The 43,804-nt window shown below is 35.9% G+C and carries 38 protein-coding genes (1 of these 38 running past the window's edge); 13 read left to right on the top strand and 25 right to left on the bottom strand.

Annotated elements, in window-relative coordinates:
• Both D612_RS0109055 and D612_RS18180 read right to left on the bottom strand, forming a co-directional pair.
• Nucleotides 1–521: the 5' portion of an SCO family protein gene (locus tag D612_RS0109055; RefSeq protein ID WP_017755141.1), read on the bottom strand. Its footprint begins 76 nt before the window's first position; only the first 521 of its 597 coding nucleotides appear in the window; its start codon is at nucleotides 519–521; the stop codon falls past the left edge of the window.
• A complete protein-coding gene (locus D612_RS18180; protein ID WP_017755142.1) occupies nucleotides 521–1,126 on the bottom strand; it encodes an SCO family protein in 606 nt (201 codons plus the stop codon). Before D612_RS18180 ends, D612_RS0109055 begins: the two co-directional genes overlap by 1 nt.
• A 276-nt stretch (nucleotides 1,127–1,402) precedes the next feature.
• On the opposite strand from D612_RS18180, the gene D612_RS0109065 reads away from it, so the two are divergent.
• Nucleotides 1,403–2,911, top strand: a complete 1,509-nt coding sequence (locus D612_RS0109065) for a stalk domain-containing protein (RefSeq protein ID WP_017755143.1) — start codon at nucleotides 1,403–1,405, stop codon at nucleotides 2,909–2,911.
• Nucleotides 2,912–3,046: 135 nt separating this feature from the next.
• Here D612_RS0109065 and D612_RS19630 read toward each other — a convergent pair whose 3' ends face one another.
• On the bottom strand, nucleotides 3,047–4,753 hold the full coding sequence (locus D612_RS19630; protein WP_017755145.1) for a methyl-accepting chemotaxis protein: 1,707 nt from the start codon (nucleotides 4,751–4,753) through the stop codon (nucleotides 3,047–3,049).
• A gap of 289 nt (nucleotides 4,754–5,042) precedes the next feature.
• Between D612_RS19630 and D612_RS0109080 the strand changes: the two genes are divergently transcribed.
• From D612_RS0109080 to D612_RS0109090, 3 genes are read left to right on the top strand one after another with little or no spacing between them, the layout of a single operon-like run.
• Nucleotides 5,043–6,530, top strand: a complete 1,488-nt coding sequence (locus tag D612_RS0109080; RefSeq protein ID WP_017755146.1) for a spore germination protein — start codon at nucleotides 5,043–5,045, stop codon at nucleotides 6,528–6,530.
• A gap of 17 nt (nucleotides 6,531–6,547) precedes the next feature.
• A complete protein-coding gene (locus D612_RS0109085; protein WP_017755147.1) occupies nucleotides 6,548–7,636 on the top strand; it encodes a GerAB/ArcD/ProY family transporter in 1,089 nt (362 codons plus the stop codon).
• On the top strand, nucleotides 7,633–8,712 hold the full coding sequence (locus D612_RS0109090) for a Ger(x)C family spore germination protein (protein ID WP_017755148.1): 1,080 nt from the start codon (nucleotides 7,633–7,635) through the stop codon (nucleotides 8,710–8,712). The genes D612_RS0109085 and D612_RS0109090 overlap by 4 nt, the downstream gene beginning before the upstream one ends.
• 196 nt (nucleotides 8,713–8,908) lie before the next feature.
• Here the strand turns inward: D612_RS0109090 and D612_RS0109095 are convergent, their stop codons facing one another.
• The 3 genes from D612_RS0109095 to D612_RS0109105 all read right to left on the bottom strand — a co-directional run bounded on the left by D612_RS0109095 (nucleotide 8,909) and on the right by D612_RS0109105 (nucleotide 12,753).
• Nucleotides 8,909–9,190 carry a DUF6509 family protein gene (locus D612_RS0109095; RefSeq protein ID WP_017755149.1) on the bottom strand — a complete coding sequence of 94 codons (282 nt, stop codon included), beginning with the start codon at nucleotides 9,188–9,190 and terminating at the stop codon, nucleotides 8,909–8,911.
• 153 nt (nucleotides 9,191–9,343) lie between these two features.
• Entirely contained in the window at nucleotides 9,344–10,273 is a 930-nt protein-coding gene (locus D612_RS0109100; protein ID WP_017755150.1) for an alpha/beta hydrolase, read from the bottom strand.
• A gap of 188 nt (nucleotides 10,274–10,461) precedes the next feature.
• Nucleotides 10,462–12,753, bottom strand: coding sequence for a PepSY1/2 domain-containing protein (locus tag D612_RS0109105; RefSeq protein WP_017755151.1), 2,292 nt, complete (start codon nucleotides 12,751–12,753; stop codon nucleotides 10,462–10,464).
• Between the two features lie 275 nt (nucleotides 12,754–13,028).
• Between D612_RS0109105 and D612_RS0109110 the strand changes: the two genes are divergently transcribed.
• The 6 genes from D612_RS0109110 (at nucleotide 13,029) to D612_RS0109135 (ending at nucleotide 19,420) form a co-directional block, all read left to right on the top strand.
• Complete coding sequence (locus tag D612_RS0109110; RefSeq protein WP_017755152.1) at nucleotides 13,029–13,874, top strand: MurR/RpiR family transcriptional regulator; 846 nt, start codon at nucleotides 13,029–13,031, stop codon at nucleotides 13,872–13,874.
• A 39-nt stretch (nucleotides 13,875–13,913) separates the two neighbouring features.
• Complete coding sequence (locus D612_RS0109115) at nucleotides 13,914–15,041, top strand: M20 peptidase aminoacylase family protein (protein WP_017755153.1); 1,128 nt, start codon at nucleotides 13,914–13,916, stop codon at nucleotides 15,039–15,041.
• A gap of 13 nt (nucleotides 15,042–15,054) precedes the next feature.
• A complete protein-coding gene (locus D612_RS0109120; RefSeq protein ID WP_017755154.1) occupies nucleotides 15,055–15,894 on the top strand; it encodes a GNAT family N-acetyltransferase in 840 nt (279 codons plus the stop codon).
• Between the two features lie 55 nt (nucleotides 15,895–15,949).
• The gene (menC, locus tag D612_RS0109125) at nucleotides 15,950–17,056 is read left to right on the top strand and encodes an o-succinylbenzoate synthase (protein WP_017755155.1); all 1,107 of its coding nucleotides are present in this window, start codon (nucleotides 15,950–15,952) and stop codon (nucleotides 17,054–17,056) included.
• Nucleotides 17,057–17,224: 168 nt separating this feature from the next.
• Nucleotides 17,225–18,295 carry a YkvI family membrane protein gene (locus tag D612_RS0109130; protein ID WP_017755156.1) on the top strand — a complete coding sequence of 357 codons (1,071 nt, stop codon included), beginning with the start codon at nucleotides 17,225–17,227 and terminating at the stop codon, nucleotides 18,293–18,295.
• Nucleotides 18,296–18,589: 294 nt separating this feature from the next.
• Nucleotides 18,590–19,420, top strand: coding sequence for a DUF368 domain-containing protein (locus D612_RS0109135; RefSeq protein WP_017755157.1), 831 nt, complete (start codon nucleotides 18,590–18,592; stop codon nucleotides 19,418–19,420).
• A gap of 147 nt (nucleotides 19,421–19,567) precedes the next feature.
• Here the strand turns inward: D612_RS0109135 and D612_RS0109140 are convergent, their stop codons facing one another.
• The 18 genes from D612_RS0109140 to D612_RS0109230 all read right to left on the bottom strand — a co-directional run bounded on the left by D612_RS0109140 (nucleotide 19,568) and on the right by D612_RS0109230 (nucleotide 40,147).
• Nucleotides 19,568–20,101: a hypothetical protein gene (locus D612_RS0109140; RefSeq protein ID WP_017755158.1), complete on the bottom strand. Its 534-nt coding sequence runs from the start codon at nucleotides 20,099–20,101 to the stop codon at nucleotides 19,568–19,570.
• A gap of 184 nt (nucleotides 20,102–20,285) precedes the next feature.
• On the bottom strand, nucleotides 20,286–21,359 hold the full coding sequence (locus D612_RS0109145; RefSeq protein ID WP_017755159.1) for a branched-chain amino acid aminotransferase: 1,074 nt from the start codon (nucleotides 21,357–21,359) through the stop codon (nucleotides 20,286–20,288).
• 312 nt (nucleotides 21,360–21,671) lie between these two features.
• A complete protein-coding gene (locus tag D612_RS0109150; RefSeq protein ID WP_017755160.1) occupies nucleotides 21,672–22,637 on the bottom strand; it encodes a cation diffusion facilitator family transporter in 966 nt (321 codons plus the stop codon).
• Between the two features lie 40 nt (nucleotides 22,638–22,677).
• Entirely contained in the window at nucleotides 22,678–22,986 is a 309-nt protein-coding gene (locus tag D612_RS0109155) for an ArsR/SmtB family transcription factor (protein WP_017755161.1), read from the bottom strand.
• 166 nt (nucleotides 22,987–23,152) lie between these two features.
• Nucleotides 23,153–24,769 (bottom strand): long-chain fatty acid--CoA ligase, encoded by a 1,617-nt coding sequence (locus tag D612_RS0109160; RefSeq protein WP_017755162.1) that lies wholly within the window; start codon nucleotides 24,767–24,769, stop codon nucleotides 23,153–23,155.
• 113 nt (nucleotides 24,770–24,882) lie between these two features.
• A complete protein-coding gene (locus D612_RS0109165; RefSeq protein WP_017755163.1) occupies nucleotides 24,883–25,980 on the bottom strand; it encodes a CaiB/BaiF CoA transferase family protein in 1,098 nt (365 codons plus the stop codon).
• 123 nt (nucleotides 25,981–26,103) lie between these two features.
• Nucleotides 26,104–27,669: a fatty acid--CoA ligase gene (locus tag D612_RS0109170; RefSeq protein ID WP_017755164.1), complete on the bottom strand. Its 1,566-nt coding sequence runs from the start codon at nucleotides 27,667–27,669 to the stop codon at nucleotides 26,104–26,106.
• Between the two features lie 48 nt (nucleotides 27,670–27,717).
• Nucleotides 27,718–28,869: a thiolase family protein gene (locus D612_RS0109175; RefSeq protein WP_017755165.1), complete on the bottom strand. Its 1,152-nt coding sequence runs from the start codon at nucleotides 28,867–28,869 to the stop codon at nucleotides 27,718–27,720.
• A 105-nt stretch (nucleotides 28,870–28,974) separates the two neighbouring features.
• Nucleotides 28,975–30,120, bottom strand: a complete 1,146-nt coding sequence (locus D612_RS0109180) for an acyl-CoA dehydrogenase family protein (protein ID WP_017755166.1) — start codon at nucleotides 30,118–30,120, stop codon at nucleotides 28,975–28,977.
• A 59-nt stretch (nucleotides 30,121–30,179) separates the two neighbouring features.
• A complete protein-coding gene (locus D612_RS0109185; protein WP_017755167.1) occupies nucleotides 30,180–31,712 on the bottom strand; it encodes an acyl-CoA synthetase in 1,533 nt (510 codons plus the stop codon).
• A gap of 207 nt (nucleotides 31,713–31,919) precedes the next feature.
• Nucleotides 31,920–33,989 (bottom strand): sigma-54-dependent Fis family transcriptional regulator, encoded by a 2,070-nt coding sequence (locus tag D612_RS0109190; RefSeq protein ID WP_017755168.1) that lies wholly within the window; start codon nucleotides 33,987–33,989, stop codon nucleotides 31,920–31,922.
• A gap of 283 nt (nucleotides 33,990–34,272) precedes the next feature.
• Entirely contained in the window at nucleotides 34,273–35,043 is a 771-nt protein-coding gene (locus tag D612_RS0109195; protein ID WP_017755169.1) for a 3-hydroxyacyl-CoA dehydrogenase, read from the bottom strand.
• 230 nt (nucleotides 35,044–35,273) lie between these two features.
• The gene (locus D612_RS0109200; protein WP_017755170.1) at nucleotides 35,274–36,122 is read right to left on the bottom strand and encodes an MBL fold metallo-hydrolase; all 849 of its coding nucleotides are present in this window, start codon (nucleotides 36,120–36,122) and stop codon (nucleotides 35,274–35,276) included.
• A 76-nt stretch (nucleotides 36,123–36,198) separates the two neighbouring features.
• Nucleotides 36,199–37,689, bottom strand: a complete 1,491-nt coding sequence (locus D612_RS18185; protein WP_017755171.1) for a stalk domain-containing protein — start codon at nucleotides 37,687–37,689, stop codon at nucleotides 36,199–36,201.
• A 32-nt stretch (nucleotides 37,690–37,721) separates the two neighbouring features.
• Nucleotides 37,722–37,916 carry a hypothetical protein gene (locus D612_RS0109210; RefSeq protein ID WP_017755172.1) on the bottom strand — a complete coding sequence of 65 codons (195 nt, stop codon included), beginning with the start codon at nucleotides 37,914–37,916 and terminating at the stop codon, nucleotides 37,722–37,724.
• A gap of 192 nt (nucleotides 37,917–38,108) precedes the next feature.
• Nucleotides 38,109–38,438 carry a hypothetical protein gene (locus tag D612_RS0109215; protein ID WP_017755173.1) on the bottom strand — a complete coding sequence of 110 codons (330 nt, stop codon included), beginning with the start codon at nucleotides 38,436–38,438 and terminating at the stop codon, nucleotides 38,109–38,111.
• A gap of 277 nt (nucleotides 38,439–38,715) precedes the next feature.
• Nucleotides 38,716–39,453 (bottom strand): lysophospholipid acyltransferase family protein, encoded by a 738-nt coding sequence (locus D612_RS0109225; RefSeq protein ID WP_017755175.1) that lies wholly within the window; start codon nucleotides 39,451–39,453, stop codon nucleotides 38,716–38,718.
• A 130-nt stretch (nucleotides 39,454–39,583) separates the two neighbouring features.
• The gene (locus tag D612_RS0109230; protein WP_017755176.1) at nucleotides 39,584–40,147 is read right to left on the bottom strand and encodes a pyridoxamine 5'-phosphate oxidase family protein; all 564 of its coding nucleotides are present in this window, start codon (nucleotides 40,145–40,147) and stop codon (nucleotides 39,584–39,586) included.
• Nucleotides 40,148–40,344: 197 nt separating this feature from the next.
• On the opposite strand from D612_RS0109230, the gene D612_RS0109235 reads away from it, so the two are divergent.
• Nucleotides 40,345–40,599 carry a hypothetical protein gene (locus tag D612_RS0109235; protein ID WP_017755177.1) on the top strand — a complete coding sequence of 85 codons (255 nt, stop codon included), beginning with the start codon at nucleotides 40,345–40,347 and terminating at the stop codon, nucleotides 40,597–40,599.
• A gap of 49 nt (nucleotides 40,600–40,648) precedes the next feature.
• On the opposite strand, the gene D612_RS0109240 is transcribed toward D612_RS0109235, so the two are convergent.
• A complete protein-coding gene (locus D612_RS0109240) occupies nucleotides 40,649–41,323 on the bottom strand; it encodes a VC0807 family protein (RefSeq protein WP_017755178.1) in 675 nt (224 codons plus the stop codon).
• Nucleotides 41,324–42,020: 697 nt separating this feature from the next.
• Here D612_RS0109240 and D612_RS0109245 point away from each other — a divergent pair.
• Both D612_RS0109245 and D612_RS19635 read left to right on the top strand, forming a co-directional pair.
• Nucleotides 42,021–42,941 (top strand): nuclease-related domain-containing protein, encoded by a 921-nt coding sequence (locus tag D612_RS0109245; protein WP_017755179.1) that lies wholly within the window; start codon nucleotides 42,021–42,023, stop codon nucleotides 42,939–42,941.
• 114 nt (nucleotides 42,942–43,055) lie between these two features.
• On the top strand, nucleotides 43,056–43,804 hold a 749-nt coding region (locus tag D612_RS19635), incomplete at its 3' end, for a hypothetical protein (RefSeq protein WP_161603223.1).

Here is a 43,804-nt window from a genome sequence, read left to right on the forward strand (position 1 = left end):
TAAGATTTAACAACGATTCCATTTTCATCTACAAGATAAAAATAGGAGCCATGGATAACTTGATCGGAGTCTTCTGGGACCTGCACTAGCGTTTTAAAGCTATTTAAGGCAAATTGTTCAATCTCTGCTTGCGTGTACCCTGTAACAAAGTTCCACGTTTCGAAATCTGCTCCATATTGTTCACCGTATGCTTTGAATGTTTCAGGTGTATCAAGATTTGGATCAACACTGAAGGAAACGATTGGAATCGAAATCCCCTCCTCGCCCAATCGTTTTTGCAGCTTTGCCATGTTAGATGTCATCGGAGGACAAATGTCATCGCAATTTGTAAAAATAAAGTCCGCAAGCCAAATGTTGCCTTTAAAGTCTTCTGTTGAAAGACTTGTTCCATTCTGATTCACAAATTGAAATGGTTCTACTTGATACCCTAAGCTATTTGGAGCCTCTTGTCCACATGCAGGTAACGAAAAGATCACTATTGCTATAAATATAATTCCCGATAATTTCAGCTTTTTTATCATTAATTTCTCACCCTATCATGTTCTCTTTTCAATACAATAATATCTCTAATAATTTTTTCATTGTCTAAAGGCTCATTTGGAGTTGACATATGATGGAATGTTCTTTTTTTATTTTCATAATCGACTAAATAAATTGTCGTGCTATGTGACCAATATCCACCAATTTCCTCACGGTAATACCCTAATTCATCTGTTAAGCTTGTGATGTTATCATCTGAACCGCGTAAAAAATACCAATGTTCTTTTGGTGTTTTATAGGACTGTGAGTATTGTTTTAATACGTCTACAGTGTCGTACTCTGGATCTAACGTAATCGTTAAAATATCAACTTCCTCTTCTAGAAGGCCTCTATGTTCTAGTTCTTCATATAACTTTGTTAAATCTCTAAGTGTTAATGGGCAAATATCAGGACAGCGTGAATAAAAAAACGTAATTAGCTTTATTTTTTTCTTTTCAAAATTATAAGGCTCTCCCGACAAATCAGTTAACGGATAAACTGGAAACTCTCCATAATCTGTAAGTGATTGTGTTTGAAATTTATTAATAAACTGCCATGAAATAAAAATAATTAAGGAAATCGGGATGATTAATAGCAATTTTTTCATTACGCAAATACCACCTATGGTATATATTTGTAGTCTACTATTATTTTAGGATGAAAGTGTGATTGAACTTAGAAAATTTATTGAGGAAATTGTGAAGAATTTTGGAAATTATATAAAGTAAAACAATTTTTCTTAAAACTAGTAAATGTAGATGACTTTTACAAAAAATTTACATTCTATATACACTTATTTAATAATTTATGAAACTTTTCTTGCAGTTCTTTCGTTATAATAAAATGGATGCATTGTTCCATTAAAAAAGTTAAGTGTAGGAGAATGAAAAAAATTGAAAAGGATGTGGAAAATTTGAAGAAAATTGCTTTTTTACTAGTTGCAGTTATGCTAACACTAGTTGGGTGTACATCGACAAACCCATCATTGAAGGATGTTTATTTAAACGCAATGGATCAACAGTCTGCGGAAGGCAAAGTGACGATTTCTGCAGATATTAATATCGATGGAATGAAGTTAACTGATGATCAGAAAAAAGTAGTAAGTTTTTTTGAGTCTGGTTTTGTAATGGAACAAAAAGTTCTCGATCAAAATAACGCTTATATGATATTTACAGCTGTTAATGATCAACCACTTCGTGACATTGGTGTTTGGACGGCCAAAGAAAAGGCTGCGGTAGAATTGTTTCTAAAAGGAGAAAAGATGTATTTCCGTACATCTGCTGACCAAAATTATTTTATGTTGGATTTAAACGAAGTAAATAACATTGGTGCAGATGGTCCATCTCAATATGAAATCCAACAAAAAGTGATGGAGTTCATGAAAGGCTCATTTAAGGAATATGTTACACAATTTGACTATGAAATTCCTAAACTACAAGATTTAGGAATGAAGAAAATTACAACTCCAGAAGGTGAACAGCAAGTTTTGGCGGTAAAAATGGAATTTGGTGTTAATGAAGTACTTGATTTTGCTGTTTATACATTAAATAATCTAGCTAACTATGAAAACTTAGATAAAATGGCGAAGGAATATTTAAGCCTCATCCCTATGCCTGCTGAGTTTAAACTAACTGATGAGCAAATTTCCGAAGGTGTGAAACAAGCACAAACTCAAATGAGCCAATTTACCGGCATGTTAAGTGGGATGACAGAAGAAAGCTTAGAACAAATGGCAGGCTTTGAGTTCGACTTTAAAGTTGAAACTGAATTAGGTATTTCAATGGATAAATATGTTGCATCTGAAGATTCAGTTATTACAGTTGGTATGAAAAACCCAACGACTGGTGAACAAGGAAGTGCTGTTCTTAACGTATCTTCCCTCGTGTGGAATGTAAACGGTGATGTTCAACTTCCAGAAATAACTGGTGAAGTCGTAGATGCATTAGAGCTAGAAAAGGATATTAACAAAGTAAAAGCATTACCTGATCAATCTCCGCTTAAAAAATTATTTATGCAGGAATTTAATGCTACCTTTACAATTGATGAGCCCTTTGCAACGTTAGGTACACAATTCGAAATGTTAGATGCCGCTCCATATACGAAGGACGGAAACACAATGGTACCACTTGCTACTGTAGGAAAATGGTTAGGCTCTGAAGCAAAATGGGAAGTTAGAACTGGCGAAGTAACACTTGATGTTAATGGAACTGTAATCCAATTAAAAGTTGGAAGCAAGGAAGCTTTAGTCAATGGTGAGAAAGTAGTTATGAATACAGCTGCTGAAACAAAAAACGGCAGAACTTTCGTCCCAGTAGCCTTCATTGCAAATGAGTTAGGTGCAAAAACAAGCTACGATGCTGAAACAAAAATGGTAAAAATTTATTTTGAATAATGAAATAAAGGATCAAGCCCACTTTAAAATGGTGCTTGATCCTTTTTTGATCTGCAAAAAAGAAGGTGATGTGGAAAACGTCAACCTTAAGCGAATTGCAACAATAATAACAAAGCAAAAATAAAAATACCAAAGCTAAATTTTAAATCTACTAACTAACTGATCTAATTTTCCCGCAAGACTTGCAAGCGATTTTGAGTTTGCAGATACGGTTTCCATTGAGCTATTTGCTTCTTCCATGGATGCTGTGGTTTGTTGAATACCCGCTGCTGAGCTTTCGGATACTGCAGCAATTTCTTTAATAAATTGATTCATATTGTTGCTATGGGATACTATTGTTCCTAAGTCTTTGGATACAAGCTCAAGTCCACTTACTAATTCAGAAATAGAACGTAAAATGTTTTCAAATGTTTCTCCAGTTGAATTAACTAGGCTCCTGCCGTCAACTACATGATCAAATCCGTTATGTAATGACTCTACAACCTCATCTGTGTTTACTTGGATTCCATTAATGATATCGGTAATTTCAGTAACAGATTTTGATACTTGTTCTGCCAATTTACGAACTTCATCAGCAACAACCGCAAAGCCTTTTCCATGTTCACCAGCTCGAGCTGCTTCGATCGCAGCATTTAATGCTAATAAATTTGTTTGTTCTGATATGTCTTTAATAACTTGAATAAGCATTGAAATATCTTTCGATTGCTTTGCAAGTGCTTCGACACGTTCAACAGCCTTTGTCATTATGCCGTGTACATCGGTCATTTTATTAATTGATTCTCCAATTAATGTTTGGCCATCGCGTGACATTTCAAGCACGTGATCTGAAGAATTTTGGAAAGTTTCAGTGTCCTGATGAATTTGCGAAATCGTTTCATTGAAAGTACCCATTTGAGTTACTAAATCATTCGAATGATTCAATTGTGTTTCCGAGCCAGCTGAAAGCTCCTCCATTGTACTAACAACCTGGCTAGTCGCTTCTTTTATATCATGTGAAGCATGAGAAAGCTCATGACTTTGTTCTTTTAAATTTATTGTTGTCTTTGATACTTGATTAATAATATCTTTTAATTCATGACCCATTTCATTCATTGCCATATTAAGTTGACCAATCTCATCTTTACGATCTGTTTTTAATCCGCTTGCTTTAAGATTACCATTGGCTATTTCAACGGCATAATTTATAACTTCGCTCATGTCTCTTTTTACTGATCGTCTTATAAAATTATTGATAAGAAGTCCAATTAATAACGCAATTATAATGGAAGACACTAACAATGTAATCGTTGAAAAAATGCTGTTGATCACATTATCTTCTGCTCTTTGTCTTTCGGCTTTTATCAGCTCTTTTAACTGCTCCATTTTATCAATCGTTTCATTTCTTATACTCTCTGAATCTCTTCGAGTGCTTAAATACTCAGGCCGTTTATCATACTTAACATACGGTACAATCTTCTTTTGAAAAAGCTCATTAATCTTGCGATCATTCTCCATAATTTTATTGAATAATTGTTGTTCTTCATCAGTCGTTAAAGATGGTTTAATAGAGTTCGCAATATCAATAAATTGTTTTGATTGATCCTGGAATTCTTTTTGAGATCTTTCATCTTTATAAATAATATAATTGGAAACACTTAAATCCTTTAGTGTAAATAATGAACCCATTTCAGTAATTTGTACTCTTCGAGTTCCATGCTTCGACATCTCGTTTACGTTCTCCTCAACCGTTTTCATTTCAAAAAAAACAAAGCTACATGCTGTTAAAAATAACAAAATCGTAGCAGTCAGAGATAGTCCAAACTTCCATCCAATGCTCAAATTTCTCCAAAATGTTTTCAACATATCTTGTTGTCTCCTTCTTCGGATATTATTATAACGAAATATTATAAAAGACTATGAAAATTTCCAGTTTTCTATAAATTATAGCATCTTTCAACATAATAGTTACAGTAGTTTTGTGAAGATGTCATTTTTTTATAATAATCTTATATTTTTATACTTGTATAGTGAATATTGCTCTGAATCTCTGAATAGAGGAGACCTTAGAAACAAGACAATATCCTTGTATAACATATTGTTAATTAGGTAAATATAACGTTGAATAGTTGTATCTTGTTAAAGGGGCAAAAGCATGTTATTTAAGAAATTATTTCAGGATCAAGCTTCGTCTTTATCGTATTCTACTTCATTGCAACAATTGAAAAAATCTAATGATTTCATTTCGTTTGAGCATAAAGTTGGAAGACATTCGGTTTATATTTCTTATATAAGGTCGTTAATAAATCCAGACATATTGCACCGAGATATTTTGCCCTATATTTCTGAAGTAACATTAAAAAATCTCGAATCAATTAAAGCTGCCATACCCATAGAAAATAAATTAATTCCAACTAACGTTAATGAAATTTCAACCAAACTACTATCCGGATTTATCATGATCCACCTTACAAATAAACCAAAAGAAGTATTATTAGTTCAAGCAGAATTAAAGCAATCACGTCAAGTTGATATCCCTCAAATTGAATTTAGCGTTGTTGGACCAAAGGAAGCGTTTATTGAATCGATTGATACAAATATTCATTTAATAAGAAAACGGATTCCTAGTGTAAAATTAAAGATTACTGATTTAACTGTTGGTAAGATCTCAAAAACAAAAATTGCAGTTGTTTATATTGAAGAAATTGCAAACAAAGAGAATGTGAATACTATTATTCAGAGAATAAATGAGATCGAATTTGACCAAATCATAGATAGCTCTTATATCACACAAATTATTTCGGATAATCACAATTCACCGTTTCCACAGCTACTAGACACGGAAAGACCTGACCGGGCAGCAGCAGTATTAGCAGAAGGAAAAATCATTGTAATCGTTGACGGCTCCCCTCACGTTCTGATAGGACCTACTACATTGGTCGAGTTTTTCTCGGCGTTTGAGGATTATTTCTTGAACCCTCATATTGCCTCGATTTTTCGACTAATCCGTTTGTTTTCCGTAGGTTTTTCGCTATTAATAACACCAATATATGTTGCTGTTTTGACACATCATTTTGAGTTAATTCCAGTTGACTTAATGAACACGCTTGTCACGTCGCGCGCTCAGGTCCCTTTACCACCTTTATTAGAGGCAATTTTTCTTGAATTAACGATTGAACTTTTAAGAGAGGCAGGCGCACGCCTTCCTACAAAGGTTGGTCAAACAATTGGTATCGTGGGTGGTATTGTCATTGGAACTGCTTCTGTTGAAGCTGGACTAACAAGTAATGTCTTGCTAATCATAGTTGCATTGGCAGCACTTGGATCTTTTACAACACCAATTTACCAAATGGGTAACACCATCCGCCTTGTAAGGTTTCCATTCCTAATATTTGCCCATGCATGGGGATTGGTTGGTATTGTCATATGCTTTATGTTTTTACTCACCCATTTAATCCGGTTAACATCTCTTGGAAGACCTTTTTTAGAACCGCTCTATCCACCGAGATTAAGCGATTTAAAGGATGCGTTTATTCGCATGCCATTTACATTTCAATCAAAGCGCCCATTAGCAGTTCAAAGCAAGAACCGCTACCGTTTTCGTACTGATAAAGCTAAAAAAAATAAGGATATTGATGAGTGAGGGAAAAGGTGAAATAGATGCTTAAGCCAATTGATAAAAGATACCAAGTCTCTCCATTTTTAGTTTTGTATTTAATTAGCTCTGTGCAAATTGGTGTTGGTGTCTTAGGATTTCAGCCATTTTTACTTGATGCTAAAAGTGATGCTTGGATGTCAATCATAATTGCGGGCTTGTTAGTACATAGTGTTATATGGATTTTGTATAAGATGTTACAAAATAGTAAAGGCGATTTTATTGATATCCATAAGCAAGCATTAGGAAAATGGCTTGGCAATTTTTTTAGTGTAGTAATTATGATTTACTTTATTACTACATCGCTTACTGTGATAAGAACTTATATTGAAATCGTACAAGTTGGAATTTTTCCAGAATTAACGACTTGGAGTTTAACGTTAGTGTTTTTATTACTTACGTATTATATCGTAATGGGTGGATTTCGGACTGTAGCGGGGATCAGTTTTTTCAGTATTGTCCTCCCCTCTTACTTGCTTTTAACATTTTTGTTCCCGCTCGAATTTGCCAATTGGGAAAACTTACTTCCATTATTGGAAACAGGCGTAAAGCAAATTGTAAGTGCTTCAATGAACATGACTCTAAGTTATTTAGGGACGACAACGTTATTGCTGTTTTATCCTTTTATCGAGAATGGAGAGAAATCACAGAAATGGGCTCACCTCGGAACGATCATCACAACCCTACTATATATTTATGTTGAAATCGTTTCGATCGTTTTCTATAACCAAGAGCAATTAGAAGAAAAAAATTGGGCAACAAAGGATTTATGGAAAGTTGTCGAAATGCCATTTGTTGAAAGATTTGAGTATATTGGCATTTCATCTTGGTTTATCATCATTATTCCAAACATTGCGATTATGCTTTGGGCAGCAAGTCGAATTGGAAAACGCGTATTTGGTTTTAAACAAAAATACTTCCTTGTACTCTGTTTAATCGTTGTTTTTATCGGCAGCTTCTTGTTTGAGAGCCGCGAGGAAATTGATCGGTTGAATTCCACCGTATCATCGTTTGGAAGAATTTATTTATTTCTTTACATCCCTGTTTTGTTTGTTATTCATAAGTTTATGGTAAAAGTGAGGAAAGAGGTATGAAAAAAAATATACTCTTTCTAACATTATTAAGTATTTGTATCGCATCAGGTTTTTCAATGACACCTCGGATAATTGATGATATTTTTATGGTCATGATTGTTGGATACGACTACGTTGAGGAAAATTTAATTAAAGGGACAGTCGTCGCCCCAAACTATAAAGCTGATAATACAATTGAAAATATCGCATTTACAGATGTATCTTCCATCGTGTATGAAAATCGCGATAAGCTTGAAGCGAAATCCCCACGTCCATTAATAAGCGGTAAACTGGAAGCAGCTCTATTTAACAGTGAGCTTGCAGAAAGAGGAATTATCGAGTATGTAGATAACTTGCAGCGTGATCCTATTATTGGTTCTAGAGTGTATTTAGCAATATTTGAAGGTTCTACGGAAAAATTTTTACAAAAGCCTCGAGCTGATGTGCCAACAGGTGTTTATATTTCTAGATTAATTGAACAAAACAATGCTTATGATAACCTACCGAAAACAAATTTGCACATCTTCAGCTATCAATTTTTTTCTAAGGGAATGGATCCGTTTTTACCTTTGTTAAAGGAAGAAAATGATAAGGTCGCGATTAAAGGCCTTGCTTTATTTAAACATGACAAGATGGTTTCGGAACTACCAAGAAAGGATTTTTTATATTTCCGGGGTTTGTATGAACACTTTGATAATGGCACCATGTTTTTAAAGCTTGAAAACGATGACCTTGTTTTTTTAACCACAATAAAGTCGTATCGTGATTTTGAAGTAAAATATGCTGGGAAACAATTTAATCCTACTGTAACCATTTTCATTAAAATGGAGGGGATTGTTCGGGAATATACTGGGAGGAAGATCACACCTAAAATCGTCAAGGCGATTGAACAGCAAATCAATAAAAATATTGAAGAAAATGCAAATAGAATTGTTAAAGAATTTCAGGAAGTAGGTATTGATCCTATAGGCATTGGAGACCACGTTAGAAACAGGAATCGAAACTGGGATGAAAAAAAGTGGAAGGATATTTATCCAACGGTTGAAGTGAACGTAAAGGCTGAATTCGAAATTTTAGAGCATGGTATTATTAAATAAGGAATCATAGTTGCGGAGCACGGGATTGGTTTTCGCGCTAAAATTAGACATGAGGACTAGAACTAGAACCCCTCATGTCTTTCTTTAGTATGAGTATGCAATTTGTTCCTTACAATATCATGAAGCTGAAGCTCCAAAACTCCTCATGTCGTTTTTCGGGATGTTAATTTGTTCAAATAGTAGTGTAAAATTAAGCTTACTGCAGTTTTTCTTTGCAGTAATTGAAAATGAGCTCTAACTCATCGTCCTCAAGCTCGAAATCGATGTAGGCATTCGTTTCGTTTTCATGTATTGAGTATTGGGCAATTCGTGTTTCTGTTTCATCATGTACATAAATAACTCTTACATATATTCCTTTTTCGGAATACAACTCATCATCTTCAGGCACTTCGATCGAGAGAATAAATTCATACCGCTCTCCTGTCAAAATGCCGGTTGGATCTACTAGTTTTTCCACTTTATGTTCAATAATTTTCATTTCTTGTAACATCCTTTCGCAATGTGCTATTTCAATTATTATTTTATTAAGTTATATCCTGTTTTTTCTATTACTATTTTTGATACTATTTTTGATACTATTTTTGACTTATGTTTTTGAAAAAGGTATCGACCCTTTTATAGTATCATACTTCTATCTAAGCTGTTTTTCTATCCAATTAATAATATGACCCGTAACCTCAACACGATTTACTTCATTTAGCATTTCATGCCGACCTTCTTTATAAAAAATATATTCGATATGCTGGATACCATGGTTTTTATACTGTTTAATAACTTCAACAACACCCTTTGTATGGTTACCAACAGGATCGTGTTCTCCACTAAAAAATAAGATTGGCAACTGTTTGTTGATATTTTTTACCTCATTATCTTGATGGATAATTTCTAGTCCAGTTAATAAATCATAAAAGAAACCCGCTGTAGGAATGAAACCGCAAAGAGGATCATCATTATATTTTTTTACTTCATTACGATCTCTTGAGAGCCAGTCAAATTCCGTTTCAACATTCGCAATTTTTTTGTTATAATTTCCAAATGTCATTTTGTTAAGAAGTGGACTTTTTTCTTTCTTCCCAAGCTTGCGAATTTGTGCTTTAGCGATTTGTTTACCGATTTTCCCTAGGAACCCAGGATTACCGGCTGTACCTGAGATGATGGCACCATTGACATTGTCTTGAAAGCGTTGGATATAACGGCGAACTAAAAACGAGCCCATACTATGTCCTAGAAGAAATATCGGTATGTCGGGATGCTTATCTTTGATGAATTGATTCACTTCATTTAAGTCTTCAACAGCTCTTTCGAACCCGTTCTTCTCGGCAAAAAAACCTAAAAGGCCTTGTTTTTCGCCAGTTTTGCCATGACCGCGATGATCATTTCCATAAACAAAAATATGATTTTCCACAAGCTCATTAGCAAAAGCTTCATAGCGTTCAATATGCTCTGCCATTCCATGAGATAATTGGACAATTGCTTTTGGAATAATATCGTCCTCAAACCAACTTTTTATATAAATCTCTTCTCCATCAGACATCGTCAACCATCTGTTCTCTTCTCTCATTTTGCTCTCCCCTCGGTCTTTCCAAAAAATCCAAATTCTGTTTGGTTCATTTTACCACTTTCCTTATTAAAGGTGCCATAGCGGTATCCATAGTAGTGTCCATAGTGGTGTCCATAGAGGTTCCTGACCCCTCCATTAAGTGGAAAATGAATTAAAAAAGGAGGATTAGATATCCCCCTTTATTCAAGTTATCTTATTTGAATATTCATTTCTGCTGCTAGTTTTGCTAATCGTACAGTCGATACAGCGAGTTCGGCAATTGTCACTTCATCTTTCGGATGGAATTTTTTATTCTCGTCTTCACTTAGAATGTCAAAGGAATTCATTAAAGCGATATGGCCTTTATAATCATTGTTCATTTCTCTAGTATCAGAGAAATCAAATTTGTAAAGATCATCTTGTTCAGCCACAATTTGTAACCCTAAAGCTCGTGTATACCAAAATGCCAATTCTTCTCTTGTTAATTTTTCTTCAATGTTAAATGTAGCAGATGAAGTATCGATAACTTTTTGTATAGCCGCTCTCTCGACAATTTCAAATAGTGGATGATCTTGTTTTATGTTTGAAAACGTATTTCGTTTAGTATCTTCTCCTTCAATTCGTGGGAAATGATAATAGCCTGATAAAGATTTTATGACAATCTCTAGGGCTTCTCCTCTTGTAACTGTTTGGTTTGGATTAAACGTAGTAGAATCATCCACCTTCAGTATGTTTGATTCCATTAAAAAGTTTAATTCATCGGCTGCCCATGGATGGCTTATTTTGTTCTTCGTTTGTTGTAAACCGGTGGTGGCATAGGAATATTTCTGCCATTTTCCAGTAAGTGCGTTGAAAAATGAATTCCTTTCCCTCATTTTAACAATATACATTACTTTATATTGGTCGTTTCCGTTATTTACATATTGAAGCTGTAAATCGATGCTATCCTTAATACCTTTTATAGCTTCCTCTATAGGAATAGCTTTACTCACATCAGGCCATTGATCCTGTTTTGTATAGTTTGTACTTAGCGAAATAAGCTCACCAGTTTCAGCAGAAACACTTACATTTATGCTGTCACCGTTAACAATATTTCCATTCACCACACGTGGAAAATTGAAAAAATATTGGTTGCTAACGCCATGAAAACTGTTTAATGTTGATTCGATAGGATAAGCATGTTGATGAGCATGTTGACTTGCATATTGTTTAATATATTCAATAGCTTTGTTAAGAGCCTCGTCTTTCGAAATTTGTGGTTTTTTATCCTCATTAGGTTGGAAATCAAAATCGTCAATTGAAATGTTGTTATAGCGAACAATTTCCCCAGTCTGTTTATTTATTTCCATTGATGTTCCATGTCCTGATGACCCAGTGCGATACATATATTCAATACTGTACACTTGAATACCATCACGCTCAATCTCTCGTACTTCTTCAATCATAAGCTTAACATTATCTTGCTTTGGTGCTAACAGCCTTTCTGCCAATTCTCTTGCTTGTTGTTTCGTCATTGAACTTTGCCCGCTTTTTAACGGCTTGTCAGCAAGCATTTTAAATGGTTGCTTCGCAGGTAGTGACGAAACAAAATCATTTCCAATTTGAAACTCTCCTGTTTTTGCATGAATACCATTGAAGGGTGGATATAAAGCATACGTCAATACAACGTTACCAGTATTTTTATTATAGTCTCGATCAATCATATATTGTAAATCTACTGAAAGGCCATCTTTAACTTTTTTTAGTGCTTCTTCTTTTGAAAGAAGTCCTTGAATATTTTCATACGTTTTGTTTCCTGTTGAACGGTTACTATAAAATTGTGTTACTTCTCCATTACCTAAAACAGACACATTAATCGTCTGATCCTGAACTGGAATGCCGTTTTCCAATCGTTCATACAAAAATTGATATTGTATCGGCTCTGTTAACGGTTGATTTATAGATGAAGGGAAAATCATATCATTCATATCCGCTAATCTGTAGTTACCAGTACCGACCATATTCTTTAAAAAGTTTAAAGCAATGTCTTGAGCCTCTTGTTTCGAGACTTTAGGTGGATATAATGCCGAAGAAACATCCTCTGGAGAATAATGATAGGAAACTAACTTTAAATCCTTTCCAATAAACTCAAAGTTTCCATTTACATATTTACCATTTCCTACATCTTGAAAAAAATGAAGATTGTACACTTCCTCTTCGTTACCAGGCATATATGGATGTAAATTTAGCCTAAAATCTTGATCTGCAACAAAATCGAATTTGTTTGGGAACATGGAACGAACCTTCTCAATTAATTTCTCTTTCTCAACATCCATTCCCTTTTCCACTACAGCCTGTGAAACATTCATTAATTCGTTTGCAGATATTTCATTACCTCCAACTTTTACTTCACCAATAACCTCTGAAACCTGGGTTGCAGCGTATCCTTGTGCTGCCGGCAATGTACCGGAAAATACCAACGCCGAGATAAGAGCAGCTGAACTAAATTTTCTAATTGGCATATTGAACCTCCCTGTTTAATCACTCATTTAATTTAGACGGGATCAAGGTGGAAAAAGTTTCAATATTTTCTAAATTTATTGGAAACTTTTATTAAAAATTAAAATTGCTTTTAGTTATTCCAACGATTAACAAAAATTATCCAGACAGAATTTTCAAAAAACATATTGAATTGATAAATAAATTGTGCTATTTTTAAAATTAATTATTTTTTGAAGTCTAAACTTCATTTTTTCATGATTAAAAGTTTTGACTTCAAAATAAGGGTGAGAGCAAAATGGAAACTATCAGAGCGTCAATTCAAGAAATGTATGATTCTTTATCAAAAAGTCAAAAAAAAGTTGCAAATTACATGGTCGAACACCCAGAATCAATTGCTATGAAGTCTGCTAGCGAAGTTGGCGAACTAGCAGGCGTTAGTGAAACAACGGTTATTCGTTTTTGCTATGCTTTAAAATTTAGCGGTTTTACAGAGCTGCAGAATAAAGTTAGAGAACAACTAGTGTTACGAAAAAGTAGTCTTGAGGAATATCATGCGAAAAATTTAGAGCTTGCAGATCAGCCCCATTTCTTCGCTAAAGTAATGGAACAGGACTGTGATAACATTATGCGGACGATTCAGAACGTTAGTGAAGATGATTTTTCAAAAGCAGTTGAACAAATTATTACATCAGAGAAAATTTATATTTATGGAATGCGGACCTCCTACTCTTCTGCACATTGGCTTACATTTTCGCTTCGACTATTCCGGGATAACGTTCATCTTATTCGCCCGGAAACTGATGATCTTTTATGTATTTTCAATCAAATGAATGAAAATTCAACATTTATCGCAATTTCATTCCATCGTTATTTAAAGGAAACTATTTTACTATCAGAATTAGCAAAAAAACAACGGTCATTTTTAATTGGAATTACTGATTCACCGCTTGCTCCGATTCGCAAATATGCCGATTTATTACTTCCAATCTATCAAGTTAATAAATCTACTTTAAACGCAACACCGGCACTGTTTTCACTATTGAATGCTATCGTTTCCGGTGTATCGATTAAGGAAAACGACCGCTTCGAAAGTCGTATGGAGCAATATGAAAAACTTAGTATGGACCATCTATTCCTCTAGATGTAGATGGATTCTAACTTTGAAGATGGAGAGGTACAAATGAAAGCAATTATTGATAACTTGAAACCTACGATTACTGAGATTTTTACTCATCTTCACGCCAATCCTGAGAGAAGTTGGGATGAATTTGAAACGACAGCCTATATTAAGAAACTGTTAGAGGCAAATGGCTTTATTGTTCAAACCTTTGACGACTGTACAGGGTTAATAGTAGAAATCGGTGAAGGTGATTTTTGCGTTGGTGTTCGTACTGATATCGATGCACTTTGGCAAAATGTTGATGGAACATTTTGTGCCAATCATTCTTGCGGACATGATGCCCATATGGCTATGGTTATCGGCTCAATGCTGGTATTGAAAAAAATGAATATTAAGCCTACTGGTAGGCTTAAATTTATTTTTCAACCTGCAGAAGAAAAAGGTACGGGTGCCTTAAAGATAGTAGAAAAGGGAGTGATCGATGATATTGATTACTTATACGGTGTTCACCTTCGGCCAATTGAAGAGTTAAGACATGGAGAAGCTGCACCAGCAATCCTCCATGGTTCATGTAAATTTTTAAAAGGTACAATTAAAGGGGAAGATGCTCACGGTGCACGACCACACCTTGGACAAAATGCAATTGAGGTTGGGGCTACCCTAGTTAATGAATTGAATCGTATTCATTTGAATCCACTTCATCCTTATTCTGTGAAGATGACAATGTTCCACGCTGGAAGTGATACAGGAAATCTAATACCAGGCGAAGCTGTATTTAGTATCGATTTAAGAGCACAAACCAATGAAGTAATGGAACAACTTTCTAAAAAAGTGGAACACCTCATACAAGCTGTTGCTACTTTGTATAATGTTGAAATCTCAATTTCAACCGCAGCATATGTAGCTGCTGCGGTAGTTGATAATCGTGCGAAAACTTTTATGGAAAGAGCTATTATCGATACGGTTGGTCCTGAAAAGCTTGTTGAATCCATCACAACTTCTGGTGGTGATGATTTTCACTTTTATACTTTAAAACGACCTAAAATTAAAGCAACGATGCTTGGCCTTGGTTGTGATTTACGGCCTGGTCTTCATCACCCTCATATGACATTTAATCACGATGCTATTTATACAGGTATTGAAATTTTATCAAAAACAATTCTAAATACATTTATTGCCAACAAATAAGGAGGTAAGCAAAATGGACTCACTCGCTCAAACAATTGAAATTCGAGAACTAACTACGAACAGTGAGCTTGAAAAGGTTCAAAATTTAGAAAAAATCGTCTGGAATATGCACCCTATTCCACTCCATCAAACACTTACAGCTTGTCAAAATGGCGGACTTGTTTTAGGAGCATTTATAAATAATGAACTTGTTTCATTCAGCTATAGCTTTTCTGGTTTTAAGAATGGCAAAAGCTATCTTTGTTCGCACATGCTCGGCACACACCCTGACTTCCAAGGAAAAGGGATTGGTGCCAAACTAAAAGAAGCACAGAGACAGAAGGCGATGGAAATGGGCTATGAATTAATTACGTGGACATATGATCCGCTCGAAAGTCGAAATGCATATTTAAATTTATCTAAACTCCAAGCCATTTGTGCTACATATGTTGAAAATTGCTACGGTGATATGATCGATGATTTGAATCATGGGCTCCCTACTGATCGCTTTAAAATTGAGTGGTGGATAAACAGTCCACACGTAATTGAAAATAATGTTATTGTTGCGACTGAGGAAACGTCCTTGTTTCAAGTAGAGCTAACTGATAAACGATTACCAAAATTATTCCCTGTTAAGCCTGTACTTGAAACAGTTGTAAAGGAGAACAAAGAACAGCTACTCGTCCCAGTTCCCGTTATTTTTCAACAAATTAAGAAAGAAGATTTTGATCTTGCTGTTGACTGGCGTATAAAAACAAGGGAAATTTTTCTAACATTGTTTGCATCTGGATATGCTGTTTGTGCATTAAAGAAAGGTCTTGATGGCATTGTCCACCACTATATTCTTGTTAAGAAGGATTTTTTAAAGCTATAGATTTTTTTAAAGATACTGGATGAAGCATATAACTACAAGGGATGGTGTATCATTTATGGAAATTAAAGAAGTTGTGTTACGGCATTTAAAAATGAAGCTTAAATTTGATTTTACAACGAGCTTTGGTACTTTTCGAGAAAAGGAATTTATTTTGTTAGAAGCAAAGGATGAACAAGGACGAAGCGGTTGGGGTGAATCTGTTGCTTTCATGTCACCTTGGTATAATGAAGAAACGCTCAAGACAAACTGGCATCTTTTAGAGGATTTTTTAATACCTGAAGTTTTAAGGACTAACATTGAGCATCCTGATGAAATAAATAAGATGTTTTCAGCGATACGCAAAAATAACATGGCTAAATCGACCATCGAGGGTGCGATCTGGGATTTATATTCTCAACGTACTGGACAATCCCTTGCATCTGCACTCGGTGGAACGAAAAAACAAATTGAAGTAGGTATTAGTATCGGAATTCAGGAAAAAGTCGAAGACTTATTGAAAATCATCGAACAAGCTGTGAATGACGGATATAAACGTATCAAAGTAAAAATAAAACCTGGCTGGGATATCGAGGTTTTACGCGAAATTCGCAAGCACTTCCCTACTATACCATTAATGGCAGACGCAAATTCGGCTTATCGCTTGAACGATATCCATCGCTTAAAGGCACTAGACGAATTCCATTTAACTATGGTTGAACAACCGCTTGCATCTGATGATATAATCGACCATGCTACATTACAAAGACAAATTGAAACCCCTGTTTGTCTGGATGAAAGTATCCATTCTTGTGAAGATGCCCGCAAAGCTATTGAGCTAGGCAGCTGTAAAGTAATTAATATAAAAATCGGACGTGTAGGCGGATTAACAGAAGCAAAACGAATTCATGATCTTTGTGCAGATAAAGGCATACCGGTTTGGTGTGGTGGTATGCTCGAAGCTGGTATTGGAAGGACTCATAACGTTGCATTAACGACATTAACTAATTTCACTATGCCTGGTGACACTGCTGCTTCTTCGCGCTACTGGGTCAAGGATATTATTAAACCTGAAGTGACGGTCGAAAATGGGTTAATTACTGTGCCTGATCGTCCAGGCATCGGCTATGACATTGATATCGAAGCCGTCAACGAATATACCTTTTTTGAAAAATCTTATCGCTAAAGTCATATCGCTAAAGTTTAACAAAATTTAACAGGGTCAGGAACGTGTCCAGGGATGGTGCCACGTTAGTGTCCATAGAGGTGTCCATAGAGGTTCCTGACCCCTCCATTAATTGGGATATCGTTCATTATAAATTATTGGAATTTTCAGACCCAGGAGGAGTATAAAATGAAAAATAGTCTTCAAATTGCAAGTGCGTTTATTGGCCTTATTATTGGTGCAGGATTTGCCTCTGGGCAAGAAATTCTACAATTTTTTACTAGCTTTGGATGGCTTGGAATTGCAGGAACTGTAGTTGCTACATTGCTTTTCGGATTTTTGGCGATGAATTTAGCACAATTAGGGTGCCGGCTCCAAACGAAATCCCATAAAGAGGTTGTATACCATATATGCGGAAAATATCTTGGGGTTGTTGTTGATTTTATTATAACGTTCTTCCTTTTTGGTGTTACAGTTGTCATGATGGCTGGTAGCGGTGCAATATTTGAACAGCAATTCGGTTTACCAGGATCTGTAGGGAATATAATTATGGCGGCTTTAGTTATTGCTACCGTTTGCTTAAATGTTCATCGAGTAATTTCAATAATTGGAATTGTCACTCCATTTTTACTTGTGGCGGTAATTATCATTACTACCTACTCTTTTTTTACAATGGATATGAGTATGAGTGAACTAAAGCAAATTTCACAAGCTGAAAGTGCAGCTGCTTCAAATTGGGCATTAGGCGCCTTTCTCTATGTTTCTTACAACCTTGCGGCAGGTGCTGCAATGTTAACAGTTATGGGTGGTACGGTTAAGGATGAAAAAGCAGCTGGTATGGGCGGCATTTTAGGTGGATTAGGTTTAGGACTGCTAATCTTATTAATTAATCTTGGAATGTTAGTAAAATTAGACCAATTACAAGGTATTGATATGCCAACTTTATTTTTAGCTAATGAGATTTCACCTATTTTGGCAGGCTTTATGTCAATTATACTATTAGGAATGATCTTTAATACGGCTGTTGGAATGCTGTACGCATTCAGTGCTCGATTTGTTTCCCCTTCACAGCCAAAGTTTAAAGTAACTGCAATCGGTTCGGGTATTCTTGCATTTATCGCAAGCTTTGTCGGCTTTATCCAATTAGTCGGAACAGTATATCCAGTAATGGGTTATTTAGGATTTACTATTATTGCGGCTATTGTGGTCGCGTGGATTCGAATGCAAAAAAATAAAAATAATCATTCAATCCAGGCATGATTTAACCTTCAAACAAGTATGTATTTTCCGAAATGAGCTTCATGGGTATATGATTGGGGATTTCGCTTTGGGCGGACGCTTTTCGTAGGCAATACAAATAACGCTGAATCAAATTATTGATTCAGCTTTTTTTGCTATATCAACTTATAAATCCTAGGTTAAAGACTTTAAGGCGAATATTTCTTTCAAATTTTCCTAGTATACTGTTATAATAAAATTCGTCTAGCTTAATCAACTAAGCTCTATATATTTTACAAATAACAAGACATTTATAAATAAGGAGAAAAATGATTTATGGAATGGAAAAATATTTATCGTGGTTTTATTATGGGGATTAGCGACTTAATTCCTGGTGTTAGTGGTGGAACACTAGCTGTCGTCCTTGGAATATATGATCGATTACTAGAAGCAATAAGCGGCTTTTTTAGCAAAGAGTGGAAGCAACATATTCGGTTCCTCCTCCCGCTTGGGATTGGTGTTGGTGCTGCTCTACTTTTATTAAGTCGAGTAATTGAATATCTACTAGAGCATCACTATGAAGCAACGCAATTCTTTTTTATCGGTTTGATAGTTGGCATTATTCCATTTCTTTGGAAACAAGCGAATGCTAAAGCAAACTTTCGAACCATCCACTATATAGTATTATTGATTGCTGCAATTTTGGTTGCTTCCATGGCGTTTATCAATCCTGACCGCTCACTTGAGCCAATATCATCATTGACAGTGAGCCGTACTGTAGGACTATTTTTCTCCGGATGGCTAGCTAGCATGGCCATGCTTTTGCCGGGTATTAGCGGTTCCTTTGTTCTCCTGTTAATTGGAGTTTATTCTACCGCCATCAATGCACTGTCAACTTTCGATCTGCCAATTATTATAACTATTGGGGCTGGGGTTATTGTTGGGTTTATTTTAAGCAGCAAAGGGATTCGCTATTTGCTCACTCATTTCCCATTCATGACGTATGCACTCATCTTAGGTTTAATTATCGGTTCACTCGTTGTTGTCTACCCAGGTATGGTTACAAACGTTTCAACCATTATTACGTGTATCATTACGTTTGCACTAGGTTTAACTGTAACAGCATTTTTCGGAAAAAGTGAACGAGCAACTGCTATTAATACCTAATCAATAACCACAGGGCGCAAGAAGATTCGTTGGCTCCACTGTTAGCTCTCCCAGAAAATCAAAAAAATGACCCTGGTTTAACGTCACCAGCGTCATTTTTTTACATACAAATATTCGTAAATTCGCGCATTGTTAAGAAAACCTTCATTACTGTGCAAAAAAACCATTATACAAAAATTGATTCTCACGTTGAGAATTTAGATTTGTATACTGAATTTCAATTGCATTTATATTATTCGTATAGCTTTCATCCTTTAAAGTTACCTTTAAAACTACATTAAATTCTTGCTGGTTTATCGTATAATTTTGGGCTGGAAGGTAACCTTCTACAAGCCCCTGTTCAACAGCTTCCTGTTCAATTAGTGCTTCAGTTGGATTCATTAAACCAGGCACAAATTCTTCAATGAATGGCTCCACTGTCACTACCTCATCATTCTCTAAATATGAACCATCATTCTTAATAAGTTTAATGTCATTTATGGTCGGTTTACCATTACCAGTCCATTTCACATTGAAGCCAAGATAAAAAGGTTCATTTATAGTAATAGCACCTTTATCGATACTTGAAGCGCTGTTTAAAATAAACTCGCCTCGTGCATATTGAAAATAAAATAACCAGGTAAATAAACCGATGAAAAAAATTGCAATTGCACTAAAAACGATTATAAGTGTTTTTTTCATAATAAATAAACCTCATTTCATCTTAAAAAATTACAACTAGAATAAGTCTCAAAACTTATTATATAGGAAATGAGTGAAGATATCAGCTAAAAATGCTTATTTTAGCCAAATTGTGTCGAACAAGGTAAAAATAAAACTATGGAGAATGCCTCCATAGTTTTATCCTCAATATTGGTTGTATCTATTATTTAACCTCAACTGTCCAGCCGAAAGGATCTTCTATTTTTCCATATTGAATACCAGTTAGTGTATCATAAAGCTTTTTAGATAGTGGTCCGGTTTCACCGTTATTTAACGTAATACTTTCATTATTCCATAGTAATTGTCCGACTGGTGAAATAACAGCTGCGGTACCCGTTCCAAACGCTTCCTCTAACACACCATCAGCATGTGCTTGATAGATTTCTTCAATTGAAATGCGACGTTCTTCAACAGGAACATTCCAATGTTTTAAGAGCTGAATGATCGAGTCTCTTGTAATTCCAGCTAAAATACTACCATTTAGTTCAGGTGTAATAACGGTTCCGTTTACTTTAAAGAAAATATTCATGCTGCCTACTTCTTCGATATATTTATGCTCTTTTCCATCGAGCCATAAAACTTGAGAATAACCCTTATTCTCCGACTTTTCTTGAGCTTTTAGGCTTGCAGCATAGTTCCCGCCAGTTTTTGCAGTACCAGTACCACCCTTTACAGTACGAACGTACTCATTTTCAACAAGAATTTTCACAGGATTTAAACCTTCTTTATAATAAGCACCAACTGGAGACATGATAATCATGAATTTATATTTTGTTGACGGTGCTACACCTAAATATGGTTGTGTTGCAATCACAAATGGTCGTATATAAAGGGACGTCCCTTCAGCAGTTGGGACCCAATCTTTATCAAGCGCTACTAATTGTTTTAACGCTGTTAACGCTAACTCTTCATCAATTTGTGGAATTACTAGACGATCATTCGAACGATTCAGTCTTTCCATATTTTTTTCAGGTCTAAATAATAAAACCTTACCATCCTTGGCTACATAAGCCTTTAAGCCTTCAAAAACCGTTTGTCCGTAATGAAAGACTACGCAAGAAGGGTCTAAAGATATAGGTCCATAAGGTAAAATCTGTGGATCGTGCCAGCCTACACCTTCTGTATAATCCATCATAAACATATGATCGGTGAAGATTTTACCAAATTGCAATTGATCCGCGTTTGGTTTCTGTTTTTTTGTTGAACATAAACTTACTTTTATTGTATGTTCACTCACAATTGACATCTCCTTGTATGAATAGTTCAAAAGATAAATATAATATACTATTGTAAGACTATTGAAAGCCATAAACAATGATTTATCCAAAAAAAACTAAAATATTTTTTAATTTAAGCAAATTTTCGGAAAATTATATTCCAAATTTACACAGTTGTAATTACCATTGTACCATGATATATTAATTGAGCGATGAGCTCCAATTGTGTAAGTCGATGGACGCGCCTTATGGCAATGCACGAATGTGGCGTGCAGTCTTTCGCCTCAATCTCGAGAGGACACTTAATATAGTGTCCTCTTTATTATTTACCCTTATACTTCTGTTTCAGCGTGTTGCAGGTTTGATTTTTCAACTTGAATGGTTGTATGTTGAATTTTAAATTTATATTCAATCGTTGTAATCGCCTGTTGCAAAATTGTTTGACTATCATGATCATCTTCTACTAATAAGTGGCAGCTTAATGAATCAAGTCCTGAAGTGATCGTCCAAATATGGAGATCATGAACATTAATAACACCGTCTATTTCTAGTAAAGTCTCTTTTACCTCTTTCTGATCAATTGTTATAGGTGTTCCCTCCATTAAAATATGGACGGTATGTTTTACAACACCCCAAGCGCTCCGCAAAATTAACAAGGCCACAACAACACTAATAAGCGGATCTGCTACATACCAATTAAAGAAGTACATAATAAGACCAGCAATAATGGCTCCTACAGATCCAAGGGCATCACCGATAACATGAAGATAGGCACTCCTAATATTTACGTTGTCTTTGACATCTCCTTTTTGCAAGAGCGCAAATGCACTCCCGATATTTGCAAGTAACCCAATTGTCGCAATCGCAATCATTGACGCACTTGCTACTGTTGGTGGCTCTAAAAAGCGTTCATATGCCTCTACAATGATAAACCCAGCAATTAAAAATAATGTCACTCCATTAAATAATGCTGCTAAAATTTCAAAACGATAAAAGCCATATGTTTTATTTGGAGATGCTGGTCTTGTTGCAAACCACATCGCCACTAGACTTAGGGCCAATGAGCTCGCATCACTTAACATATGTCCTGAATCCGATAAAAGCGCCAAACTGTTTGTAAGTAATCCCCCGAAAAATTCTAAAAGCATAATTCCTGCTGTTATTATTAATGCAATCATAAGACCTTTTTTATTTCCTTCTCTTGTATGACCATGGTGATGGCCATGATGATGTTGGTCATGGCTATAATGATTGTGGTCATGGCTATGACCGTGACTGTGACCATGATGATGGTGCATATTTCCCCCTCCAAGTAATCCTTTTATTCTATAGTCTTTTTTAGTCGTGGAGCGAATGATGTATCATTTGTTTTAAAATTTCAATGACGTGATCATCCTCGTACGTATAAATATATGATTTCCCTTCGCGTCGAGCTTTTACAAGTCTCAAATTCTTAAGAAACGACAACTGATGAGAAACAGCCGACTGCGTCATGTTTAAAACCTCAGCGATATGACCAACTGAACATTCCTCTTGTGAGAGCAGATAAAGGATTTTTATTCTTGTCGGGTCTGCTAACGCTTTAAATGCTCTTGAGACATTGTCAACAGTGTCATTTGATAAGAAATCGTGTTGTGAATGGTTCATCTAACTCCCTCTTTGCTATTCATTTCATCATATGAACATATGCTCATATGTTGTTAGGTATATAGTAACAATTTCCAAAATGAAAATCAACTGCAAATTGTATATTTTAACACAACTAAAAAAATAAGCCGCCCTACCGAAATAGGACGGTTCGAACAAACCATTATTAATTTTGAACAAAATAATTTTGCAATTTTTCTCTTAATGCTCGCTTCAAAAACTTCCCAACAGATGTTTTTGGGATTTCATCCATAAAAATCACATCATCTGGTAGCCACCATTTTGCAAATTGTGGCGCGATGAATTTCAGCAAATCTTCTTTTGTTACCTTATCTTTATATGGATCTTTAAGAACAACACATGCAACTGGACGTTCCTGCCAATCTGGATGAGGAACGGCGACTACACTTGCCTCAAATACTCCTTCATGTGCCATTAAAGCGTTTTCTAAATCGACAGAAGAGATCCATTCACCGCCACTCTTAATTAAATCCTTTGTCCGGTCAACTAGCTTAATGACCCCCTCCTCGTCTACGGTGCAAACGTCACCTGTATAAAGCCACCCGTCTTTAAACGACTCTTGTGAGCGTTCATCACGATAATATTCGTCTGCAATCCATGGTCCCCGCAGTAATAGCTCGCCCATTTCAACACCGTCCCAAGCCACTTCTCCATTTCCACCAACTACCTTCATTTCTAGACCAGGCACAAGTATTCCTTGCTTGGCACGTTGATCAAGCCTTTCTTCAACTGAAAGTTTGTTTTGGTAGCTTTTTAAACGTGATAGTGTGGCAAGTGGACTTGTTTCCGTCATTCCATACGCATGAATAAACGGGATGTTATATTTTGTTTCAAACGTGTTTATCATTCCTTTCGGTGCAGCAGCCCCGCCACAAAGGATTGCACGAAGGCTACTTGTGTCGTAATTTCCTCCTTCCAATTCCTTCAATAACCCTAACCAAATAGTTGGAACACCAGCTGTAATTGTAATTTTCTCTTGCTCAATTAATTCGGCAAGAAGCTTTGGTGTAAACATCGGTCCAGGTAACACTTGAGTTGATCCGAGCCATGTTGCTGCAAATGGAAGCCCCCACGCATTGGCATGGAACATTGGAACGACTGCCATTGTAATATCCGATTCGGAAATGGCGGTCGTATCAGCTAAGCCTAACGCAAAGCTATGAAGAACAATCCCGCGATGTGAGTAAACAACACCCTTTGGATTCCCGGTTGTTGCTGACGTATAACACATGCCTGCAGGTGCATTTTCATCTATATCTTTTATAAATGGTTCATTTGGATTTCCTTTTTCAAGTAATGGTTCATAGGAGTAAACAGGTTGAAGATTTGTAGTAGGAAGTTGTTCTTGATCTGTCATGATGATAAAAGCTTTAACAGTTGGAAGTTTAGTGGCTATTTTTTCGACGATCGGTAAGAGGTCTTCGTCAACAAAGAGTACTTTATCTTCTGCATGATTAATAATATAGATAATATGTTCTAATGAAAGTCGTAGATTTATCGTATGAAGGACTGCGCCCATTCCTGGTGCTGCAAAGTATATTTCTAAGTGGCGATGATGATTCCAAGCTAATGTTCCAACACGATCGCCTTGTTCGACACCGAGATCCTTTAAGGCACTCATCAACCTCCTCGTCCGCTCTCCAATTTCTGCATAAGTAAAGCGATGAATTCCCGATAACGTTCTTGAAACTACTTGCTTTTTTGAAAAGTACTTTTCAGCACGCTCTAATAAAGCTCCAATATTTAATTGATCGTTCATCATCTTAACATTTCCCCTTTTTTATTAAATTTTCTCCCTCATCATTCGCTTCCCCTCACCATGAAAGCCTGTTGATGAGGGGATGAACGATTAATAATAATTCACACTTTGTGATTCTAACTGCCCTTGTTATTAATATTAATACCAAGAACAGAGTGAAGGATCTCTGGTGTATGCTCTCCCATTTCCGGTGGTGGAGATGGTTGTTCAAGGGAGCATACAGGCTGCGTTTTCACATAAGTCAATCCCTTTATTATGGTTATAAGGTTTCGTTCCTTCACATAAGGGTGCTCAGAAATCTCACCCGCTTCAAGGATTGGTGCCATACAACAATCAACTTCAAGACTAAACTTCGTCCACTCAGCTAAGCTGCGACTTTTAAAAAGTGCTTTCACTTCCTGATAAATGGGATTATCAGGAACAGCTTTTGACAGGTAGCTAGCCAACCATTCGCTTCTATCTACTCCATTACAAAAGTTATCCCAGAACTTTTTCTCTAAAGCTGCTAAGCTAATAAAACGGTTATCGCTAGTTTCATAAATCGCATAATTAATAATTTCTCCCCCTAAAAGCTGAACGCCATGCCCATGCCCTGTTTCCTTTTCAATGAGAACATGATTTCCCATTAATGCAATCATTGAGTCAGTTAATGATACATCTAAATATTGGCCCTTACCTGTTTTTTCCCGCTGATAGATCGCTGCTAGAATAGATTCATTCGCGGAAATTCCACCAATTAAATCAGCAAAGGTTGTGGTTGGATGAACAGGTCTTCCCTCCGAATCCTTTAATTGTGAAAGCACTCCGCTTAGTGCCATATAGTTTAAGTCATGGCTACCTAAAGTGCTCATCACGGAATTCTGGCCAAATCCGGAAAGGGAGCAATAAATAATATTCGGCTTTCTTTTCCTAATACTTTCATAATCCAGTCCTAGTCTTTCCATAACACCTGGCCGAAAGCTCTCCACAACTACATCTGCGTTACATACTAGCTCGATAGCTATTTCTTGCCCTTCTCGTTCTTTTAAGTTTAAACAAACACTTTTTTTATTTCGATTATTAGCAATGTATAGCTCTCTTCCTGTTGTTCTAGCTGGATCACCTGATGGCGGCTCCACTTTGATAACCTCTGCTCCTAAATCAGCTAAGCGCATTGTTGCATAAGGACCTGGTAAATAAACTGAAAAATCAATAATTCGTATCCCTTTAAGCATTTCCTTCTCCTTTACGTAATTATTTTTCCCTATTTTTTCTTTGAAGCTAGCAATTAAGTAGAAGCAGGATAGTAAACTGCTAAAGGGATACTAAATTCACGCACATTTCCCTTTAAACACGATCTACTGATCGACAGACTCCGCTTCCAATTGCTTTCGCAATAAAAACTTTTGAATTTTTCCACTAGCATTTCTCGGTAACACGTCTACAAAAATATACTGGCGTGGACGTTTATAATCTGCTAGCTTAGTACTCTCTTTACAGAGCTTATCAAGCTCAGCCTCAGATACGTTGATGTTGTCTTTTTTCACAACAAACGCAACTACTTTTTCACCCCATTTTTCATCTGGCTGACCAAGTACAGCAACATCTAAAATCCCGGGATGCTCATACAAAATATCTTCTACCTCTCGTGGATAAATGTTTTCTCCACCACTAATAATCATGTCGTCAACACGATCGGCAATGAAAAGATAACCATCTTCATCAACATACCCAATATCACCAGAATGGTACCAGCCTTTATACATCGATTTTTCTGTTGCTTCCTCACGGTTATAATAGCCAATCATCATTGATGGACCTTTGACGATAACTTCACCACGTTCATAAGGTGCACAAATATCATCTGGCTCTGATGGACCACTTTCATTTGGACGAACAACACGGACCTCATGGTTTAATATGGCTTTCCCGGCCGCTCCTGCTTTTGAAATTTGCTCATCCTCTAATAAAAATGTAATAGCAGGCCCCATTTCTGTCATGCCATATGCTTGAACAAGCTTAACTCCAAGCTTATCTTGACAAGCATATACAAGCGCAGGTGCCATTGGTGCAGCACCATATAAACCAAATTGGAGAGAACGAATATCATAGTTTTCAAGCTGTTCTTGCAAGATCATGTTCCACATAGTTGGAGCAGCGAAAAATTTTGTTATTTTCTCTTTTTCGATAAGCTCCAATACTTTTCCTGCATCAAAATGATGGAGAATGATATTCGTTGCACCACTATGTACCCTTGGCAAAAATGCACAATGCAGCTCTGCACAATGGAACATAGGTGCCGTTACAAGTCCCCGATCTTTGTCTGAAACCTTCGTAGCGTTGATTAATACCATACTTTGTTCAACCATGTCACGATGGCGGTGCATAACCCCTTTTGGTCGCCCGGTTGTCCCGCTCGTATACATGATTGCATATAAATCCGCTTCCTCAACTTTAATTTGTGGAGTAGCTGAGCTTCCTGCTGCTACCTTTTCTCTGTAGCTAGCAGCATAATCGGGTTTATCTTCATCAATAAACCAAAATGCGATATGAGGAAAACGTTTTTCGATTAGATCAATCTGCGCTTGGAGCGCCTTTTCAAATAAAACTACTTTTGGCTCAGCATCCTCTAAGATAAAAGCAACCTCTTCACCCATAAGCCGAAAATTAATTGGATTAAAAACAGCCCCGATTTTAGCACACGCAAAAAATGAAGTTGCTAGCTCCTCTGTATTATATAAATAAGTAGATACGCGATCGCCCTTGTTTACTCCGGCATTTAGTAAAGCATTGGCTAATTTATTTACTTGTTCATTCCACTCTGCATATGAATAGCGTAGATTTTTGCGGACATCATATAGCGCTTCCTTTTTAGGATATTTTTGAACAGTTTGATCAAATATTTTCCCAATTGTTGTGTACATAAAATTCCCCCTTATATTGGTTTTGTATCGATTTTACTTTATATTGAGCTAATCTAGTCGTTCGATAATCGTTGCATTCGCCATGCCGTGACCTTCACACATTGTTTGAAGCCCGTAGCGGCCACCAGTGCGTTCGAGTTCATGCATCATTGTAATCATCAGTCTAGCACCACTTGCGCCTAACGGATGACCTAAAGCGATTGCACCACCGTTAGGATTTAGCTTTTTCGGATCTGCCCCAGTTTCCTTTAACCAGGCTAACGGAACAGGAGCAAATGCTTCATTCACTTCAAAAACATCAATATCATCAACAGATAAGCCCGCTTTAGCTAACACTTTTTCGGTAGCAGGGATAACCCCTGTTAGCATCAATGTTGGATCTGAACCAACAACAACACGTGCTAAAATACGAAAACGTGGTTTAAGTCCTAGTTCCTCAGCTTTTTCTCGAGACATAATTAATAATGCACCCGCTCCGTCACTTATTTGACTAGAGTTACCTGCATGTATACGTCCGTTTTCCTGAAATGATGGCTTTAAATCACCCAACACCTCTAAAGTGGTTTCCTTCCTAGGTCCGGAATCTGTTGTCATGATCGTTTTTGTCCCATCTGGCAAGTTCACTTCTACTGGAACGATTTCTCGTTCAAATCTTCCTTCAGCCTGTGCCTTCAATGCTTTTTCATGACTTTCTAATGAAAATTGATCTAATTCTGTTCGACTAAATCCCCACTTTTCAGTTATTCGCTCTGCAGACAATCCTTGGTGAATAATCTCATAACGCTCTAGTAGCTTTGGACTAAAAGGGGCATTTTGATAATTTGAGCCAATTGGAACGCGCGACATATTTTCAATACCCGCAGCGACAACAATATCCATATCACCACTAATGATCGCTTGTGCAGCAAAGTGAACGGCTTGCTGACTTGAACCGCATTGACGATCGATTGTAGTTCCAGGTACCTCAAGTGGGTACCCAGCAATTAAAGCAGCAACACGCCCGATGTCACCCGCTTGTTCACCTGATTGGCTAACACAACCCATAATTACATCCTCTACTAAGCTAGCTGATATTCCTGCACGATCAATAACCTCTTTTAATACTAACGCTGCTAAATCATCGGGACGAATATCCTTTAACAACCCATTACGTCTTCCAACGGGAGTTCGTACCGCTTCGACAATAACTGCTTCTCTCATTTTTTTCATTCCTCTCTCAATAAAAATAATGTTTAGTAACAACGTAATCTAAAAACAACCGTTATTTATTTAACAAAATATTTTTTAATATAGCTTTCTTCAAATCTACAATCCAAGGTTTTTCGCAATAATTGTTTTCATGATTTCATTTGTTCCGGCATAAATGGCCGCCACTGGTATATCTCTAAATCTTCTCGCGATTTTGTACTCTTCCATATATCCGTAACCACCATGAAGCTGCATACATTCGCTTGCTATCTTTTTTGCCATGTCTGTTAAGCGCCATTTAGCCATGGATACCTTTGTCACGATGTCCTTTTGCGCAATATGATCAGCTATTAACTGGTCTAAAAAGGCACGTCCCATTTCAATCTCAGTTGCCATTTCTGCAATTTTAAATTGAGTATTTTGAAATTTGCTTATTGGTTTGCCAAATGCTTCACGAGTTTTCACATACTCAATTGTCATTTCCAACATATCTTCAGCAGCTACTTGGGCTGCTATCGCAACTAGAAGACGTTCCTGCTGTAGCTTTTCCATTAAATATAAAAACCCTTTTCCTTCCTCGCCTAAAAGATTTTCTTTTGGTACTCGGCAATCCTCAAATATCAGCTCAGCTGTATCTTGACTATGAAGTCCAACTTTATTTAGCTTTCGTCCTCTCGAAAAACCAGGTGTACCTCGTTCGATAACAAGTAGGCTTACCCCTCTGTGCTTTGGTTCAGCTTTCGGATTTGTTTTACAAGCAACAATTACTAAATCAGCGTGAATACCATTTGTTATAAATGTTTTTTGCCCGTTTACGACATAATGGTCACTCTCAAGGATTGCCGTTGTTTTAATATTCGCTAAATCAGAACCGGCACCAGGCTCAGTCATGGCAATTGCTGAAATTGTATCACCAGACACACAGCCTGGAAGCCAACGCTGTTTTTGTTCTTCTGAGCCGTATGCGGTTATATACGGAACAACTATGTCATTATGAAGACCGATGCCAACTAATCCTGACCCAACCCGCTCGATTTCCTCGTTTATTACAACTGAGAACCCCCAATCGACTCCTGTGCCACCATATTGTTCAGGTACATCAGGGCAAAGAAAACCGTTATCGCCCATCTTTTTCCAGAAAGATCGTGGGATGATCCTGTCCTCCTCCCATTGGTCATAATACGGATAAGCTTCCTTCTCCAAAAATTTCCGCAACGCTTTTCTAAAGATATCGTGCTCTTGTCGTAAATATAAATGCCCCATCATTGAAGCCTCCTATTCGATTTTATAGTGTATGAAAACGCTTTCTATTATATGAGTTTTTAAGATTGTAAGTTTTTTAAACGTTCACGAAGCTGATATTTTAAAATTTTCCCAGATGCATTCCTTGGAAGCTGTTTTTCAAATATGATTTTTCTTGGTACTTTATAGCTGGCAAGCTTCTGTCGACAAAAGCTTTTAAATTCCTGTTCATTAATTTCTTCACCTTGTTTCGGTACAACGACTGCCGTAACAATTTCTCCCCATAGTTCATCTGGCAGGCCAATTGTTGCTGCCTCTAATACTTGTGGATGTTCATACATAATTTGCTCAACTTCAATTGAATAAACGTTTTCCCCACCCGTAATGATCATATCCTTTTTTCGATCCACTAGCGTTATATAGCCCTCTTCATCCATAACTGCCAAGTCACCAGTATACAACCAACCATCTACCAGCGCTCTTTTTGTTTCTTCAGGCTTGTTGTAATATTCCTTCATAATCGTGGGACCACGTAAAATAAATTCTCCTACAACTCCAGGTTTCACGTCTTGACCTGTTGAATCAACGACGCGGGCATCTGTTAATGCAAACGCTCTTCCACCTTTACCTAAATGGTTCACGTGATCTTCAGGATCTAGTAAAATTCCACCAGGTCCGGCCTCCGTTAAACCACATAAATTAAAAAATCGGTCGGTTTTAAATAATTCCATACTTTTTCGAACAAGCTCAGGGGCCATTGGAGCAGCTCCATAACCATATCGTAAAACAGACGACAAATCATATTCATCGAAGTTAGGTACTTGAAGAAGGAAATTATACATGGCTGGAACACCAAAAAAGTGGGTAATTTTGTGTTTTTCAATTGCTTTTAACGTTTCAACAGGGTGGAAATCACGATGAATGACGTGTGATGCACCTAAAATAACTCCTGTTATTAAAAATAAGTTTAGTTGTGCAGAATGGAATAAAGGTGCTAAATGTAAAAGGCGGTCCTTCGGATTAATACCCATTCCAACCATCATCGTTACAGCAACATTAAATATACGACGGTGATCAAATAAAGCCCCTTTAGGACGACCGGTAGTTCCAGATGTATATAGTATTTCTAAATCATCTGTTTCATCGACTTCCACGTTTGGTTCATTTCGATTAGATGAAAGCACTTCTTCAAAGGAAAAATGAACCTCATTACTTGATTTACCGACAGATATTACAGTTATTTGAGCAAAAATAGAAGCTTGTTCGATGGCATCATCGATTAACGTAGAATATTCGTTATCACAAATGATCACTTTACTTTCAGACTGCTGTAATATATAACTTACTTCAGTTGCAGTTAATCGAAAATTTATCGGTACTACGACAGCCCCAATTTTTGCTCCGGCAAAAAAGGAAAAAACATATGAATCTGAATTTTTCATCATCAGTGCAAGCTTATCGCCTTTTTCTAATCCCATCGCAAGTAAACCATTCGCTAACTGGTTGACTTTATCATTAAACTGTTCATACGTAAAGTCTCTTCCTTCACACGTTATTGCCAATTTAGTTGGGTGTTTCCTTGCATTTAATGATAAGTAACTACCAATATCCATATCGTAATCCCTCCCTGTGATTTTTTTTATGAAGCCTTGTAACAAAGCCTAAAATCGAAGTCCTAGCTTACAAATGTATTATGCAAGTAATGTGCCAACCTCAAATTCAGTTAAACTTATACAAAATAACAAACAAAACAGTGATTAATTGTTTGATTTACGAACACCTAAAATAAAAAGAGTGTCTATTTTTTAGACACCCTTTCGTTACAGTTTGTACTTTTTTAATTTTTCATAAAGTCCTGAACGACTTATTCCTAATATTTTCGCTGCTTTTGATTTGTTTCCACCACAATCATGTAACGCCCGTTTAATTGCATCAAGTTCAGCACTTTCAGCTAGTTTAAAATGAGTAATCGTTTGAATTGCTGTTTTATCAACCTTTTCTATTACATATTCAGGTAAATCGCTTGCTTGGATTTTACCAAACTCAGCAAATGTCATTGCTCTTTCTAAAATATTTCTTAGCTCTCGGACATTGCCAGGCCAATGATAACGCAATAAAATGTCTTGGGCATCTTGGTGGATGCCGGTTACACTAGTTCCTAATAAACGATTTAAATCCTTTATAAACGTAGCAATTAGTAAACCAATATCATGGGGGCGCTTCCGCAGTGGTGGAATATGGAATGATATAACATTTAACCGATAGTACAAATCCTCACGAAATTCACCGTTTTCGACCATTTCCTCAAGAGGTCTGTTCGTTGCCGCAATAATTCGTACATCTACTTGAATCCGTTCAGTACCGCCAACACGATAAAACTCCCTTTCTTGTAAAACACGTAAAAGCTTGGCTTGCAAGGATAATGACATATCTCCAATTTCATCTAAAAAAAGTGTTCCACCGTCGGCTAAATCAAACTTCCCAGGTTTACCTTTTTGTTTTGCCCCAGTAAAAGCACCACCTTCATAACCGAAAAATTCTGATTCTAATAAGTCTTCTGGGATAGCAGCACAGTTTACAACGACAAACCTTCCATCCTTGCGTGCGCTACTACTATGAATAGCATGAGCAAACAGCTCCTTGCCTGTACCACTTTCACCTCTGATTAATATCGTTGATCGCCCTTTTGCGGCTTTGGCCGCACTTTTTTTCAGCTTATCTATAAATGGGTCGTTGCTAATAATTTGTTCCCATGTAAATCTTGACGTTTCTGTATTTTGCAATTGTTTCAAATAGTAGGCTGCTTTATGCTCAGCCTTTTCTAGCTTTTTAAATAATTCACTTACTTGATTAAGCTGACGAAACATAATCGTTCCAATCGCACCTATCACTTTCCCAGCTTGAAAAATTGGAATTCTATTTATGATGTATTTAATGCCGTTGATTTCTAAAAAGTCGCTAACCTCAGCCTGCTCGCTTTTCAAGACATTTGTCAAATGTAAATGAGGCAATAGCTTGTCAACTTGCTTCCCAACTAAATCTAATTTTTTCAATGAAAACAGTTCAAGTAAAGGTGGATTAACCATTTTGATAACACCTTTATCATCGATCATGATCATGCCGTCATAAGCATGGTCAATAGCAGTGTCCAAGGTTTGTTTTAAATTTCTTACTGACTCAAGCTCAGAAGCCATCCCTTCAAGCTCTGAAATGTCTTGAAACAACGCAATGAAGCCTTTGCGATTTCGAACAGTTTGATAGGATGATAGCCTTAAAATTGTCTGGTGAGCTCCGATTTGTAGCTTTTTAATATGAACGTCATCCTCGAGATTGTTTATGTTAATACTAGGTATGACGGTCGATAAAGATTCACCAATAAGTTCGTCATATTCAGTTTCTAGCATTTTACTCAAACGGTCATTGACATAAATAATCTGCTGGTCTCCATTTGTCATAATTGCCCCTAAATGGGAGTTTTCCAGAATTATTTCCAACTGTCCCTTTAGGGAATTAGAAGATCGAAGTAAAGTTGCTATCATATCCGTTTTCGTAAATAGACCGATGACACGATCTTTTTCATCGAGAACAACGCCCGTGCCGACACGACTTCTCTTAACAACCTCTTCAATAACCTCGTATGGGGTATTTACTGGCAAGGCTACTGCTTCTTTAATAATATATTTTTCAACTTTAGCTTGTAGAGGCAATTGGGCTAAAACCATTTCATACACCTTTGACCTTGTTAACACTCCAATCAACTTACCATCACTGTTCGTTACAGGTATGATGTTCCACTTGTTATCCTTCATAATTTCAATTGCTTCTTGTAAACTCGAATTTCTTTTGATTGTCCTATTAATGGGAGTCATCATATCTTGTAATTGAATCACAAAGCATTCTCCTTTGCGATAATAGATTTTTGAAATATATTTATTTTATCTTACCATATGTGACGATAAAGTTTTTGGACGATGGTATTTCATTTTCCAACAAAAAAAGACATAAGAAGTCCGAATTTGTTGAATTGTAGTTTACAACAAAAATACTTCTTATGCCCAACCAAGAAAAAAACTTATTTAATTCATACCTATTGCAACATCCGCGGCTGGATATACACGTCGCGTTTACTTCCGTGTTGTGATTCAAACTAAAGTTTGTACGATTATTGCAACTCTATTTAGGTTGCATTCGAATTGCACCATCAAGACGAATAACCTCACCATTTAGCATTGGATTTTCAATAATGCTTTCAGTTAATTTAGCGTATTCAGATGGAAATCCTAACCTAGATGGAAACGGCACCATTGCTCCTAAAGATTCCCTAGCTGTCTCAGGTAGCATATCAAACATTGGCGTATGGAATAATCCAGGCGCAATCGTCATTACACGAATGCCATCAGCAGCAAGCTCTCTAGCAATCGGCAATGTCATCCCGACAACTCCACCTTTCGAGGCACTATATGCAGCCTGGCCAATTTGGCCTTCAAATGCTGCAACTGATGCGGTATTAATAATTACACCCCGTTCACCATTTTCATTTGGTTCATTTTCCTTCATTCTTTCAACGGCAAGTCGAATCACATTGAATGTTCCAATTAAATTGACAGAAATAACCTTTGAGAAATCTTCTAAACTATGGACTCCTTTCTTACTTAGAAGCTTCTGGGCTATTGCAATACCAGCACAGTTTACAACAGTATTTATATAGTTGTATTTTTCAAGTGCTTGACTAATCGCTAATTGGACGTCGTCCTCCTTCGTAACATCTGTATGTAAATATAAAACATGCTCTTCTCCATATTCATCAACGAGAGCCAATCCTTTTTCCTCCGACAAATCTAAAATAACCGCTTTGCCACCTTTCGTCACAATATTTCGAACTGTTGCTTCTCCGAGACCAGATGCTCCCCCTGTGACTAGTGCTACACATTCTTTTATTTGCATACATTTCTCCCCCTTAATTAATATGTTCACCCCTATTCTTATGCAATTTTCATGCCAGTATCGATGTTTGTAAAAAGGGCGAAATTCCTACTATCTCACTTAATCTCTTTTTGAAAGATGTCCAAAAATAAAAACAAGTGCCCAATTTTTGGACACTTATAATCAGCTTTGTGGTCATAGTCAAATATTCTCTATGGTCTTAGTCAAATATAGGATATGGATTTTTGCTATTAATTGAGATTACGTTGATTTTCTGGAAGTGCGATTTCATCAAAATGTTCGATTAATTTAGCCAGTTCATTTGTCAATTGCTCACCTACTATTGGAAAACCATGCCCTGTAATTGCAACTGCCGGCTTTAGAGCAGCTAACTTTTTCACAGATTCCTTAGCTTGATTCCAATCGATCGTAAAATATTTAGGTGGACCACTAACTTCCTGTTGTTGGGTCATAACCTTATATAATGATTCTTGTTTCACTGTGACAAATGCATCTCCAGCAATTAAGGCACGATCTTGTTCTCTAAATAATGATATATGGCCTGGAGTGTGGCCTGGAGTGTGAATCCATTGCCATTCTGCCATTTCTGGAATACTTCCGTCCTTCGGTAGTACTTTTACTTTATCACCAAGGTTAATTCCATGGTTAGGGAATAATGGTGACATTTCTGAAACGAAACCACCATCAACTGAAGGGTCACCTGGAGGATAATCTGCATGACCAGTTAAATATGGGAGCTCGAGTTCATGAGCATAAACTGGAACATCCCAATGTTCAAGTAATTCAACAATCGAACCAACATGATCGAAATGACCGTGAGTTAAAATGATCGCATTTGGTCTCGCTCCTTCTCCAAAGCGTTCTTCTGCCTCTCTTATTATTTCTTCAGCTGAATGAGGCATTCCAGCATCAATAAGTACCCAACCACTATTAGTTGTTGGATCACCAACAAAGCTTATGTTAACAATTTGAATACAATAATTATAAAGATCTGGCAGGACTGATTCTCCTATGCCGCTAGAGATTGACGTAAACGGAAGAAAAGTATTTGAGAATTTATCTTGTGCACTTGGCTCCATAAAAACACCTCCTTTTCATTAATGTAACCAAAAGGAGGCATTGTATAATGTAATCTTTTAATATTTATGTTAAATGTTAAAATTCAATGAATACTTGCTTTGTTGTATTTTCCCATTGTACATTTGCACCGAAAGCTTCACCAATAAATCGCAATGGTATCATTGTTCTTCCTTCTTTAATTTGGACAGGTACATCAATTTCAGTTGGGATGTCATTTATTTTCGCTTGTAGTGAGTTCGCTTTTAGCCATACCGTTGTATCTCCTTTAATGGCCGTAACTTCTTTCTTTGTTTGATCCCAATCTACTGTTGCCTCTAGCTTTTCAAAGACTCCTCTTAACGGCACAAGTGTCTTCCCAGCATAGATATATGGTTCTTGATCAAAGATAAGTGTTTCACCATTCACAACGACACTAATAGAATTTGAAACTGGGATTGGATTATTGCTTGATTTCGCTGGAGTAGATACAGTTAATGTCGGATTTAACCATGTTTTATAGCTTGCCCAAATAGTTGGTGCTTCCTGCCCTAAGCTCCAATTAGCTGTTCCCTTTAAGTTATATTTATTTACAAGTTCAAGCTTTTTTTGAATGGTTTGCTCATTATCAAACCATACTTCGTAATGACCCGGTGTAAAAGCCGGCTTCCAAGAAAATAATTGATATGGTGGATCATTTTCAGTTATTGTTACGCGAGCTACTAAACTACCTTTTTTTTCAACCAATTCCGTAGTACCACGATAGTTTTCTATAAAGCTAAAAGTCTTGTTCATCCAAATACCGTCCCCAACAACACCACTATTAGTCTCTATATCTTCTAATTTCCAAATTCGCCCATAAAACGGAATGCCTAAAACAAGTTTGTCCGCTGATACTCCTTCGTCAATTGCATACTGAATTGATTTTTCAACAAACTCAATACTCGCTACAGGTCCTGGCTTTCCACCTCTATAGCTCTCGTCATAAGCCATAATAATTAAATAATCAGCATGATCCGCAAGTTTATTATAATCATAGCTACCATGCCATCCAGTTTTAGATCCTTTCGGGTTGGCTGCAACTGCTAAAGAAAGTTCTTTATCAGCAGGCATCTTACTTTTCAAAGTTTTAACGAACTCACTAAATGCATCTCTTTCTGAATGGGAAAGGCCTTCAATATCGATATTGATACCATCTAAATTATGTTTTAATATTTGCTCGACTATTTTTGTCGTTAAAGTATCTTTGTTTTTCAATGCGTTTATGCCAGCTTCTTTATCCCAGTGGTTGCTTAAGAAAGGTACAACTTTAATATTCCTTTTTTTCATTTCTTTTATAAAAGCCGCATCAAAGTTTTCGGTGATTATGAGATCTCCATGTTTTGATAAATCAAAATAGTTAGGAGCGATTATGTTTATGGTGTTATTTGCCTGATCAACATGTTTTACATAGTCATTTTTACTAACTGAATATATGTATGAAAAATTGATCCTTTCATTTGCATGTACATTTTTCGTTTGAATAGGTGAAAGTAGCGTTACAAATAATATTAGGGCAAATAGTAAACGATTATATATTCTTGAATTCATGCTAATTTAAATCTCCTCTCAATTATAAGCTGCTAGTACTGCTTATTAAAATGACTTTGTTTAAGCATTAATGCATGTGCTTTTTCAATAATGTCGGTAAGTACATCACCCTTATATACCCGTCCAAATTTTGTGTTTTCTTGGTAATACTCCACTATTTCATCTAGCTTTTGAATTGTTTCCTTTGTCACCCGTAAGTTTAATTGTACCCTTGATTGCTCCGTCACTTTTTCCCCCACCTTATCATTAATAAATATTGCTATTATATTGATATCTTAATGCTATCATATAGCTTATCATAACAATTTTCAATAAGTTTCCACGTAGATAGAGTGCGTTATCAATTGATTTTTGAATTTTTTAGCAAAAGTAAATAGAAAAGGCCCCCACTTTTAAATTAGGTGGAGGCTTTAATATTATTATTTTGTTGTCGTAAAAGAAACCGTGAACTCAACATCTTCAAAACCTTCATTATCATTGTGATCATGTTCAAATGTCCGACCACAGGAAGGGATTTCAAATGAGAAATCTACTACATCCTTTGGAGCAATCCCCTTTTCCTTCAGGATTGAGAATAATGCTTCCATGGCATCATCAATAGTTATATTTTCGGATGTTCTGTTGTCAATAAAGCCGTCCACACAAGCTAAAACACTATCTTCATATTCTTCATAATTAAATGATGCCTTCATATTTAAGAGGCCTTCTAACTCATCTTTAGCTAAGGATATCACGGTTGTAATTAACATATCTATTCCTCCTAATCCAAATTAGAATTTGCTTCTAAACCACATTATAACCTATTAATAATGTTTCTATTGTAAAAATTGTGTCTATTAAGGGAATACTATTGGAAAAAGAAGATTGATATTTTGATTTCTTTCATTGTTTATGATTTTTAATTCTGATTTAAATTCTGATTTTGATTTTGATTTTAATTTTGATTTTGATTTTAATTTTGATTTTAATTTTGATTTTAATTTTGATTTTGATTCTGTTTATGGTTCTGTTTATGGTTCTGTTTATCTATTTCAATGAATTACCTGGATTTTTCAAATTTTTTGCAATGATTGTTTTTACATATTGACCTAGCTCGTCCATACTTAAATGCTTAACATCATCAATAAAGATAGGGTCTGATACATAAACTTTTACGTTTGCTGGTTTCATAATAAAACCATTTTTCTCCATAATTTGATAAGATCCATTGATAGTAACTGGGATAATCGGTACCTCAGATTTTACTGCTAGACGAAAGGAACCACCTTTAAACTCTCCAATTTCCTTCCCTTTACTCCTTGTCCCTTCAGGGAAAATGACTAAAGAATGACCATCTTTCAAATACTTAATTCCTTCTTGAATCGCTTTTACTGATTGCCTTTTGTTCTTCCTGTCAATAAACACACATTTCATCGCTTCCATGTAGCTTCCGATAATTGGCATTTTTTTTACTTCAATTTTCGAAATAAAACCTTTTGGTTTATGAATAAAACCTATTAATATTGGAACATCGAAATTCCCTTGATGGTTGCTAACAAATAGAACTGGACGATCCTTCGGAATATGTTCCTCACCAAATACTTCTACTGTTGAACCAGTTAACTTTACTAATGTTCGTGCCCATCTTCTAGGTAATGAAGCTATGAGTTCATCCCGTTCAGCCAGCGGAAGGTTTTCTGCTTCTACTCTTGCCTTTCTTATTGCAGGAAAATGCCAAAATAAAAATCCCCAAAAATAGCTAAACCATATTAATGTTCGTATCATTTTCCTTCCCCCTACTACGCTTCCTTAAATAAACTATATATGACGTTCAGTGAACCTCAAAAAAAGAGCGCCGTATACAGCTACCCTTTTTACTATTATTCTATAATAATTTTCGCAATAGTGGTGGAGATTATTTTTCTTTTTTTAGATCGTCTCTTTGTTTACGCCCAGGATAAAATAAATTTTCCCTTGCCACAGTAGCTTCTTTTGCTGTGATTTGATCAACTTCGAGGCAATAAACTACAGTTTTACTACCAAGTGAGGATCGGTATGACTCAACATATTTTTTCTCAAGCTCCCGCTCAAAATAGCCTGGAACAAATTTATCTAACATTGCCTGTAATGCATCTGTTGCTTCTTCCAAATGATCTACCGTTCTGATTTTTCCAAACACCATGACACTACTAAAGTCTGTACCAATATTTGCTGGAGCTGGATTGGCAATGATTCCGCGATCTTCAGTGATAGTAAAACAAACACGATTATTAGTTCGAATCGCATCAACTTTTCGTCCTTGCTCACTACCATGGAAGTAAATTTTTTCATCTTTCCACACATAGTTCAGCGGAACAACATATGTTCCTTCATCATCAACTAAACCTAAGTAACCTACTTTACATGAATTTAGCAAGTTGTTGATTTTTTCTTGGTTTGTTACTATTTTCCCTTCTCTACGCATTGCTCTATAGTTCATTCGCAATCCTTCCTTCAATAAAAGTATAATCTAGCAATCTATTTTTACATATTTACATATTTATGGGAAATTGACAACTGTTTAATAGATTTATAAATGCCAAAAATAAATTTTCTGACTTTCAAAGGATAGTACGTTAAAAAATTGCCTAAGCTATCAACAATAACAACTTTAATTTAAGGTGGATTTTATTAAAAATGTTTTTGAAGCATGAAGTAAAAGAAGTGAATGGCAGATGCGAAGCTTTTCTGTATTTGGACAAGAATGTTTTTCTGACCTGCGCCGAAAATGAATTGAATTTAGTAGTAAAGGAGGCTGCTAAAAATTATATTAAGCGTACACTTCCTGCGATTCCAATAGAAGTAGTCCGTCTTATGGTAGGCAATGTCTTATACTTTTCATTTGCAATACAATCAGAAGAACAAAAAATACGAGCACATAAAAATAAGTGAATGAAGTGACTATGCACCCATTCACTTATTCAAGTTCACAAGCTTACCTTTATTCAAGTTCAATGGATTGATTTAATACAGCTACCTCTTTTTCTTTTAGTTTTTGTTCTTCTTTTTCTGTATATTGCATGATTTTATTAAATACATACATTACGGCAGCAACAAATACAACAGACATGACCCAGCCAAATGTTCTCATTGAAATTAAAATTTGGCCATACCCATCAACACCGTACTTATTTATTAACCAAATTTTCAAGCCGCTTTCGAGAACGTCACGCAAGATTAAAAATGCAGTTAGCCATTGGAAATATATAAACAATTCTTTCGAACGATATTTCTTCTTACTTTCCTCACGTGGGGTGCCTTGAACATAAGCTGCATCAATTAAGAAATACATGACGATTGGACGTTTAATAATAATTGTAAATAGTAAAAAGGCAATCATCCCAAAGTTGAAATAAATTCCATTCCAAAGCATCCATTCCGCTGAATCACTTATTAAATCTAAAATCGTATTAATCATCAACGATGACATAATATATAAGCCCGAGACATTAAATTGGCGTTCATTAAAAAAGTTCCATACCGTATATATAAAGGCAGGACCGGTTGAAAGTAGCATCGCATAATAATCCCCAAGCGGTTCTCGCCCATACTTCCAAATCACGATTGGCAATACTAGATAACAAATAATTTCAAGAATTGGCTTGAATTTTTTCATAATTGCTCCTTTTAATTTATTGGTTTTGTCTGAAAAAAATGCGGATATATTTAGTCCGAAAAAATGCAAATTTCTATTTAAGTTACGGACTTCTACTTCAATTACGGACTTCTACTTCAATTACGGACTTCTACTTAAATAATAATATAAAAAATGTTATAACGTTTTTGATAAAGTTATAGAAATGAATCAAATTACTCATTAAGTATAATATTAAATCAAACAAAGTTAAATAATCATTTTTTTCAAGTTTATCTAAGATTTTTACAAAGGAAGTGCAGAATAATTCAAAATATCAGTTTAATTATTTTCATACTTTAAATCATGCTAAGTATTGTCCTACTTTAAATCAGGTTAATTATTGTCGTCCTACTTTTTTTAGTAAGTTAGTCTAGTAATCTTGATTAGTTGCTATTTGCTTATTATCGTTCTATTTGTAAAAACTAGTCTTTTTTTATATAATCTATTAATAGGACAATCCCAAGCCGCTACATAATGCCATTTTTAATACCACATTTATCTCTTCAAATATTACTTCATTTATCAATTCATTCTTTACTTTATTTATAAAACCCGTAATTATAATTCTCAACTTCATTAATTCCATCATTTATCGATTAGATCTTTACTTCATTTATCAATTCGTTCATTAATTTTTTTACCACCATTTCAATTATATAAAAGGAAGGGATTAAAAATGATCATTAAAAACCGCTGTGAAACTTTAGAATTATTAGTTTTAAGGTATCTAAATACTAGAACAAATTTACCAGAAAGTGAGCTAAGCCATTATCGTTTGCTCGAAAAAGGATTTGAAGGTGAAACAAATTTTGATCAACTAGTGGAAAATTTACAAGGCGATTTTATTGGAATGTTCGATTTATTGTTCGAGATTAATAATACTATATTTCAAATTGATTCGTTAATAATAAGTGGGGAAAACATTTATCTTTTTGATGTAAAAAACTTTGATGGCGACTATTATGTTTGTTCAGATAACAAGTGGTATTCGATAACTGAAATTGAAATCAAAAATCCTATTCATCAACTAAATCGCTGTGAGACCTTATTGAAACGATTGCTTCAAAATATTGGATGTAACCAATTAATTAGTTCCAACGTTATCTTTATTAACCCCAATTTTTACTTATATCAAGCTCCTATCAACCTACCGATTATTTTCCCAACACAAATCAAACGTTTCCTACAAAAACTCGATTTAACTTTACAAAAATCAAAAATTAAAGATAAACAAGTTAAATTAGCTGAAAAATTACTAGCCCACAATTTAGATACATCACCATATATCCGAAAACCCGAATATACTTATGATCAGCTTAAAAAGGGCATATATTGCAAGGAATGTCATTCATTTGAAGTCTATACAAATTCAAAAATGGTAGTTTGTAAAATTTGTGGTTTTAGAGAAAAAATTGAAAATTCTGTTTTACGAAACATCGAGGAATATAAAGTGCTTTTTCCTGACAAAAAAATAACCACTTCTTCCATTCAGGAGTGGTGCAAAATTATTGATTCAGTTACTACCGTAAGGAGGATTATTTCTATTAATCACAAACCAGTTGGTAAGTTTAGAAACACTTATTACATTGACAAGTAAACATTTATAATCAGCGCAGTATTCATTCAAAGGAAATTAATAAGTAAGTGAATTTCACCGCACCTAATGATATACGCTCCGCTATCGTGCAACCAAATTGAGGCTTCAGCTGTTTTGCTGATAGTAAACCTTATTTATCGTCAGCTAATCGAGACTACGGCCGTTTTGCTGATAGTAAACCTTATTTATCGTCAGCTAATCGAGACTACGGCCGTTTTGCTGATAGTAAACCTTATTTATCGTCAGCAAATTGAGAATACGGCCGTTTTGCTGATAGTAAACCTTATTTATCGTCAGCAAATTGAGAATACGGCCGTTTTGCTGATAGTAAACCTTATTTATCGTCAGCAAATTGAGAATACGGCCGTTTTGCTGATAGTAAACCTTATTTATCGTCAGCAAATTGAGAATACGGCCGTTTTGCTGATAGTAAACCTTATTTATCGTCAGCAAATTGAGAATACGGCCGTTTTGCTGATAGTAAACCTTATTTATCGTCAGCAAATTGAGAATACGGCCGTTTTGCTGATAGTAAACCTTATTTATCGTCAGCAAATTGAGAATACGGCCGTTTTGCTGATAGTAAACCTTATTTATCGTCAGCAAATTGAGAATACGGCCGTTTTGCTGATAGTAAACCTTATTTATCGTCAGCAAATTGAGAATACGGCCGTTTTGCTGATAGTAAACCTTATTTATCGTCAGCAAATTGAGAATACGGCCGTTTTGCTGATAGTAAACCTTATTTATCGTCAGCAAATTGAGAATACGGCCGTTTTGCTGATAGTAAACCTTATTTATCGTCAGCAAATTGAGAATACGGCCGTTTTGCTGATAGTAAACCTTATTTATCGTCAGCAAAT

Origin of the sequence: Calidifontibacillus oryziterrae (assembly GCF_000331575.1) — a bacterium.
GTDB classification, from domain to species: Bacteria; Bacillota; Bacilli; order Bacillales; family Bacillaceae_J; genus Calidifontibacillus_A; species Calidifontibacillus_A oryziterrae.

What these genes read in the sequence shown, in the direction of transcription:
- D612_RS18180 (WP_017755142.1), bottom strand. Translation starts at nt 1,126, where the DNA reads ATGAAAAAATTGCTATTAATCATCCCGATTTCCTTAATTATTTTTATT.
- D612_RS0109065 (WP_017755143.1), top strand. Translation starts at nt 1,403, where the DNA reads ATGAAAAAAATTGAAAAGGATGTGGAAAATTTGAAGAAAATTGCTTTT.
- D612_RS19630 (WP_017755145.1), bottom strand. Translation starts at nt 4,753, where the DNA reads ATGTTGAAAACATTTTGGAGAAATTTGAGCATTGGATGGAAGTTTGGA.
- D612_RS0109080 (WP_017755146.1), top strand. Translation starts at nt 5,043, where the DNA reads ATGTTATTTAAGAAATTATTTCAGGATCAAGCTTCGTCTTTATCGTAT.
- D612_RS0109085 (WP_017755147.1), top strand. Translation starts at nt 6,548, where the DNA reads ATGCTTAAGCCAATTGATAAAAGATACCAAGTCTCTCCATTTTTAGTT.
- D612_RS0109090 (WP_017755148.1), top strand. Translation starts at nt 7,633, where the DNA reads ATGAAAAAAAATATACTCTTTCTAACATTATTAAGTATTTGTATCGCA.
- D612_RS0109095 (WP_017755149.1), bottom strand. Translation starts at nt 9,190, where the DNA reads ATGAAAATTATTGAACATAAAGTGGAAAAACTAGTAGATCCAACCGGC.
- D612_RS0109100 (WP_017755150.1), bottom strand. Translation starts at nt 10,273, where the DNA reads ATGAGAGAAGAGAACAGATGGTTGACGATGTCTGATGGAGAAGAGATT.
- D612_RS0109105 (WP_017755151.1), bottom strand. Translation starts at nt 12,753, where the DNA reads ATGCCAATTAGAAAATTTAGTTCAGCTGCTCTTATCTCGGCGTTGGTA.
- D612_RS0109110 (WP_017755152.1), top strand. Translation starts at nt 13,029, where the DNA reads ATGGAAACTATCAGAGCGTCAATTCAAGAAATGTATGATTCTTTATCA.
- D612_RS0109115 (WP_017755153.1), top strand. Translation starts at nt 13,914, where the DNA reads ATGAAAGCAATTATTGATAACTTGAAACCTACGATTACTGAGATTTTT.
- D612_RS0109120 (WP_017755154.1), top strand. Translation starts at nt 15,055, where the DNA reads ATGGACTCACTCGCTCAAACAATTGAAATTCGAGAACTAACTACGAAC.
- menC (WP_017755155.1), top strand. Translation starts at nt 15,950, where the DNA reads ATGGAAATTAAAGAAGTTGTGTTACGGCATTTAAAAATGAAGCTTAAA.
- D612_RS0109130 (WP_017755156.1), top strand. Translation starts at nt 17,225, where the DNA reads ATGAAAAATAGTCTTCAAATTGCAAGTGCGTTTATTGGCCTTATTATT.
- D612_RS0109135 (WP_017755157.1), top strand. Translation starts at nt 18,590, where the DNA reads ATGGAATGGAAAAATATTTATCGTGGTTTTATTATGGGGATTAGCGAC.
- D612_RS0109140 (WP_017755158.1), bottom strand. Translation starts at nt 20,101, where the DNA reads ATGAAAAAAACACTTATAATCGTTTTTAGTGCAATTGCAATTTTTTTC.
- D612_RS0109150 (WP_017755160.1), bottom strand. Translation starts at nt 22,637, where the DNA reads ATGCACCATCATCATGGTCACAGTCACGGTCATAGCCATGACCACAAT.
- D612_RS0109155 (WP_017755161.1), bottom strand. Translation starts at nt 22,986, where the DNA reads ATGAACCATTCACAACACGATTTCTTATCAAATGACACTGTTGACAAT.
- D612_RS0109160 (WP_017755162.1), bottom strand. Translation starts at nt 24,769, where the DNA reads ATGATGAACGATCAATTAAATATTGGAGCTTTATTAGAGCGTGCTGAA.
- D612_RS0109165 (WP_017755163.1), bottom strand. Translation starts at nt 25,980, where the DNA reads ATGCTTAAAGGGATACGAATTATTGATTTTTCAGTTTATTTACCAGGT.
- D612_RS0109170 (WP_017755164.1), bottom strand. Translation starts at nt 27,669, where the DNA reads ATGTACACAACAATTGGGAAAATATTTGATCAAACTGTTCAAAAATAT.
- D612_RS0109175 (WP_017755165.1), bottom strand. Translation starts at nt 28,869, where the DNA reads ATGAGAGAAGCAGTTATTGTCGAAGCGGTACGAACTCCCGTTGGAAGA.
- D612_RS0109180 (WP_017755166.1), bottom strand. Translation starts at nt 30,120, where the DNA reads ATGGGGCATTTATATTTACGACAAGAGCACGATATCTTTAGAAAAGCG.
- D612_RS0109185 (WP_017755167.1), bottom strand. Translation starts at nt 31,712, where the DNA reads ATGGATATTGGTAGTTACTTATCATTAAATGCAAGGAAACACCCAACT.
- D612_RS0109195 (WP_017755169.1), bottom strand. Translation starts at nt 35,043, where the DNA reads ATGCAAATAAAAGAATGTGTAGCACTAGTCACAGGGGGAGCATCTGGT.
- D612_RS0109200 (WP_017755170.1), bottom strand. Translation starts at nt 36,122, where the DNA reads ATGGAGCCAAGTGCACAAGATAAATTCTCAAATACTTTTCTTCCGTTT.
- D612_RS18185 (WP_017755171.1), bottom strand. Translation starts at nt 37,689, where the DNA reads ATGAATTCAAGAATATATAATCGTTTACTATTTGCCCTAATATTATTT.
- D612_RS0109215 (WP_017755173.1), bottom strand. Translation starts at nt 38,438, where the DNA reads ATGTTAATTACAACCGTGATATCCTTAGCTAAAGATGAGTTAGAAGGC.
- D612_RS0109225 (WP_017755175.1), bottom strand. Translation starts at nt 39,453, where the DNA reads ATGATACGAACATTAATATGGTTTAGCTATTTTTGGGGATTTTTATTT.
- D612_RS0109230 (WP_017755176.1), bottom strand. Translation starts at nt 40,147, where the DNA reads ATGAACTATAGAGCAATGCGTAGAGAAGGGAAAATAGTAACAAACCAA.
- D612_RS0109235 (WP_017755177.1), top strand. Translation starts at nt 40,345, where the DNA reads ATGTTTTTGAAGCATGAAGTAAAAGAAGTGAATGGCAGATGCGAAGCT.
- D612_RS0109240 (WP_017755178.1), bottom strand. Translation starts at nt 41,323, where the DNA reads ATGAAAAAATTCAAGCCAATTCTTGAAATTATTTGTTATCTAGTATTG.
- D612_RS0109245 (WP_017755179.1), top strand. Translation starts at nt 42,021, where the DNA reads ATGATCATTAAAAACCGCTGTGAAACTTTAGAATTATTAGTTTTAAGG.